The sequence below is a fragment of the Pseudomonas sp. M47T1 genome (assembly GCF_000263855.1).
Lineage (GTDB): Bacteria > Pseudomonadota > Gammaproteobacteria > Pseudomonadales > Pseudomonadaceae > Aquipseudomonas.
Map to the genome: position 1 here is coordinate 169,456 of NZ_AJWX01000006.1, position 57,671 is coordinate 227,126.

General features: G+C 62.7%; 41 protein-coding genes (2 of these 41 only partly in view). 25 read left to right on the plus strand and 16 right to left on the minus strand.

Going from position 1 to position 57,671, the window contains the following annotated elements:
• The 3 genes from PMM47T1_RS09655 to putA all read right to left on the minus strand — a co-directional run.
• Positions 1-1,549: the 5' portion of a potassium/proton antiporter gene (locus PMM47T1_RS09655; protein WP_008368114.1), read on the minus strand. The gene continues 194 nt to the left of window position 1, outside the view; only the first 1,549 of its 1,743 coding nucleotides appear in the window; it begins with the start codon at positions 1,547-1,549; its stop codon lies off the left edge, out of view.
• A 256-nt stretch (positions 1,550-1,805) separates the two neighbouring features.
• Positions 1,806-3,608 carry an acyl-CoA dehydrogenase gene (locus PMM47T1_RS09660; RefSeq protein ID WP_008368117.1) on the minus strand — a complete coding sequence of 601 codons (1,803 nt, stop codon included), beginning with the start codon at positions 3,606-3,608 and terminating at the stop codon, positions 1,806-1,808.
• 168 nt (positions 3,609-3,776) lie between these two features.
• Positions 3,777-7,730 (minus strand): trifunctional transcriptional regulator/proline dehydrogenase/L-glutamate gamma-semialdehyde dehydrogenase, encoded by a 3,954-nt coding sequence (putA, locus tag PMM47T1_RS09665; protein WP_008368120.1) that lies wholly within the window; start codon positions 7,728-7,730, stop codon positions 3,777-3,779.
• A 391-nt stretch (positions 7,731-8,121) separates the two neighbouring features.
• Between putA and putP the strand changes: the two genes are divergently transcribed.
• Positions 8,122-9,609: a sodium/proline symporter PutP gene (putP, locus tag PMM47T1_RS09670; RefSeq protein WP_008368122.1), complete on the plus strand. Its 1,488-nt coding sequence runs from the start codon at positions 8,122-8,124 to the stop codon at positions 9,607-9,609.
• Positions 9,610-9,682: 73 nt separating this feature from the next.
• Positions 9,683-10,519, plus strand: a complete 837-nt coding sequence (locus PMM47T1_RS09675) for a 23S rRNA (adenine(2030)-N(6))-methyltransferase RlmJ (RefSeq protein ID WP_008368125.1) — start codon at positions 9,683-9,685, stop codon at positions 10,517-10,519.
• Between the two features lie 72 nt (positions 10,520-10,591).
• Here the strand turns inward: PMM47T1_RS09675 and msrA are convergent, their stop codons facing one another.
• The 6 genes from msrA to aceE all read right to left on the minus strand — a co-directional run bounded on the left by msrA (position 10,592) and on the right by aceE (position 21,623).
• Positions 10,592-11,251 (minus strand): peptide-methionine (S)-S-oxide reductase MsrA, encoded by a 660-nt coding sequence (gene msrA / locus PMM47T1_RS09680; RefSeq protein WP_008368127.1) that lies wholly within the window; start codon positions 11,249-11,251, stop codon positions 10,592-10,594.
• An 84-nt stretch (positions 11,252-11,335) separates the two neighbouring features.
• Positions 11,336-14,026: a sensor domain-containing phosphodiesterase gene (locus PMM47T1_RS09685; RefSeq protein ID WP_008368129.1), complete on the minus strand. Its 2,691-nt coding sequence runs from the start codon at positions 14,024-14,026 to the stop codon at positions 11,336-11,338.
• 537 nt (positions 14,027-14,563) lie between these two features.
• Positions 14,564-15,175, minus strand: a complete 612-nt coding sequence (locus PMM47T1_RS09690; protein ID WP_008368131.1) for a GAD-like domain-containing protein — start codon at positions 15,173-15,175, stop codon at positions 14,564-14,566.
• Between the two features lie 9 nt (positions 15,176-15,184).
• The gene (locus PMM47T1_RS09695; RefSeq protein WP_043300894.1) at positions 15,185-16,546 is read right to left on the minus strand and encodes a DUF6861 domain-containing protein; all 1,362 of its coding nucleotides are present in this window, start codon (positions 16,544-16,546) and stop codon (positions 15,185-15,187) included.
• Between the two features lie 467 nt (positions 16,547-17,013).
• A complete protein-coding gene (gene aceF / locus PMM47T1_RS09700; RefSeq protein ID WP_008368136.1) occupies positions 17,014-18,966 on the minus strand; it encodes a dihydrolipoyllysine-residue acetyltransferase in 1,953 nt (650 codons plus the stop codon).
• A gap of 11 nt (positions 18,967-18,977) precedes the next feature.
• On the minus strand, positions 18,978-21,623 hold the full coding sequence (gene aceE / locus PMM47T1_RS09705) for a pyruvate dehydrogenase (acetyl-transferring), homodimeric type (RefSeq protein ID WP_008368138.1): 2,646 nt from the start codon (positions 21,621-21,623) through the stop codon (positions 18,978-18,980).
• 381 nt (positions 21,624-22,004) lie between these two features.
• Between aceE and glnE the strand changes: the two genes are divergently transcribed.
• The 8 genes from glnE (at position 22,005) to PMM47T1_RS09745 (ending at position 32,038) form a co-directional block, all read left to right on the plus strand.
• The gene (glnE, locus tag PMM47T1_RS09710; RefSeq protein WP_008368139.1) at positions 22,005-24,944 is read left to right on the plus strand and encodes a bifunctional [glutamate--ammonia ligase]-adenylyl-L-tyrosine phosphorylase/[glutamate--ammonia-ligase] adenylyltransferase; all 2,940 of its coding nucleotides are present in this window, start codon (positions 22,005-22,007) and stop codon (positions 24,942-24,944) included.
• Positions 24,945-25,082: 138 nt separating this feature from the next.
• The gene (gene waaF / locus PMM47T1_RS09715) at positions 25,083-26,132 is read left to right on the plus strand and encodes a lipopolysaccharide heptosyltransferase II (RefSeq protein ID WP_008368141.1); all 1,050 of its coding nucleotides are present in this window, start codon (positions 25,083-25,085) and stop codon (positions 26,130-26,132) included.
• A 1-nt stretch (position 26,133) separates the two neighbouring features.
• Complete coding sequence (gene waaC, locus PMM47T1_RS09720) at positions 26,134-27,195, plus strand: lipopolysaccharide heptosyltransferase I (protein WP_008368142.1); 1,062 nt, start codon at positions 26,134-26,136, stop codon at positions 27,193-27,195.
• Entirely contained in the window at positions 27,195-28,319 is a 1,125-nt protein-coding gene (locus tag PMM47T1_RS09725; protein WP_008368144.1) for a glycosyltransferase family 4 protein, read from the plus strand. Before waaC ends, PMM47T1_RS09725 begins: the two co-directional genes overlap by 1 nt.
• Complete coding sequence (gene rfaP, locus PMM47T1_RS09730; RefSeq protein ID WP_008368146.1) at positions 28,316-29,122, plus strand: lipopolysaccharide core heptose(I) kinase RfaP; 807 nt, start codon at positions 28,316-28,318, stop codon at positions 29,120-29,122. Before PMM47T1_RS09725 ends, rfaP begins: the two co-directional genes overlap by 4 nt.
• Positions 29,122-29,856, plus strand: coding sequence for a lipopolysaccharide kinase InaA family protein (locus PMM47T1_RS09735; protein ID WP_008368148.1), 735 nt, complete (start codon positions 29,122-29,124; stop codon positions 29,854-29,856). Before rfaP ends, PMM47T1_RS09735 begins: the two co-directional genes overlap by 1 nt.
• A complete protein-coding gene (locus PMM47T1_RS09740) occupies positions 29,853-30,605 on the plus strand; it encodes a lipopolysaccharide kinase InaA family protein (RefSeq protein WP_008368150.1) in 753 nt (250 codons plus the stop codon). The genes PMM47T1_RS09735 and PMM47T1_RS09740 overlap by 4 nt, the downstream gene beginning before the upstream one ends.
• The gene (locus PMM47T1_RS09745) at positions 30,605-32,038 is read left to right on the plus strand and encodes a lipopolysaccharide kinase InaA family protein (RefSeq protein WP_008368152.1); all 1,434 of its coding nucleotides are present in this window, start codon (positions 30,605-30,607) and stop codon (positions 32,036-32,038) included. The genes PMM47T1_RS09740 and PMM47T1_RS09745 overlap by 1 nt, the downstream gene beginning before the upstream one ends.
• 130 nt (positions 32,039-32,168) lie before the next feature.
• Here the strand turns inward: PMM47T1_RS09745 and PMM47T1_RS09750 are convergent, their stop codons facing one another.
• Positions 32,169-34,280, minus strand: a complete 2,112-nt coding sequence (locus PMM47T1_RS09750) for a TonB-dependent receptor family protein (protein WP_008368153.1) — start codon at positions 34,278-34,280, stop codon at positions 32,169-32,171.
• 428 nt (positions 34,281-34,708) lie between these two features.
• Between PMM47T1_RS09750 and PMM47T1_RS29745 the strand changes: the two genes are divergently transcribed.
• From PMM47T1_RS29745 to PMM47T1_RS09785, 8 genes are all read left to right on the plus strand, one after another.
• Entirely contained in the window at positions 34,709-34,876 is a 168-nt protein-coding gene (locus PMM47T1_RS29745; protein WP_157212977.1) for a hypothetical protein, read from the plus strand.
• 130 nt (positions 34,877-35,006) lie between these two features.
• Positions 35,007-36,764 (plus strand): carbamoyltransferase family protein, encoded by a 1,758-nt coding sequence (locus PMM47T1_RS09755; RefSeq protein WP_008368156.1) that lies wholly within the window; start codon positions 35,007-35,009, stop codon positions 36,762-36,764.
• The gene (locus PMM47T1_RS09760; RefSeq protein ID WP_008368158.1) at positions 36,748-37,878 is read left to right on the plus strand and encodes a glycosyltransferase; all 1,131 of its coding nucleotides are present in this window, start codon (positions 36,748-36,750) and stop codon (positions 37,876-37,878) included. The genes PMM47T1_RS09755 and PMM47T1_RS09760 overlap by 17 nt, the downstream gene beginning before the upstream one ends.
• Entirely contained in the window at positions 37,878-38,774 is an 897-nt protein-coding gene (locus PMM47T1_RS09765) for an antimicrobial resistance protein Mig-14 (protein WP_008368160.1), read from the plus strand. The genes PMM47T1_RS09760 and PMM47T1_RS09765 overlap by 1 nt, the downstream gene beginning before the upstream one ends.
• The gene (locus tag PMM47T1_RS09770) at positions 38,771-40,183 is read left to right on the plus strand and encodes a PIG-L deacetylase family protein (RefSeq protein WP_043300895.1); all 1,413 of its coding nucleotides are present in this window, start codon (positions 38,771-38,773) and stop codon (positions 40,181-40,183) included. Before PMM47T1_RS09765 ends, PMM47T1_RS09770 begins: the two co-directional genes overlap by 4 nt.
• A 70-nt stretch (positions 40,184-40,253) precedes the next feature.
• Positions 40,254-41,408 (plus strand): glycosyltransferase, encoded by a 1,155-nt coding sequence (locus PMM47T1_RS09775; RefSeq protein ID WP_008368164.1) that lies wholly within the window; start codon positions 40,254-40,256, stop codon positions 41,406-41,408.
• Entirely contained in the window at positions 41,405-42,310 is a 906-nt protein-coding gene (locus PMM47T1_RS09780) for a glycosyltransferase family 2 protein (RefSeq protein ID WP_008368166.1), read from the plus strand. The genes PMM47T1_RS09775 and PMM47T1_RS09780 overlap by 4 nt, the downstream gene beginning before the upstream one ends.
• Before the next feature lie 20 nt (positions 42,311-42,330).
• The gene (locus PMM47T1_RS09785; RefSeq protein WP_008368168.1) at positions 42,331-42,945 is read left to right on the plus strand and encodes a CatB-related O-acetyltransferase; all 615 of its coding nucleotides are present in this window, start codon (positions 42,331-42,333) and stop codon (positions 42,943-42,945) included.
• A 42-nt stretch (positions 42,946-42,987) separates the two neighbouring features.
• On the opposite strand, the gene PMM47T1_RS09790 is transcribed toward PMM47T1_RS09785, so the two are convergent.
• A complete protein-coding gene (locus PMM47T1_RS09790; RefSeq protein WP_008368170.1) occupies positions 42,988-44,841 on the minus strand; it encodes a bifunctional O-antigen ligase/aminoglycoside phosphotransferase family protein in 1,854 nt (617 codons plus the stop codon).
• Between the two features lie 163 nt (positions 44,842-45,004).
• Here PMM47T1_RS09790 and msbA point away from each other — a divergent pair, with 163 nt between their 5' ends.
• The 5 genes from msbA (at position 45,005) to PMM47T1_RS09815 (ending at position 51,200) form a co-directional block, all read left to right on the plus strand.
• Positions 45,005-46,810 (plus strand): lipid A export permease/ATP-binding protein MsbA, encoded by a 1,806-nt coding sequence (msbA, locus tag PMM47T1_RS09795; protein WP_008368172.1) that lies wholly within the window; start codon positions 45,005-45,007, stop codon positions 46,808-46,810.
• 268 nt (positions 46,811-47,078) lie between these two features.
• Positions 47,079-48,500, plus strand: a complete 1,422-nt coding sequence (gene hldE / locus PMM47T1_RS09800; protein WP_008368174.1) for a bifunctional D-glycero-beta-D-manno-heptose-7-phosphate kinase/D-glycero-beta-D-manno-heptose 1-phosphate adenylyltransferase HldE — start codon at positions 47,079-47,081, stop codon at positions 48,498-48,500.
• Between the two features lie 147 nt (positions 48,501-48,647).
• A complete protein-coding gene (locus PMM47T1_RS09805) occupies positions 48,648-49,622 on the plus strand; it encodes a glycosyltransferase family protein (protein WP_008368176.1) in 975 nt (324 codons plus the stop codon).
• Positions 49,623-49,655: 33 nt separating this feature from the next.
• Positions 49,656-50,327, plus strand: a complete 672-nt coding sequence (locus PMM47T1_RS09810; RefSeq protein WP_443216087.1) for a hypothetical protein — start codon at positions 49,656-49,658, stop codon at positions 50,325-50,327.
• A gap of 54 nt (positions 50,328-50,381) precedes the next feature.
• Positions 50,382-51,200, plus strand: a complete 819-nt coding sequence (locus tag PMM47T1_RS09815) for a hypothetical protein (RefSeq protein ID WP_043300896.1) — start codon at positions 50,382-50,384, stop codon at positions 51,198-51,200.
• 15 nt (positions 51,201-51,215) lie between these two features.
• On the opposite strand, the gene PMM47T1_RS09820 is transcribed toward PMM47T1_RS09815, so the two are convergent.
• From PMM47T1_RS09820 to PMM47T1_RS09835, 4 genes are read right to left on the minus strand one after another with little or no spacing between them, the layout of a single operon-like run.
• Positions 51,216-52,184, minus strand: a complete 969-nt coding sequence (locus PMM47T1_RS09820) for a hypothetical protein (protein WP_008368183.1) — start codon at positions 52,182-52,184, stop codon at positions 51,216-51,218.
• Between the two features lie 50 nt (positions 52,185-52,234).
• On the minus strand, positions 52,235-53,047 hold the full coding sequence (locus PMM47T1_RS09825) for an aldo/keto reductase (protein WP_008368185.1): 813 nt from the start codon (positions 53,045-53,047) through the stop codon (positions 52,235-52,237).
• Entirely contained in the window at positions 53,044-54,219 is a 1,176-nt protein-coding gene (locus PMM47T1_RS09830; RefSeq protein WP_008368187.1) for an NAD(P)/FAD-dependent oxidoreductase, read from the minus strand. The genes PMM47T1_RS09825 and PMM47T1_RS09830 overlap by 4 nt, the downstream gene beginning before the upstream one ends.
• A 42-nt stretch (positions 54,220-54,261) precedes the next feature.
• The gene (locus PMM47T1_RS09835; RefSeq protein WP_008368188.1) at positions 54,262-54,594 is read right to left on the minus strand and encodes a DMT family transporter; all 333 of its coding nucleotides are present in this window, start codon (positions 54,592-54,594) and stop codon (positions 54,262-54,264) included.
• An 87-nt stretch (positions 54,595-54,681) separates the two neighbouring features.
• Here PMM47T1_RS09835 and PMM47T1_RS09840 point away from each other — a divergent pair, with 87 nt between their 5' ends.
• Both PMM47T1_RS09840 and waaA read left to right on the plus strand, forming a co-directional pair.
• Positions 54,682-55,572 (plus strand): LysR family transcriptional regulator, encoded by an 891-nt coding sequence (locus PMM47T1_RS09840; protein ID WP_008368190.1) that lies wholly within the window; start codon positions 54,682-54,684, stop codon positions 55,570-55,572.
• Between the two features lie 30 nt (positions 55,573-55,602).
• Positions 55,603-56,898, plus strand: coding sequence for a lipid IV(A) 3-deoxy-D-manno-octulosonic acid transferase (waaA, locus tag PMM47T1_RS09845; protein ID WP_043300897.1), 1,296 nt, complete (start codon positions 55,603-55,605; stop codon positions 56,896-56,898).
• Positions 56,899-56,986: 88 nt separating this feature from the next.
• Here the strand turns inward: waaA and PMM47T1_RS09850 are convergent, their stop codons facing one another.
• Positions 56,987-57,671 carry the 3' portion of a TolC family outer membrane protein gene (locus PMM47T1_RS09850; RefSeq protein ID WP_008368195.1) on the minus strand. It continues 767 nt past the right edge of the window, so 685 of the gene's 1,452 nt are visible here — the last part of the coding sequence; its start codon lies beyond the right edge, outside the window — the gene reads right to left on this strand; its stop codon occupies positions 56,987-56,989.

The window sequence follows — 57,671 nt, forward strand, 5'->3', positions numbered from 1 at the left end:
GCTGCAAACCGTACAAGGCGGCTACAGGCCCCAGTTCTGCGTCCCCTTCGAGCACGAAGTCGCCGAAGAAACGCAAATCCAGGCCGCGTTGTGGTGCCTGGCTGAACAGCTTTCCGAGTGCTGGCAAATTGTGTTCATGGCCAATCACGCACAACAGATCGTCGACTTCCAACACCGTACTACCCGACGGATGGAGCAGTTCCTGCCCTCGAAACAGCGCCGCGATGCGGGTGCCGTCAGGCATTTTCAGCTCCCGCAGGGGCGAACCGATGCACCACTTTTCTGCGCCAAGGCGGTAGACGAACATTTCCCACTCGCTGGTGACGTGCACTTCCAAGGCCGAGCGGGAGATGGGCGCCGGGTCGGGCGGCACGGTGACTTTCAGCAGTTTGGCCATCCACGGCAGGCTGGTGCCTTGTACCAGCAGCGAGACCAGCACGATGAAGAACGCCAGGTTGAAGTACAGCTGAGCATCGGGCAGCCCGGCCATCAGCGGGAACACCGCCAGGATGATCGGCACGGCGCCGCGCAGACCTACCCAGGAAATGAAGGCTTTTTCCCGACCGTGGAAAGCCTTGAACGGCAGCAGCCCGACAAAGACCGACAGCGGGCGAGCCACCAGGATCATGCCCAGCGCCAGCACTAGGGCGGGCAGGGCAATGGGCAGCAGGTCGTGTGGGGTAACCAGCAGGCCCAGCACCAGGAACATGCCGATCTGCGCCAGCCAGGCCATGCCGTCAAGCATGTGCAGAATGCCGTGGCGGCTGCGAATTGGCTTGTTGCCCATTACCAGGCCGCACAGGTACACCGCCAGGAAGCCGCTGCCATGCAGGGCGTTGGTCAGGGCGAACACCACCAGGCCGCCGGCGATTACCAGGATGGGGTACAGGCCGCCTGCCAGGTTGATGCGGTTGACCAGTTGCAACATCACCCAGCCGCCGCCCAGGCCGATAATGGCGCCGATGCCGAATTCCTGCACCAGGTGGCCCAGCAGGCTCCAGTGCAGGCCGGTCTGGTGGCTGGCGAGCATGTCGATCAAGGTGACGGTAAGGAACACCGCCATGGGGTCGTTGCTGCCCGACTCGATCTCGAGGCTGGCGGTTACCCGCTCGTTCAGGCCTTTGCCACCCAGCAGCGAAAACACCGCCGCGGCGTCGGTCGAGCCGACGATGGCGCCTATCAGCAGGCCCTGGAGGAGGCTCAGGTTGAACAACCAGGCCGCCAGCACGCCGGTCAGCCCGGTGGTGATCAGCACGCCTACCGTGGCCAGCGACAGCGCCGGCCACAGCGCCACGCGGAAACTGGCCACCCGCGTTCGCAGGCCGCCGTCCAACAGGATCACCGCCAGTGCCAGGTTGCCGACCAGGTAGGCCGTGGGGTAATTGTCGAAAATGATACCGCCGCCGTCGACGCCGGCGGCCATGCCTACCGCCAGGATGATCACCAGAATGGGGATGCCGAGGCGGGAGGACAAGGAGCTGACCAGAATGCTAGCACCCACCAGCAACGCGCCGATCAAGAACAGGCTGTTGATGGTCGTCGCATTCAAAGGCAGTACTCCCTAAAACTGAGGTGGCGAAACAGCGTGCCTCATGCAGGCTGCGTGCCAAGGGATTCTAACCTGTGCAAATGTACCCATGTCAAAAAGCTTCGCATTAGCGCGACGTTACGCCCTACCTGCCCCCTCTGTGGCGCTGCCGTCAGGCGGCGAAAAGGTCTGCAGGACCTCCGGCGTTGTGATGTCGATCGCGGGCCCGCTTTGCGGGCCTTCGCAGCCTCTGGGCAGCGCCGACCTGCAGCAGCTGCTAGAACCAGCTGTCTGCCATGCCGAGGCAGGTGTCGTCGCGGGTCTGCAATAAATGCAGGTCGTGATGACAAGCGGGCACCTCCCAGGTCAGGAAGTACCGGGCGGCTTGCAATTTACCCTGGTAGAACTCGCCATCGGCGGCGTCCCCCATGGCCAATCCTTCCTGAGCGCGGATGGCCTGCTCCAGCCAGCGCCAGCCAATCACCGTGTGGCCGAACACCTTCAGGTACAACGCCGAGTTGGCCAGTGTCCCGGTGACCTGCCCCTTGGCCAGGTCGCCCAACAGCCCCAGGGTCACGCCTTGCAACGCGGTCAGCAATTGTTCCAGCGGCTGGCGCATTGCGTTCAGTTCAGGGTGTGCCTGGGCGCGTTCGCACGTGGTGGTGATCAGGCGCATCAGTTGCTTGAGCCCGGCGCCGCCGTTCTGGGCCAGCTTGCGGCCCAGCAGGTCCAGCGACTGGATGCCGTGGGTGCCTTCGTGGATGGGGTTCAGCCGGTTGTCGCGATAGTACTGTTCCACCGGGTATTCGCGGGTGTAACCGTGGCCACCAAGGATCTGGATCGCCAGTTCGTTGGCCTTCAGGCAGAACTCCGAAGGCCATGACTTGACGATAGGGGTCAGCAGGTCGAGCAGTTCGTGGGCCTGGCGGCGCACTTCTGCGGTTTCCCCGGTGAGCGTGTCATCGAACAGGCGTGCGGCGTACAAGCCCAGGTCGAAGGCGCCTTCCACATAGGCTTTCTGGGTCAGCAGCATGCGCCGCACGTCGGCGTGGTTGATGATCGCCACCGGCGCGGCGGTGGGATCCTTGGCATCGGGCAGGCGGCCCTGAGGACGTTCGCGGGCATATTCCAGGGAATACAGGTACCCGGCATAGCCAAGCATTACCGCGCCCATGCCGACGCCGATGCGAGCCTCGTTCATCATTTGGAACATGTAGCTCAGGCCCTGATGCGGCTTGCCCACCAGATAGCCAACACAATCTCCATTATCGCCGAAGTTCAGCGCCGTGGAGGTGGTGCCGCGCCAGCCCATCTTGTGGAACAACCCGGCCAGCAGCACGTCGTTGCGCTTGCCCAGGCTGCCATCGTCGTTCACCAGGAACTTGGGCACGATGAACAGCGAGATGCCTTTCACCCCTGGCGGTGCGTCCGGCAGCTTGGCCAGCACCAGGTGCACGATGTTCTCGGACAGCGGGTGATCGCCACCGGAAATGAAGATCTTGTTGCCCTTGAGGCGGTAACTGCCGTCGGCGGCCGGTTCGGCGCGGGTGCGGATATCCGACAGCGAGGAACCGGCGTGAGGCTCGGTAAGGGCCATGGTGCCGAAGAAGCGGCCTTCGATCATGGGCTGCAGGAAGCGCTGTTTCTGCTCGTCGCTGCCAAAGCTTTCGATCAGGTTGGCGGCGCCCATGGTCAGGAAGGGGTAGGAGGTGCTACCAGCGTTGGCCGCCTGGAAATGCGCGAAGCAGGCCTGGGACAGCAAGGTGGGCAATTGCATGCCGCCGTCTTCGAACGAGCGCGAGGCATTGAGAAAGCCGGCTTGCAGGAACGCATCGACAGCCGGTTTCACCTCCGGGATGAGCACGGCGGCGCCGTTCTCGTAACGAGGCTCGTTTTCATCGGCCTTGCGGTTGTGCGGCGCGAAGTATTTCTCGGCAATGCTGCGCGCGGTGCCGATGGCAGCGTCGAAGGTTTCGCGGTTGTGCTCGGCGAAGCGCTCGCGCTGGGTGAGGTTTTCGGCGTCCAGCACTTCGTAGAGCTCGAAGGCCAGGTTGCGGGAGCTGAGAAGGGTCTCGGACATGGCGGCATCCTTTTATTGATGCGCCGAGTGTAGAAGCGAGGCAGGGGCGGGAACAGGAAGATAGATGGCGGTGATGATGGCTGGAGGGTCTGGGTATTCTGGGGGAGCGGGCCGTGGTGCATGAAAAAAAGGCGCCGATGAAGGCGCCTTTTTTCATTTTTTCAACGATCAGCCGATGGTCATCAGGCTGGCATTACCACCCGCCGCAGCAGTGTTAACGCTCAATGCCCGCTCGATCACCAGGCGTTCCAGGGCGATGTTGCTCTCGCCATGGGACAGCCCCTGCACGCCGACGATGGCGCCGGCACGCTTGGCCACTTGCTGGCACACCGCGCGCAGCTGGTCGCTGTCGCCATGGTGCAGCACGGCGTCAAATACCACTTCATCCTTGGTCCATTCCGGCACGAGCTGGATGCGCGCTTGCACTTCCTTCGGCAGGCGGGTGCGCAGGGCTTTGCCCAGCTCACCTTCCAGCCATACGGCGGTGCTGCCCACGGCCAGGGTAGCGGCCAGTTGCACCAGCAGGTCGGCTTCCTGGTCGGCCAGGCACAGTACGTGCTCGCGCGGCAGGATGCTGTAGCTGTTGCGCTCGCCAGTAGGGCCGGTCAGTTGGCGGGTCACGCCGCTTTGCGATTGCTGGGCGAACTGGGCGCACAGGGTTGCCAATTCCGCGTGCTGGTTGCTGCCGGCCCAGGCTTGCAGGGCTTGCAGTGGTTTTGCCATGGCATCACGCAGACGCACGTCCGGGGCTGCCAGGGTGTCGGCCTGCTTGAAGGTATGCTCGATGGCATCGTCCGGGCGGGTCGACAGCAGGCGGTACAGGTACAGCGGGCCACCGGCTTTCGGGCCGGTGCCCGACAGGCCTTCGCCGCCAAACGGCTGCACGCCCACCACTGCGCCCACGATGTTGCGGTTGACGTAGACGTTACCGGCGTTGACGTTGTCGATCACCTTGGCGATGGTCTCGTCGATGCGGGTGTGCACGCCCAGCGTCAGGCCGTAGCCGGAAGCATTGATCTGCTCGATCAACTGGTCAAGGTTCTTGCGGCTGTAGCGCACCACGTGCAGCACGGGGCCGAAGATCTCGCGTTGCAGCTCGTCAAAGCTTTCCAGCTCGATCAGCGTTGGCATCACGAAGGTGCCGCGCTTCACTTCCTCGCCGTCGGCGATGGCCACCTGGTACACGGCGCGGCCTTTGTCGCGCATGGCCTGGATGTGCTTCTCGATGCCCGCCTTGGCTTCGGCATCGATCACCGGGCCGATGTCCACGGACAAGCGCTCGGGGTTGCCCAGGCGCGATTCGGCCATAGCGCCCTTGAGCATTTCGATCACGCGGTCGGCGCAATCTTCCTGCAGGCACAGCACGCGCAGGGCCGAGCAACGCTGGCCAGCGGAGTCGAAGGCCGAGGAAACGACATCGATCACCACTTGTTCGGTGAGCGCCGAGGAGTCGACGATCATCGCGTTCTGGCCGCCTGTTTCGGCGATCAGCGGGATCGGACGGCCCTGGGTATCCAGGCGGCCGGCGATGTTGCGTTGCAGCAGGCGCGCCACCTCGGTGGAGCCGGTGAACATCACGCCCTTGACGCGATCATCGCCCACCAGGCGGGCACCCACGGTTTCACCGCGGCCCGGCAGCAGTTGCACCACGCCTTCGGGAATGCCGGCTTCCAGCAGCAGGCGCACGGCCTGGGCGGCCACCAGCGGGGTTTGTTCGGCCGGCTTGGCCAGTACCGGGTTGCCGGCGGCCAGGGCGGCGGCTACCTGGCCGGTGAAGATCGCCAGGGGGAAGTTCCACGGGCTGATGCACACCACCGGGCCCAGTGGGCGATGGGCATCGTTGCTGAAATCGTTGCGGGCCTGCACCGCGTAGTAGCGCAGGAAGTCCACGGCCTCGCGCACTTCGGCGATGGCATTGGCAAAGGTCTTGCCGGCTTCGCGGGCCAGCAGGCCCATCAGCGGCTGCATCTCGCCTTCCATCAGGTCGGCGGCGCGCTCCAGGATAGCGGCGCGTTCAGCCGGCGGGGTGGCCTGCCAGATCGGGCCGTTGCTCATGGCGCACAGGATGGCGTTATCGACGTCCTGGACGTTGGCTTCCTGAACGTGGCCGACCACGTCACGGTGGTCGGACGGGTTCAGCACGGCCTGGGCAGCTTCGTTGCTGACAGCGCAGCCCAGCATTGGCGCGGCTTTCCAGTCAGTGTGGGCCGTGCTCAGCAGGGCGCACGACAGCGAAGCCAGGCGGTGTTCGTTGGCCATGTCGATGCCGGCCGAGTTGGCGCGTTCACTGCCGTACAGGTCGCGCGGCAACGCAATGCGCGGGTGCGGCAGGCCAGCGTTGCCTTCCTGGGCAGCCATGCGCTCGATGGTGCTGACCGGGTCGGCCACCAGTTCCTGGATGGAGATGGAGGTGTCGGCGATGCGGTTGACGAACGAGGTGTTGGCGCCGTTCTCCAGCAGGCGACGTACCAGGTAGGCCAGTAGCGTTTCGTGAGTGCCCACCGGAGCGTATACGCGGCAAGGGCGGTTCAGCTTGCCGTCGGCAACCTTGCCAACCACCTGTTCGTACAGCGGTTCACCCATGCCGTGCAGGCACTGGAACTCGTACTGGCCAGGGTAATAGTTCTGACCGGCGATGTGGTAGATGGCCGACAGGGTGTGGGCGTTGTGCGTGGCGAACTGCGGGTAGATGACTTCCGGTACCGACAGCAGCTTGCGGGCGCAGGCGATGTAGGACACGTCGGTGTACACCTTGCGGGTGTACACCGGGTAGCCTTCCAGGCCCTCGACCTGGGCGCGCTTGATCTCGCTGTCCCAGTAGGCACCCTTCACCAGGCGGATCATCAGGCGGTGGCGGCTACGGCGCGCCAGGTCGATGACATAGTCGATCACATAGGGGCAGCGCTTCTGGTAGGCCTGGATCACGAAGCCGATGCCGTTCCAACCGGTCAGTTGCGGCTCGAAGCACAGGCGTTCGAGCAGGTCCAGCGACAGCTCCAGGCGGTCGGCTTCCTCGGCGTCGATGTTCAGGCCGATGTCATATTGCTTGGCCAGCAGGGTCAGCGACAGCAGGCGCGGGTACAACTCGTCCATCACGCGCTCGTACTGGGCGCGGCTGTAGCGCGGGTGCAGGGCCGACAGCTTGATCGAGATGCCCGGGCCTTCATAGATGCCGCGGCCGTGGGAGGCCTTGCCGATCGAATGGATGGCTTGCTCGTAGGACGCCAGGTATTTCTGTGCATCGTGCTCGGTGAGTGCGGCTTCACCCAGCATGTCGTAGGAGTAGCGGAAGCCCTTGGCTTCGAACTTGCTGGCGTTGGCCAGTGCTTCGGCGATGGTTTCGCCGGTGACGAACTGCTCGCCCATCAGCCGCATGGCCATGTCCACGCCTTTGCGGATCATCGGCTCGCCGCTCTTGCCGATGATGCGGCTCAGCGACGAAGTCAGGCCTGCTTCGTTGTGGGTGGAGACCAGCTTGCCGGTCAGCAGCAGGCCCCAGGTAGCAGCGTTGACGAACAGTGACGGGCTGTTGCCCAGGTGCGGCTGCCAGTTGCCGTTGCTGATCTTGTCGCGGATCAGGGCGTCACGGGTGCCCTTGTCCGGAATGCGCAGCAAGGCTTCGGCCAGGCACATCAGGGCCACGCCTTCTTGGGACGATAGGGAAAATTCCTGCAACAGGCCCTGAACGATGCCCGCACGGCCGCCGGCGCTCTTCTGGTTGCGCAGTTTCTCGGCAATGCCGGCGGCCAGCTTGTTGGTAGCTTCGGCCATGGCCACGGGCAGGCGTGCCTGCTCCAGGAGCATCGGCACCACTTCCGGCTCGGGTCGACGGTAGGCACCGGTGATGGCGGCGCGCAGTACCGACTGCGGCAGGATGCTTTCGGCAAACTCCAGGAAGCACTGGTGGGCGTGATCGGCGTGCACCTCACCAGCGTCGTGGTTGGCCGGGTGCGGATGGCCGTTGAGTTCAGGCAGGGTGGCGCCACCCTCGAGCTTTTCCAGGTAATTGAAAATCGCCTGCTTGATCAACCAGTGCGGGGTGCGGTCGATGGATTGCGCAGCCGTTTTCAGTCGCTCGCGGGTCGGGTCGTCTAGTTTGACCCCAAGGGTGGTCGTCGCCAATTGCTTGTCCTCATCAAGGCCACAAAGGTGTGGCAATAAAGCCGGCGGCAAGATTAGCCGTTGCTCGCGGTAAGGTGCAACTAGGTGCAACCTTGTTTTTCATGAAAAGTTGCACCTGTCATCGGGTTGGGGGTCGGATGTGGCGAATCTGCACAAACGGGGTGCGAGACCGCTAGCAATGCTCCCAAAAGAAGCAGAATCAGGGCATTGGCGCCATTCGCCGACTGTTCTGTAACAAGGTGCAACTTGCAGGCCATATCGGTTGCGCCTCGTCCGCTGATCGCACCAAAATGCACTTCGATGGTGCAACCCCGATTGGGGTTGGCGCCTGGCGTGCAAAAAGGTGCAACTCGCTGGTTGCGACATAAAAACAACTAAAAGGACGTTTGCCATGGGTGTGAGCAACCCCACATTGATCACCTTTGTGATCTACATCGCTGTCATGGTGCTGATCGGCCTCGTTGCCTACCGCCGCACCAATAACCTTTCGGACTACATCCTGGGCGGTCGCAGCCTAGGCAGCGTGGTCACCGCGCTGTCGGCGGGCGCCTCGGACATGAGCGGCTGGCTGCTGATGGGCTTGCCGGGCGCCATCTACCTGTCGGGGCTGTCGGAAAGCTGGATCGCTATCGGCCTGATCACGGGGGCCTACCTGAACTGGCTGTTCGTGGCGGGGCGCCTGCGGGTGCAGACCGAGCACTGCGGCGACGCCCTGACCCTGCCGGACTACTTCGCCAGCCGTTTCGAGGACCACAGCGGGCTGCTGCGCATCATCTCGGCGGTGGTAATCCTGCTGTTCTTCACCATCTATTGCGCCTCGGGTATCGTCGCCGGCGCACGGCTGTTCGAAAGCACCTTCGGCATGAGCTACGAAATGGCGCTGTGGGCGGGCGCGGCGGCGACCATCGCCTACACCTTCGTGGGCGGTTTCCTGGCCGTGAGCTGGACAGACACCGTGCAGGCGACCCTGGTGATTTTCGCGCTCATCCTCACGCCCATCGCCGTGGTGTTGGCCACTGGCGGTGTAGACACCACGTTCCTGGCCATTGAGGCGCAAGACCCGGCGCACTTCGACATGCTGCGCAATACCAGCTTCATCGGCATCATTTCGCTGCTGGGCTGGGGCCTGGGTTACTTTGGCCAGCCGCATATCCTGGCGCGGTTCATGGCGGCGGATTCGGTCAAGTCGATTGCCAGGGCGCGACGCATTTCCATGGGCTGGATGATTCTGTGCCTGGGCGGTACCGTTGCCGTCGGCTTTTTCGGCATCGCTTATTTCGCAGCGAACCCGCAGTTGGCGGGCGCTGTCGCCGACAATCATGAGCGGGTGTTCATCGAGCTGGCCAAGGTGCTCTTCAATCCCTGGGTCGCCGGGGTGTTGCTGTCGGCAATCCTGGCGGCGGTCATGAGTACCTTGAGCTGCCAGTTGCTGGTGTGTTCCAGTGCACTGACCGAGGACTTCTACAAGGCCTTCCTGCGCAAGGGTGCCGGCCAGCGCGAGCTGGTGTGGGTGGGCCGGGCCATGGTGTTGGTGGTGGCGTTGGTGGCCATTGCCCTGGCGGCCAACCCGGAAAACCGCGTGCTGGGGCTGGTCAGCTACGCCTGGGCCGGCTTTGGCGCCGCCTTCGGGCCGGTGGTGCTGCTGTCGGTGCTGTGGAAGGGCATGACCCGCAACGGTGCGCTGGTGGGCATTGTCACCGGTGCGGTCACGGTGGTGCTGTGGAAGAACGTCAGCCCCATCGAGCTGTATGAAATCATCCCTGGTTTTGCGTTGGCGACCCTGGCTATCTGGCTGACCAGTGTGATGGGCAAACGGCCGTCGGGTGCCATTCTGGCGCGTTTCGAGGCGTCGCGCGCCGCTTACCACGCCGGCAAGTGATCGGATCGCCGGCTCGACAACTTGGGTTGTCGGGCCGGCTCAAGGTAAACTCCCCGGCCTTGCAGGAGTTGCCATGAACTATCGTCACGCCTACCACGCCGGCAACCACGCCGACGTCTTCAAACACCTGGTACTGAGTCGCCTGCTTGCGCTGATGTCGCGCAAGGAGCAGCCCTTTGCCTACCTGGATACCCACGCTGGCATTGGTCTGTACGACCTGCGCGGTGACCAGGCCAGCCGTACCGGCGAATTTCTCGAGGGCATCGCCCGCCTGTGGCAGGCAGACGACCTGCCGCCGCTGACCGCCGACTACATGGGCATGATTCGCGACATGAATCCCGACGGCGAGTTGCGCTACTACCCAGGTTCCCCGGAAGTGGCACGCCGCCTCACCCGTCCGCAGGACCGTGTGCAGCTCAACGAAAAGCATCCCCAGGATGGCCTGCTGCTCAAGGAAAACATGAAAGGCGACCGCCGCGTGGCCGTGCACCTGGGCGAAGGCTGGCATGTGCCGCGCGCCCTGCTGCCGGTGCCGGAGAAGCGCGCGGTGATGCTGATCGACCCACCGTTCGAGCAGTTGGACGAGATGCAGCGCTGCGCCAAGGCGCTGAAAGAAGCGGTAGGGCGCATGCGCCAGACCGTGGCGGCGGTCTGGTACCCGGTGAAAGACCAGCGCGCACTCAAGCGTTTCTACCAGGACCTGGCCGGCAGCGGCGCGCCCAAGCTGTTGCGCGTGGAGTTGCTGGTGCATTCGCTGGAGCGCCCCGACAGCCTGAACGGCTCTGGCCTGGCGATTGCCAACCCGCCTTGGGGGCTGGAAGAAGAGTTGCGCCAATTGCTGCCGTGGCTGGCTGTGAAGCTGGGGCAGACCCAGGGTAGCTGGCAGATGGATTGGCTGATCGCCGAATAGATGCAGCTACAAGCTACAAGCTTGTGTGTTGTGTCAGCTTGTAGCTTGCAGCTCAAAGCGTGCCGCTGCTTCTCAGCGGTTAAGCCACGGCGGCATGCACACACCGGTGCCGCCCAGGCCGCAATACCCTTCAGGGTTCTTGGCCAGGTACTGCTGGTGGTACGCCTCGGCGTAGTAGAACGCTGGCGCCTCGGCGATTTGGGTGGTGATTTCACCTTCGCCGGCCTTGCTCAGCTCGTCCTGATAGGCCGCCTTGCTGGCCTCGGCAGCGGCGAACTGCTGGGCAGTGGTTGCAAAGATCACCGAGCGGTACTGGGTGCCGATGTCGCCGCCCTGGCGCATGCCCTGGGTGGGGTTGTGGGATTCCCAGAACGGTTTGAGCAGCGCTTCGTAGCTGGTCTGCTTGGGGTCGAACACCACCAGCACCACTTCGCTGTGGCCCGTCAGGCCCGAGCAGGTTTCTTCATAGGTGGGGTTGGGGGTCATGCCGCCGGCGTAACCCACGGCCGTGGTGTAGACGCCTGGTTGTTGCCACAGTAGGCGCTCGGCGCCCCAGAAACAGCCCATGCCCAGAATGGCCACTTCCAGCCCTTCCGGGAACGGGCCGGTCAGGGGGCGGCCGTTGACGAAGTGCTCGTTGGGCACGGTCATCGGCGATTCGCGTCCAGGCAGGGCCTGGGCAGCGGTAGGCAAAACGTTTTTGTTCACAAGAATCTCCGAACGCAGAACCATGTTCCATTCCCCTGCAGCAGGTGTGGATAACCTGGGTTGTCATCTATTGATAGACCGACAGTTTGCCCGAGAGTAGCGCGGATGTCAGGCGCCCGGGCCGCGAGGGTAGCGTTTGAGCTTGCGCAGCAATTCATGGCTGGGGATAGGCCGGTCGAACAGGTAGCCCTGGCCCACGTCGCAGCGGTGGCGACGCAGGAAGCTCAATTGCTCGGCAGTCTCGATGCCTTCGGCTACCACTTTGAGCTTGAGGTTGTGGGCCATGGCGATCACCGCCGAGGTGATCTCCATGTCGTCCTGGTTGTCCGGAATTTCATGGATGAAGCTGCGATCGATCTTGATGATGTCGATCGGGAATTTCTTCAGGTAGCTGAGCGATGAATAGCCCGTGCCGAAGTCATCCATGGCCAGCGTCAGGCCCAGTTGCTTGAGCTGATCGAGCTGCTGGTGGGTGTCTTCGGTGGCTTCCAGCAGCAGGCCTTCGGTCAATTCCAGCTCCAGCAGCGCCGGGTCCAGGGCTTCTTCCTTGAGGATGTGGGCGATGGACGCCACCAGGTCCGGGTCGGAAAACTGCTTGGGCGACAGGTTGATTGCCACCTGCAACTGGCCCATGCCGCTGGCGATCAGGCTCTTGGTCATGCGGCAGGCCTGGCGCGCTATCCACTTGCCGATCGGGATGATCAAGCCGGTTTCTTCGGCCACGCTGATGAACTGATCCGGGCGGATCATGCCTTTTTCCGGATGGTTCCAGCGCAGCAACGCCTCCATGCCCAGCAGGCGCCCGGTGCGCAGGCACAGCTTGGGCTGGTAGAACACTTCCAGCTCATTCTGGGTCAGGGCGCGACGCAAGTTGTTTTCCACGAACAGCTTGTAGCTGGCCTCGGCGTTCAAGGCTTCGGTGAACACCTGCACCTGGTGTTTACCGTTGGCCTTGGCCTTGTGCAGGGCCAGCCCGGCGTTTTTCATCAGGGTCTGCGGGTCGCGCCCGTGCAAGGGTGCACAGGCCAGGCCCACGGAGCCGGTGACGTTGATCAACTGGTTGTCGACGAACATCGGCTTGTCCAGGGTCTTGAGTACCTGCACGGCGGTCTGGTAGCCGCTTTCCAGGTCGGTGTCATCCAGCAGCACGGCGAATTCGTTACTGGCGAAGCGGGCCAGGCTGCCGGTGGGGCTCAGGCTGTTGCGCAGGCGTCGGGCCAGGCTGATCAGCAGCTTGTCCCCGGTCTGGTGGCCAAGGCTGTCGTTGATGCGCTTGAAGTTGTCGATGTCCACCAGCAGCAGGCTGATCGGGCTGTCGCTGTCGCGGGCAAAGCGCTCGTCCAGGTTACGGATGAACGCAGGGCGGTTGCCCAGGCTGGTCAGGTTGTCGGTGTAGGCCAGGCGCTCGATGCGCTGCTGCGCCAATTTGCTCTGGGTGATGTCTTCGTAGATGCCGATGTAGTGCGTCAGCTCGCGGTTGTCGCCGTACACTTTGGAAATCGACAGCTGGCCCCAGTAGGGTTCCAGGTTTTTGCGCCGGCTCTTGAACTCGCCCTGCCAGCTGTTGCTGTTGGCCAGGCTTGAGGGGGCGTCGAATAGAATTTCGCTGAGGTTTTCCAGCGCCGGCAGTTGCGACAGCCGTTGGCCGTGGACTTCCTCGGTGCTGTACTGAGTGATGGCAGTGAAGCTGGGGTTCACGTACTCCACCACGCCTTCGCAATTGACCAGCAGAAAAGCGTTGGCACTTTGCTCCACCGCGCGCTGGAACAGGTGCAGGGCACTGGTGGCGGTGCGGCGGTTATGGTTGCTGATGACCTGGGCGAACTGGTCGGCCAACTCGCCGGCGAAGGCAATCTCGTCGGACTGCCAGGGGTGCGTCTCGCCGGTCTGCTCCAGGCACAGCACGCCCACCACCTGACCGTCGATGCGGATGCTGGCGTCGAGAATGGCGTTGATATCCCGTGCTTGCAGGCTCTCGGCCATTTCTTGGGTGCGCGGATCACAGCTAGTGTCGTTGACATCGACGGCGCGGCTGGTGTGCAGCGCTTCCAGATAGCTGGGGTAGCCGCTGAGGTCTATGACGTCAGGGTGCTCGTACTCGTCGGTGATGGCGTTGTAGGCGGCCATGGGTTCCAGACGCTGGTCCACGAGGTTCCACAGTCGGGCGCCGTCAATCTTGTAGATTTCGCACGCGCTGCGGGTGATCAGCTGCCCGGCTTCCAGCAGCGGGTCGCTGGTGCTGTAGCGCTGGCGCGCCAGGCGCAGTATCAGGTCTTGCTGGGCGCGCACCCGCTCCAGATGCTGCAGTTGTTCCTGCTGGGCCCGCTGGTTGAGTTCCAGGGCCACCTGCAGGCGGGTGTTCTGGCTTTCCAGGTCGCCATGCCCCAGCGGCCACTCGCCGGCCAGGGTCTCCACTACCAGCAGGTAGCCGCGCAACAACTGGCGGTTGTGCTGTTTGTAGGGCTCGCCGACTTCCAGAAGCGCCAATGGCCCGCTGGAGGTGTGCAGCGTGTAACGCACCAGGTAGTGAGGCTTGTTGGCCAACTGCAATTGAATGGCGTCGTGCAACTGATAGCGAGCTTCGGGCTCCATGAGGCTGGCGTAGGGCGAGCCAACCAGCGCACACAGCTCCGCTGCGGGCAGGCCGAATTGGCGCTCGCAGTTGGGGTCCAGGAACAGCAGAGCCCAGTTGGCTTCATTCAGCCGTTCGAAACGCAGCATACCCAGGCGCGAGGGCACCGGTAACTGCGTCACTACCTCGGCCGCCGTACGGCTGGCGGCATCGGGTTGGCTTTTCATGGAGAGCTCGCTTCAAGAGTGCTGGTCACGCACGGCGGGTAAAAAACCCCCAGGGTCCGGGCGCGTATGGCAAGGTTGCATCATGGCGCTCAGGCTGACAAGCAATACAGTGGCTCCGTGCCTGTATCGTTATCGGCAGCGTGATCCGATACTTCAATTTCGGGTGAAAATCAGTGTTTGTGGTGGGTTTGTTGACGCCACTGACCGGGTGGTTCTGGGATGAAACATGGGGCGACAATAATTTGCTGCCCGGCAAACAGGGGGGCGATGTGATCTCACAGGCGTAACTTGCCCGAAACAAATGTGCGGCCCGGCTCTGCCCGGGAAGCGCCGCGTGGTCTCATGTGCGCTTTTCGAAAGCTTCTTGTTTCGCGGGAGTGAATTCGCAACATTCTCCAAAACTCCTCAACAGTAAGCGCGTTCAGCACGCTCTCCTGCCCTTCCAACTGCCGCTCAGACTCGCCGTAAGCGTCCAACTCACCTATCCGATCCGCGACCATAAGGACGATCACCCGTCACCAAAAGCGCGAATAAAACTCAAAATCCGTAAGATTGTAAATCTGAAATTTGAGACAGAAAAACGAGGTGCTCGACGGCCTTGACCTTCTGAATATCTTCGATTTCGCCGCGCCCACCTAGCGTAAGCGCCGGAAAAAAACCATACATCTCATCCGATTCAAGCACGCCCAGCTTTTTCTTTGCTGAGGTAAACATATCGCAAAAATCATTATCCCTCACTCCTTTCAGCATAAAAAACGACTCGACCGCTTTGTCCAGTTGATTAGGAACAAACAATGATTCTCGCTCAATGTAACGAGATGCATAAGCCGCGATCTTCAACGAAGGCCCAGTGTTCTCCCCCCATAAATAAAGCAACCCAAACGCACTTCGTGCGATAACGTGAAATTTGTCTTTAGCATCCAGCGGGGTCTCTTCTAGCCAGGAAGAGACTACGCCCTCATAGCGCTCAGGATCCACGGTCCAAAAAACACCGTCCCCATAGCCGGCCCACCCGTGCTCCTCCCAATAATTTATTAATTTACTTGGTAGTCTTCCTTCATAACGTCTGATACTTGATGCAGGTACTTCGCAGCGGCCTACGGTGCCTATGCTAAAATTACCCAAAAACATCTTAAATGCTTCATCCATTATGTTCTCCTAGCAACGGGTGAGCTTGACATTAAGAGTGGTGCTTTTTCGCAGGTGGGGTGACACTTGTTCAGCTGCGCCTTTTAGTTTTTCTATTTTAGTCTTCCATTGAGGTCCGATGGTGGAATTAACTTGACGATCACCAAAATCTGAAATCGCATCTTTGCCCCCGGCGCTAAGGTCTGGATTGTGCAGCGCTGCCAAATTTGCCATCGTATTCTTGGCTTTAATGGTCGCCATTTTTCTAGCAGCGGGGCCTGTCATTTCTTGAAAGAACGATTCAAAAAATCGCTCAATCAACACTTCCTCAAGCCTTCGCCGCGCATCTCTCGCGATCTTCCCATTTCTCGCAACAGGATTCGCAACATTCTCCAGAAACTCCTCCACAGTGAGCGCATTCAGTCCACCTTCCTGCCCTCCCAGCTGCCTCTCAAACTCGCTTACCTTGAACTCTGGCAGTCTATCCGCCTTGAAACAGTCCACATGATGCAAGGGCATGGTTTCAGGGTTAGCCTTGCCCTTCCTGGTCTCTTTGTCCCTCTGGGGCTCAAGCTCTGGTGACCTCTGATGGGGTAATCCACGCTGTTGCTCCCGTGGCTTGAGGTCCGGATGCTGCTTAAGCCGTTCTTCATGGTTGAGCATCCACTGCGCGATCCGCCCGCCGCGTTTGCTGTCGCGCATCTGGCTGGCCAGTACGCTGGCGTTGCCTGCTCCGCGCGCCAAGTAAGCAGCCATTGCGCTGAGCACCAGGATGATGAGGTTTTCATGGGCGTCGGCGACCATGCTGGCCGCGAACCAGGCGGCATTGCCGTCATCAGAGAAGTTACCCAGCAGTGACGAGGATTGTTCCCGGGGGCCATTCCAGGCTGTGCGTATGCCTTGGGCGTAGGCATCCAGCACCGGCGGTAGGCCTTTGGTGATGTCCTCAGCCAGGGCTGCCAGCCCCATGACCCCGACGATCCAAGTGCCTACTTTTAGGCCGAACATACCCCCGGTGACGGCCCCTGGCGCAGCACCGACCCCACCCAGAAACAAGCCTGCGACCGAGCCGAGCGCAGCGCCGGTCAGGGCGCTGGCAGCGATCAGCTTCGCCAGATCTTGCGCGGCGTCGAGCAGGTCGGCCAGGACTGTCTGAATATTCAGGTTGGCGAAACGTTGCCGCAGCTTTAGGGAAGCCTGGACGTTAGCGAGAAAACAGGCTTGCCGTACACACCTGACTCTGCGGTTAACCAGCGCTGGGCTTGGAATGTCGTTGAAAAAGGGGCGAGAGGGATGGTGGATGTTCCCTGCCGAGTAAGTAGTGGCGAATCGATCCCCACCTGCCATGCTTTCGATGTCGAACCATGACGGAATGCGTCCCCAGGTTGGCACTGGTCATGCCTGCGATGGACGTTGGCGGGCCGTAAGCGCATTCACGATGCGTTGGTCTGGTTTCGGGCAGGGACGGTGGAAGGTTGGACTCATGGGTAGCTCCTTATTTTTGGAGCTGCCACGCTAAAGAAAGGATTAAGGGAAAGAAGCCGGACGATTCCGAGGATATGAAGGGAAGTTTCCTAAAGCCTCGGGGGTAATGCCAATGGCTATGTGCCCGTAAATAGCCATGGTGAGGCTCCTGCTAAGTAGTCAAAAAGAATGACTGGGCATCATGCACAAGGGGCGAAGTTTCTGGCGTGCGCAGTCAGTGGCATCTCCGCAGTCCGCCTTGTTGGCATGACAGCAGATCGATTTCGCGCCGTTTTAAAAGCAAAAAAAGCCCCGCCAATCGGCGGGGTTGAGGTACGAGCGTGGCGCTCGAAAAAAAGGCTGCCTCCCGCGCGGGGGAGGCAGCTAGCAGCGGTTTACAGCAGCATGGTGCGGATGTCGGTCAGCAGGTCGCCCAGGCGCTTGGTGAAGCGCGCGGCGGCGGCGCCGTTGATCACGCGGTGATCGTAGGACAGCGACAGCGGCAGCATCAGTTTCGGCTGGAAGGCTTTGCCGTCCCAGACGGGTTGGATGGTTGCCTTGGACACACCCAAAATCGCCACTTCCGGCGCGTTGACGATCGGCGTGAAGCCGGTGCCGCCAATGTGGCCGAGGCTGGAGATGGTGAAGCACGCACCCTGCATGTCGTCTGCCGACAGCTTTTTGGTCCGGGCTTTTTCAGCCAGGGCCGCAGCTTCGGCAGCCAGTTGCAGCAGGCTCTTCTGGTCGACGTTCTTGATGACTGGTACCAGCAGGCCTTCAGGGGTGTCTACCGCGAAGCCGATGTTAACGTACTTCTTGCGGATGATGGCCTTGCCACTTGGCGCCAGGGAGGCGTTGAAGTCCGGCAGTTCCTTGAGCAAGTGGGCGCAGGCCTTGAGCAGCAGCGGCAGCACGGTCAGCTTGACGCCAGCCTTCTCGGCTACGGCTTTCTGCGCAACGCGGAAAGCTTCCAGCTCGGTGATGTCGGCCTGGTCGAACTGGGTGACGTGAGGCACGTTCAGCCAGCTGCGGTGCAGGTTGGTGGCACCGGCCTGCATCAGGCGGGTCATCGGCACTTCTTCGATTTCACCGAAGCGGCTGAAGTCCACGACCGGAATCGGCGGGATGCCTGCGCCGCCGGTAGCACCTGCTGCGGCAGCAGGCGCTTCCTTGGCCTTGGTCATCATTGCCTTCACGTAAGCCTGAACGTCTTCCTTCAGGATACGGCCGTGTGGGCCGGTAGCGCCGACAGCACTCAGCTCTACGCCGAACTCGCGGGCCAGTTGGCGAACCGCCGGGCCTGCATGAACCTTGGCACCCGAGGCAGCAGCCGGAGCGGCAGCAGGGGCTGGCGCAGCTTCGGCCTTGGTGGCTGGTGCGGCGGCCGGGGCGGCGGCAGGTGCGGCCGCTTGAGCCGGGGCGGCAGCGGGGGCTGCGCCGGCGACTTTCAGCTTGAGGATCAGGTCGCCGGTGCCGACTTCGTCGTCCAGCTTGACGCTGATGCTTTCGACCACGCCGGCAGCTGGAGAGGGAATCTCCATGCTGGCCTTGTCCGATTCCAGGGTGATCAGCGATTGATCAACTTCAACGGTATCGCCGACTTTGATCGACAGCTCGATGATCTTGGCCTTGCCCGACGAGCCGATGTCCGGCACGTGGATGTCCTGCACGCTAGGCGCAGCGGCGGCAGCGGCCGGAGCCGGTGCAGCAGCGGGTGCCGGGGCGGCAGCAGCAGGTGCGGCAGCCTGGGCCGGTGCGGCGGCTGGGGCGGCGCCCGCAACCTTCAGCACCAGGATCAGGTCGCCGGTACCCACTTCGTCGTTCAGCTTGACGCTGATGCTTTCGACCACGCCGGCTTCTGGAGACGGGATCTCCATGCTGGCCTTGTCCGATTCCAGGGTGATCAGCGATTGATCAGCCTCGACGGTGTCGCCGACCTTGACCGAGATCTCGATGATCTGGGCCTTGCCCGACGAACCGATGTCCGGCACGTGCACGTTCTTGCTGGCGGCGGCAGTGGCGGGGGCCGGTGCGGCAGCCGGGGCTGGCGCGGCTGCTTGAGCTTTTGGCGCAGGTGCGGTGGCTGGGGCGGCGGGCGCGGGCGCTGCGGCAGCGCCCTCGACTTCCAGTTCCAGCACGTCGTCGCCTTCTTTCAGGCGGTCGCCCAGCTTGACCTTGATGGCCTTGACCACGCCGGCCTTGGGAGCAGGGATTTCCATGCTCGCCTTGTCCGACTCAAGGGTCAGCAGGCTTTGGTCGGCTTCGATGCGGTCGCCGACCTTTACCAGCAATTCAATTACTTCACCTTCACCGCTGCCGATGTCAGGTACGCGAATGATCTCGCTCACGGAAAATCTCCTCAGCAGTCCAGTGGGTTGCGTTTTTCGGGGTCGATACCGAACTTCACGATGGCCTCGGCCACCACTTTAGGTTCGATGTCGCCACGATCAGCCAAGGCTTCCAGGGCAGCCAGCACAACGAAGTGACGGTCGACTTCGAAGAAGTGACGCAGCTTCTTGCGGCTGTCGCTGCGACCGAAGCCATCGGTACCCAGGACTTTGAATTCCTTGGAAGGAACCCACTGACGGATCTGCTCGGCGAACAACTTCATGTAGTCGGTGGAAGCGATGACCGGGCCCTTACGGCCAGTCAGGCACTCTTCAACGTAGGTGGCGCGAGGCTTCTGGCCTGGGTGCAGGCGGTTGAAGCGCTCGGCGGCCAGGCCGTCGCGACGCAGTTCGTTGAAGCTGGTGACGCTCCACACGTCGGCGCCAACGTTGAACTGCTCGCGCAGGATCTTCGCCGCTTCGCGCACTTCACGCAGGATGGTGCCCGAACCCAGCAGTTGCACGTGGTGGGCCGCTTCCTTCTTGTCTTCTTCGAGCAGGTACATGCCCTTGACGATGCCTTCCTCGACACCGGCCGGCATGGCTGGCTGCTGGTAGGACTCGTTCATCACGGTGATGTAGTAGAAAACGTCCTGCTGCTCTTCGGTCATCTTCTTCATGCCGTCCTGAATGATCACCGCCAGCTCGTAGCCGTAGGTTGGATCAAAGGTGCGGCAGTTCGGGATGGTGCCCGCCAGGATGTGGCTGTGACCGTCTTCGTGCTGCAGGCCTTCACCGTTCAGGGTGGTACGGCCGGCGGTACCGCCGATCAGGAAGCCACGGGTGCGGCTGTCGCCAGCGGCCCAGGCCAGGTCGCCAATACGCTGGAAGCCGAACATCGAGTAGAAGATGTAGAACGGCAGCATTGGCTGGTTGTGGCTGGAGTACGAAGTACCGGCGGCGATGAAGGAGCTCATGGCGCCCGCTTCGTTGATGCCTTCTTCAAGGATCTGACCTTTCTGGTCTTCCTTGTAGAACATCACCTGGTCTTTATCGACTGGCTCGTACAACTGGCCTACAGAGGAGTAGATGCCCAGTTGGCGGAACATGCCTTCCATACCGAAGGTACGGGCTTCGTCCGGGATGATCGGAACGATGCGCGGGCCGATTTCCTTGTCCTTGACCAGCTGCGCCAGGATGCGCACGAAGGCCATGGTGGTGGAAATTTCACGGTCGCCCGAACCGTCCAGGATCGCTTTGAGCGTGTCCAGTGGCGGGGTAGGGACGCTGAAGCTGTTGGCGCGACGCTGTGGCACGAAACCGCCCAGGGCGTTGCGGCGCTCGGCCAGGTAACGGGCTTCGGCGCTGTTTGGCTCTGGCTTGAAGAACGGCAGGTTCTCAAGCTCCTCGTCCTTGACCGGAATGTCGAAGCGGTCGCGGAACAACTTCAGGCTGTCGACGTCGACTTTCTTGGTGTTGTGCGCGGTGTTCTTCGCTTCGCCCGCACCGGTGCCGTAACCCTTGATGGTCTTGGCCAGGATGACGGTAGGCTGTTCCTTGTGGTTGACCGCTTCGTGGTACGCCGCGTAGACCTTGTACGGGTCGTGGCCGCCACGGTTGAGCTTCCAGATTTCGTCGTCGGACAGGTCGGCGACCATGGCCTTGAGTTCTGGCGTGTTGAAGAAGTGCTCACGCACGAACGCGCCGTCTTTGGCCTTGTAGTTCTGGTACTCGCCGTCGATGACTTCGTCCATGCGACGTTGCAGGATACCGTCCACGTCCTTGGCCAGCAGTGGGTCCCAGAAACGGCCCCAGATGACTTTGGTGACGTTCCACTGGGCGCCACGGAACACGCCTTCCAGTTCCTGGATGATCTTGCCGTTGCCGCGAACCGGGCCGTCGAGGCGCTGCAGGTTGCAGTTGATGACGAAGATCAGGTTGTCCAGCTTCTCGCGGCCGGCCAAGGAGATAGCGCCCAGGGATTCTGGCTCGTCGCACTCGCCGTCGCCCAGGAAACACCAGACTTTCTGCTTGCCTGGCTGGATGAAGCCGCGGTGTTCCAGGTACTTCATGAAGCGTGCCTGGTAGATTGCCTGGATAGGGCCCAGACCCATGGAAACGGTCGGGAACTGCCAGAAATCAGGCATCAGCCAAGGGTGCGGGTAGGACGACAGGCCCTGACCGTCCACTTCCTGGCGGAAGTTGTTCATCTGGTCTTCGGTGATGCGGCCTTCCATGAACGCGCGGGCGTAAACGCCTGGCGAGGTGTGGCCCTGGAAGTAGATCAGGTCGCCGCCGTGCTCGTCGGTCGGGGCCTGGAAGAAGTAGTTGAAGCCGATGTCATACAAAGTGGCACTGGAAGCGAAGCTGGAGATGTGACCGCCCAGGTCCGAATCCTTGAGGTTCGTGCGCATTACCATCGCCATGGCGTTCCAGCGCACCAGCGAGCGAATGCGGCGTTCCATGAACAGGTCGCCAGGCATGCGTGCTTCGTGGGTGACGGGGATGGTGTTGCGGTATGGCGTGGTGATTGCGTAGGGGAGTTGCGAACCACTGCGGGTGGCCAACTCGCCCATGCGAGTCATCAGGTAGTGAGCGCGGTCTTCGCCTTCTTTGTCGAGAACCGACTCCAGGGCGTCCAGCCATTCCTGGGTTTCGACGGGATCGAGGTCTTGCATGGCTTGCTCCAGGGCGGAAAGGCTTCCAGAATCGAAGCCAGAGTTTGCGACGGCCTTGTGGGCAGACGATATAGATTCTTGGATTACCGGGGGGTTGTGCCGGCGTCGTGTAGTTTTACTACAAATCGTTGGTCATTTCATGCGTTGACATTACGACCATCGTAGTAAAACTACAGGCAGAGGGCTTTTGGCCACCTGTCTCGTTGTGAGAAAAATCGTTAACGTGAGTTAAAAATAAGTCCTCAAAAGGTCGGGTGTGATGCTTTCTGCCAGGAAATATCAAATTTCAGCTATTTCTAACTTTTGTACGACAGTCCAACCGGCGGGAATCATTCGCCCGGTGTCGTCCAACCCCCTTCGCACGCCGATCAAGGATAGACCATGAGCCTGCCAATGCCGGTTGAATTGCCGGCCACTTTGACCCCGCTGGTTGCCCGCAACCGCCAGACGTTCGAAGCCGCCGTGGCCGTGCTGGAGCGCTCCGGCGAATTGGCCGGCTGGCCAGCGCAAACCTGGCAGGCGTTCGATCGCGTGTGTGCCGCCAGCGACTTCGTCATTCAGCAGGCCAGCGCCAGCCCGGCGATTCTGCTCGACCTGGTGGCCAGCGGTGAACTGCAGCGCAGTTTTGCCGCCGGCGAGTTATGCGCGCAAATTGCCGATGCCGTTCAGGTGGCCACCAGCGATGATGAGCTGGGCCGCCAACTGCGCCGCCAGCGCGCCCGCCAGCAGGTGCGCATCATCTGGCGCGACCTGACCCGTCAGGCTGATCTGGTGCAAACCTGCCGTGATTTGTCGGACATGGCCGACGCCTCAATAGATGAAGCATATAAATGGTTGTATAGACGTCATTGCGATCAGTTCGGCACGCCCAAGGGGCGCCGCACTGGCGAAGCGCAGCACATGGTCATCCTCGGCATGGGCAAGCTGGGCGCGGTGGAGCTGAACCTGTCTTCGGACATCGACCTGATTTTCGCCTACCCCGAAGGCGGCGAGACCGAGGGCGTGAAGCGCCCGCTGGACAACCAGGAGTTCTTCATCCGCCTGGGCCAGCGGCTGATCAAGGCGCTGGACCCGGTGACCGTCGACGGTTTCGTGTTCCGCGTTGACATGCGCTTGCGACCCTATGGCTCGGCCGGCGCGCTGGTGCTCAGCTTCAATGCGCTGGAGCAGTACTACCAGGACCAGGGCCGCGACTGGGAACGCTACGCCATGATCAAGGCGCGCGTAGTGGCCGGCGACCAGCAGGCCGGCGCGCAGTTGCTGGACATGCTGCGGCCGTTTGTCTACCGGCGCTACCTGGACTTCTCCGCCATTGAAGCGCTTCGCACCATGAAGCAGCTCATCCAGCAAGAAGTGCGGCGCAAGGGCATGGCCGAAAACATCAAGCTGGGTGCCGGTGGCATTCGCGAGGTGGAGTTCATTGCTCAGGCGTTTCAACTGATCCACGGCGGTCGTGATCTCAGCCTGCAACAGCGGCCGTTGCTCAAGGTACTGGCTACGCTGGAGGGGCAAGGCTACCTGCCGCCGGCGGTGATCAGTGAACTGCGCGAAGGCTACGAATTCCTGCGCTACACCGAACATGCCATCCAGGCCATTGCCGACCGCCAGACCCAGATGCTGCCGGACGGCCAGGTGGATCAGGCGCGCATTGCCTTCATGCTCGGCTTTGCTGACTGGAACAGCTTCCACGCCCAGCTGATGCATTGGCGCGGCCGCATCGATTGGCACTTCCGCCAGGTCATCGCCGACCCGGATGAAGACGAGGGCGATGAAGGCGAAGTGGTGGTGGGCGGTGAGTGGTTGCCGCTGTGGGAGGATGTGCAGGACGAAGAGGCGGCGTGCCGGCAGTTACAGGACGCCGGCTTCAGCGACGCCACCAAGGCCCTGCGCCAACTGGCCGGCCTGCGCGCCAGCCCGCAACTGCGTGCCATGCAGCGCATCGGTCGCGAACGCCTCGACGCCTTCATCCCGCGCCTGCTGGCCCAGGCTGTGGAACACGACAACCCCGACCTGGTGCTGGAACGCGTGTTGCCGCTGGTGGAAGCCGTGGCCCGCCGCTCGGCCTACCTGGTATTGCTCACGGAAAACCCCGGGGCGCTGCGCCGCCTGCTGACCCTGTGCGCCGCCAGCCCATGGATTGCCGAGCAGATTGCCCGTTACCCGTTGCTGCTCGATGAATTGCTCAACGAAGGGCGGCTGTTCAGCCCGCCGTTGGCGCCGGAACTGGCGGCCGAGTTGCGCGAGCGCCTGACGCGCATTCCCGAGGACGACCTGGAACAGCAGATGGAGGCCCTGCGCCACTTCAAGCTGGCCCACAGCTTGCGCGTGGCCGCCTCGGAAATTGTCGGCAGCCTGCCCCTGATGAAGGTCAGCGACTACCTGACCTGGCTGGCCGAGGCCATTCTTGAACAAGTCTTCATGTTGGCCTGGCGCCAGACTGTGGCGCGCCACGGCCTGCCCCAGCGCGCCGACGGCAGCGCCTGCGACCCCGGTTTCATCATTGTCGGCTATGGGAAGGTGGGCGGCATCGAACTGGGGCACGGCTCGGACCTGGACCTGGTGTTCATCCACGACGGCGACCCCAACGCCGAGACTGATGGCGTCAAACCCATCGACGGCGCGCAGTTCTTCACCCGTCTGGGCCAGCGCATCATCCACCTGCTGACCACCCAGACCAACTCTGGCCAGCTTTACGAGGTGGACATGCGCCTGCGGCCATCCGGGGCCTCGGGCCTTTTGGTCAGCTCGCTGAACGCTTTTGCCCGCTATCAGGAAAACGAAGCCTGGACCTGGGAACACCAGGCGCTGGTGCGGGCCCGGGTGCTGGTGGGCTGTAACGGCGTGGCGGCCGAATTCGAGAAAGTGCGGGCACAGGTACTGGGCCGCGAGCGTGATTTGCCCAAGCTGCGCGCCGAGGTCAGCGAGATGCGCGCCAAGATGCGCGACAACCTGGGCAGCAGGGCCACGGCTGCCGGAACCGCAGCCAATGCCTTCGATGCCACGGCACCGTTCGATATCAAGCAGGATGCCGGTGGTATCGTCGATATTGAATTTATGGTGCAATACGCGGCCCTGGCGTGGTCCAGGGATTATCCGGCGTTGCTCAAGTACACCGATAATATCCGCATTCTGGAAGGGCTCGAACAGGCCGGGTTGATACCGGCCGAAGACGCGGGCCTGTTGCGAGAGGCCTACAAGGCCTATCGCTCGGCAGCTCACCGGCAGGCGCTGCAGAAGCAGGCCGGGGTGATCGCCGGCGATCAGTTTGTCGCCCAGCGAAGGGAAGTGCTGCGCATTTGGGCCGGTTTGGGCTTGAACTGATGTAGCAGTCACGGGCTTGGAGCCTGAAGGCTGACAAGGGGCGCAGACGGTCAAACTGCGCCTGACCAAAAGACAAGACGGGGAGGCCAGGCTGTACACCAACGGCCTGTTGCCTCCTCGGTCGTTTCTGGAAAAAGCATGAAAATTCTGATCATTGGACCCAGCTGGGTTGGCGACATGGTGATGGCGCAGACACTGTTCCAGTGCCTCAAGGTGCGCCACCCCGACTGTGTGATCGACGTTCTGGCCCCCGAGTGGAGTCGGCCGATCCTTGAACGCATGCCAGAGGTGCGCCAGGCCTTGAGCTTTCCGCTCGGCCACGGCGCGCTGGAATTGGCCACGCGGCGCAAGATCGGCAAGTCGCTCAAGGGGCACTATGACCAGGCGATTCTGTTGCCCAATTCGCTGAAATCGGCGTTGGTGCCGTTTTTTGCCGGCACCCCCAAGCGTACCGGATGGCGCGGCGAGTTCCGCTATGGCCTGCTTAACGACGTGCGGCGCCTGGACAAGGCCAAGTACCCTTTGATGATCGAGCGCTTCATGGCCCTGGCCTTCGAGCCGGGTGCCGAGTTGCCCAAGCCGTATCCGCGCCCCGAGCTGCGTATCGAGCCGGCCAGCCGTGACGCGGCGCTGGCCAAGTTCGGCCTGGCGCTGGACCGTCCGCTACTGGTGCTGTGCCCTGGCGCCGAGTTCGGCGAGGCCAAGCGCTGGCCGTCCGAGCACTACGCCAAAGTCGCCGAGATGAAGATTCGTGAAGGTTGGCAGGTCTGGCTGTTCGGCTCGAAGAAAGACCACCCGGTGGGCGAGGACATTCGCAGCCGGCTGATTCCGGGCCTGCGCGAAGAATCGGTGAACCTCAGTGGCGACACCTCGCTGGCCGAGGCCATCGACCTGATGTCTTGTGCCGACGCCGTGGTGTCCAATGATTCGGGGCTGATGCACGTGGCAGCGGCGCTGAATCGCCCGCTGGTGGCCGTATACGGTTCCACGTCGCCAGGCTTCACGCCACCGCTGGCTGACCAGGTTGAAGTGGTGCGGCTGGGCCTGGATTGCAGCCCGTGCTTCGAGCGCACGTGCCGCTTCGGGCACTACAACTGCCTGCGCCTGCTGGAGCCACAGCGGGTGTCTGACGCCCTGCAAAAGCTTGAAGGCCCGGCCACGGTCGAACTGACGGTCGGGGTCGATTAAGTTGCGGGTATTGTTGATCAAGACCTCGTCCCTGGGCGATGTCATTCACGCGCTGCCGGCGCTGACTGATGCGGCCCGGGCCATTCCGGGCATTCGCTTTGATTGGGTGGTGGAAGAAGGCTTTGCCGAAATTCCCACGTGGCACCCGGCTGTGGATAAAGTCATTGCGGTGGCTATTCGCCGCTGGCGCAAGAACGTTTGGGAAACCATCAAGACAGGCCAATGGCGACGCTTCAAGCAAAGCCTGGCCGAGCGTAAGTACGACTTGGTGATCGATGCCCAAGGCCTGCTGAAAAGTGCGCTGCTGACCCGTTACGTCAAAGCGCCGATCGCCGGCCTTGACCGTGAGTCGGCCCGTGAGGCGCTGGCCAGCCGGTTCTACGACCGACGCCTGGCCGTGGGCCGGGGCCAACATGCCGTTGAGCGCTTGCGCCGGCTGTTCGCCCTGGCGCTGGGTTATGACCTGCCGCCAGGCCAGGGTGAATACGGCCTGGCCGCCGAGCGGCTGGGCAATGGCAAATCGCGCGTGCCATACGTGGTGTTCCTCCACGGCACCACCTGGGACACCAAGCACTGGCCCGAGCTGTACTGGCGTGAAATGGCCGAGCGGCTGGGCCATGCCGGCATCCAAGTGCACCTGCCGTGGGGCAACCTGGCCGAGCATGAGCGGGCCCAACGTATTGCCGCAGGCTTGAAAAATACTGTGGTACTGCCCAAATTGAACCTGGCGGGCGTTGCGAAAGTACTGGTGGCCGCCCGTGCCTGCGTAGCCGTCGACACCGGCCTTGGCCACCTGGCGGCCGCGCTGGATGTGCCGACCATTTCCCTGTTCGGCCCCACCAACCCGGGGCTGACCGGTGCCTATGGCCGCGACCAGGAACACCTGGCCAGCGATTTCGCCTGTGTGCCTTGCTTGTCCAAGACCTGTACTTATCAGCCGACGCCGGAAGACCAGCGTCGGTTCGACCTTAAACGCGAGTGGCCCTTGTGCTTCACTCGCCTGAATCCCGAGCGTGTGGCGAGCCGACTAAGCGCATTGTTACTGGCTGAGGATCTTCGTTGATGCAACTGGCGTTTGTTCTATACAAGTATTTCCCTTTTGGCGGGCTGCAGCGCGACTTCATGCGCATTGCCCTGGAGTGCCAGAAGCGTGGGCACCAGATCCGCGTGTATACGCTGATCTGGGAAGGCGACGTGCCGGCCGGTTTCGAGGTGCTGGTGGGGCCGGTCAAGGCCTTCTCCAACCACCGTCGCAACATCAAGTTCAGCGCCTGGATGGAAAAGGACCTGGCCGCGCGCCCGGTCGACCGCGTAATTGGCTTCAACAAACTACCGGGCCTGGACGTGTATTACGCCGCTGACGGCTGCTACGAGGACAAGGCGCAAACCCTGCGCAACCCCATGTATCGCCTGTGGGGCCGTTACCAGCATTTCGCCGAATTCGAGCGCTCGGTGTTCGCGCCCGAGGCAAAAACCGAAATCCTGATGATTTCCGAGGTTCAGCAGCCGCTGTTCATCAAGCATTACCACACCCCGATCGAGCGCTTTCACCTGCTGCCACCGGGTATTTCCCTGGACCGCCGGGCGCCGGCCAATGCCGCGCAGATCCGTGCCGAGTTCCGGGCCGAGTTCAAGCTGGGTGACGATGACCTGTTGCTGGTGCAGATCGGTTCGGGCTTCAAGACCAAGGGCGTGGACCGCAGCCTCAAGGCCCTGGCCGCCTTGCCGGCCGACTTGAAGAAGCGCACGCGCCTGTTCGTCATCGGCCAGGACGAACCGAAGTTCTTCCAATTGCAAGCTGCTGCACTGGGCCTCAGCGACCAGGTCGATATCATGAAAGGGCGCAGCGATATCCCGCGCTTCCTGCTCGGAGCCGACCTGCTGATTCACCCGGCGTACAACGAAAACACCGGTACCGTGTTGCTCGAAGCTGCCGTAGCCGGCCTGCCGGTGCTGGTGTCGGCGGTGTGTGGTTACGCCCACTACATCGCCGAGGCCGACTGTGGCCTGGTGCTGGACGAGCCGTTCGATCAGGCGCAACTGAACCAGTACCTGTCGCGCATGCTCGCCGACCCTCAGGCGCGCGCCGATTGGGGCCGCAACGGCTTGACCTTCGCCGACAGCGCCGACCTGTACAGCATGCCCCAGCACGCCGCCGACGTGATTGTGTCCGGAGCCGCCTCATGAAGCTGATGCTTGCCGAGCCGTTCAAGACCCTGTGGGCCGAGCGTGATCCCTTCGAGGCCGTGGAGGCCTTGCAGGGCGAGGTGTATCGCGAGCTGGAAGCACGGCGCACCCTGCGCACCGAAGTCGACGGCCGGGGTTATTTCGTCAAGATCCACCGCGGCATCGGCTGGGGCGAGATCGTCAAGAACCTGGTCACCGCCAAGCTGCCGGTACTCGGTGCCGGCCAGGAATGGCAGGCCATCGAGCGCCTGCAGGAAGCCGGCGTGGCGACCATGACCGCCGTGGCCTATGGCGAGCGCAACAGCAACCCGGCCGACCAGCACTCGTTCATCATCACCGAAGAACTGGCGCCCACGGTCAGCCTGGAAGATTTCAGCATCAACTGGCGCACTGAGCCACCGCAGCCGCGCCTCAAGCGCGCGCTGATCGACGAGGTGGCGCGCATGGTCGGGATGATGCACCGCGCCGGGGTCAACCACCGCGACTGCTACATTTGCCACTTCCTGCTGCACACCGACAAACCGGTGACGCCGGATGACTTCAGGCTCTCGGTCATCGACCTGCACCGCGCCCAGACCCGTCCGGCCATTACCCGCCGCTGGCGCAACAAGGACCTGGCCGCGCTGTATTTTTCGGCGCTGGACATCGGCCTGACTCGCCGCGACAAGCTGCGTTTCCTGCGCGGTTACTTCCAGCAACCGCTGCGGCAGATCCTCAAGGAAGAAGCACGCCTGCTGGCCTGGCTGGAGGGCAAGGCGGAAAAGCTCTATGCCCGTAAACTTCGCTACGGGGACGCGCTCTGATGGCCGGTTGGAACCTTGACCCTGGCTACGCGCACCTGCAAGCCGAATTCGGCACCCTGGACGCGGTGTTCGCGCTCAAGGGTGAACACCTGACCCGCGACCCTCTGTCGGAGGTCAGCCGCGTCAACATTGGCGGAGTGAATTACTACGTCAAGCGCTACACCGGCGCCGGCAAAGGCTTGCGCCGCTACTTGGGCCGGCCACGGGTGAAGTCCGAGTGGCAGAACCTCAAGCGCTTCGCCAAGTGGGGCATTCCCACCGCAGAGATCGTCGGCTGGGGCCTTGAGCGCAAAGGTGCAGCCTTCCATCGCGGCGCGCTGATCACCCGCGAGCTGGCCAATACCGAGGACATGTCCGCGCTGGCCGACAATCACGATCCGCGCCTGAAAGACCGCAGCTGGGTGGATGGCATTAGCCAGCAACTGGCCCGTGCCACCCGTGCCATGCATGACCAGCACTTCACCCATAACGACCTGAAGTGGCGCAACCTGTTGGTGGACGACAAGAACACCCTGTTCTTCATCGACTGCCCCAATGGCGCATTCTGGATCAGCTTCTGGCTTCGCTACCGCATCACCAAGGACTTGGCCTGCCTGGACAAGGTGGCCAAGTACCAACTGTCCAACACCCAGCGCCTGCGTTTCTACCTGCAATACCGCCGCCGTCAGCGCCTTAATGCGTCCGACAAGCGCCGTATCCGTCACATCATCACGTTTTTCGAGGGCCGCGAATGAGCGACTTCTTCGCTGACGCCGAGCGCGGCTTGCTCGAGCGCCATGGCCTGGCCAGTTTCGACACCCTGTGGACCTTGCAACTGGACCCGGTGGACGAGCCCAACACGGCCCGCGGCGGTTACAGCCAGGTGTTTCGCCTGGAGCTGGAGGGTAAAGGGTTCTACCTCAAGCGCCAGCGCGGCTACCTGACCCGAACCTTGCACCATCCGTTCGGCGAGCCGACGTTTTCTCGCGAGTTTCGCAATATCCGCCGTTATCAGCAGTTGGCGATCCCGGCGCTGCAGGCAGCCTACTATGGCGAGCGCAAACTTGAGGGCGACCGCTGCGCCATCCTGATGACCCGCGCCCTGGACGGCTGGACCGACCTGGATGGTCTGCTGGTGGAGTGGGGCAGCAGCACCGCAGCGCGGCGCCAGGCCATCCTGGCTGCATGCGGTACCTTGGCGCGCACGCTGCACGGCGCCGGCCAGGTGCACGGCTGCTTCTACCCCAAGCATATTTTCCTGCGCCAGGGCGCCCACGGTTACCAGGCGCAACTGATCGACCTGGAGAAAACCCGCCCGGCGCTGTTCGGCCGGCGTGATCGGGTTCGTGACCTGGAACCTTTGCTGCGCCGCGCGCCCATGTGGGGCGAAGGTGACATTCGGGTATTCCTGGCCGCTTACCTGAACCAGGACGGCGCCAGCCCTGTTGTACAGGACTGGTTGCAGCGCCTGACGCGCCGTCGCAGCCACAAGGAGGGCCGCTGATGCGCCTGTCCGAACTCAAGCACGCCGGGCGCACCCCGGCGCTGCCGCTGAACCTGACCCTGGCCGATGCGGCCGGCAGTGCCGAGCTGCAATTGCTCAGCCTGTTGCGCGTGTTGCCGGGCCAGCGCTACGTGGGCGCGGGTATCTGGCGCGGGCGCACGGTGCTGGCCAAAGTGCTCGTGGGCCCCAAGGCCGCGCGACATTTTCAGCGTGAGCGCGATGGCGTCAAGCGTCTGGCCGACCAGGGCCTGACCACGCCGTTGTTGCTGGCCGAAGGCTTGCAGGACGGCGAGGGCGGCTGGCTGCTGTTCGAGTATCTGGAAAACGCGCAGAGCCTGGCGCAAGCCTGGGCGGCGGTAGAGGCGCTGCCGGTGCTGGCCGATGAACAGACCCAAGTGCTGGGCGAGGCCCTGGCGGCCGTCGCGCAGATGCACGCCAAGGGCCTGTGGCAGGAAGACCTGCACCTGGACAATCTGCTGCGCTGCAACGGTGAGCTGTACCTGATCGATGGCGCCGGTATTTGCGCCGAGGAAGCGGGCAAGCCGTTGTCACGCCAACGCGTGCTGCAGAACCTGGGCGTCTTTTTCGCCCAGTTGCCCAAGCCCTTCGAGCCGTTTATCGAAGAACTGCTGGTGTATTACCTGTTGGCCAATGGTGAGCATGCCTTGCCGCTGGAAGCACTGCTCAAGCAGGTGGACAAGGTACGTAGCTGGCGCCTGAAAGACTTCCTCGCCAAGGTGGGCCGCGAGTGTAGCCTGTTCGCGGTAAAGCGCGGGGCGTTCATGCTGCGTGCCATTCGCCGGGAAGAAGAACCGGCCATGCTGCCGGTGCTGGCCCAGGCCGATGCGCTGCTGGACCAGGGGCGCTTGTACAAGACTGGCGGTGCGGCCAGCGTTGGGCAGGTGCAAGCTCAGGGTCGCACCTTGGTGATCAAGCGCTACAACATCAAGCACTTCGCCCACTGGCTCAAGCGCTTCTGGCGCCCCAGCCGCGCCTGGCATTCCTGGGTGCAGGGCAATCGCCTGGCATTCCTTGGCATTGCCACGCCCACGCCGCTGGCCGTACTGGAAAAACGTTTCCTGTGGCTGCGCCGCAGTGCGTATCTGGTAACCGAGCACCTGGCGGGGCCGGACCTGATCGAGCGTTTCGCGCCCTACGTCGATACCGCAGCGGTACCCGAAGCAGAACTGACCGCGCTGGACCAACTGTTTGCCGACCTGATCCGCGAGCGCATCAGCCATGGTGACTTCAAGGGCCACAACCTGTTTTGGGACAACGGCCGCTGGTCGCTGATTGACCTGGACGCCATGTGCCAACACGGCAGCCAGGCCAGCTTCGCCCCGGCGTACGCCCGCGACCGCGCGCGCTTCCTGCGCAACTGGCCGGCCGACAGCGCCCTGACCCACATGCTCGACCAGCGGCTGCCGCGCTGAGGCCCCGAACCCGGCCGTTTTGTCAGGTATCGCGTAGGAGCGGCCGGTGGCCGCGATCCACGCTACAACGCCGAAGCGCCTGCGGACCTTTGCGCAGCCTTCGGCAGCTCCGGTACTGTGATGCCTGTGATCAGAAGCCGTATTCCAGCCCCACCCCGGCATACCACGACAACCCCGGCGCTGCTTCGTAGTAGCGCTTGTTGCTGTCGCCAACAATGACCGAGCCCACGTACTGACGGTCCAGCAAATTGTCCAGGCGCAAGGTCTGGTGGAAGGTCCAGTGGTCCACCTTCTGTTCGAACCTGGTGCGCCAGTTGAACACCGCATAGGCCGGCGCCGCCTTGTCCTGGTTGGTGTCTTCGACATACACCTTGCTGCGGTACATGCCCTCGATTGCAGTGCTGACCCAATCCTGCGGTTGCCACTTCAGCTCGCCAAACAGTGTGTCCTTGGGCACACCGGGCAGGTAGTTGCCCTTGTCTACCTGCTTGGCGCTGGTGCCGCTGCCGCTGACAAAGTCACTGTCGTAGGTGGCATTGAGGTGGGTATAGGCGACCTGCGTGCTCCAGGTGGGCGTCAACTGGCTGTCCAGCGACAGCTCCAGCCCGCGGCGCAGGGTGCGCCCGGCGTTCTGGTAGCTGGTGCGGCCGTCAGTGGATTGGGCCACCACCAGCTCATCGTCGGTGGTGATCTGGAACAGCGCGGCATTGATGCGCGTATCGGCGCCTACCTTGGCCTTTATGCCGATTTCGTACTGCTTGCTTTCCGATGGCTTGAGATCGAAGTTAAAGCCTTCGGCATTGCCTGGCGCATAGGCCATTTCCGCCTGGGTAGGCGTTTCGAAGCCCTTGCCGACGCTGACGTAGCCATGCAGGTTTTCGGTGAGCGCGTACATCACGCTCAACGATGGTGTGTTTTGCTGGTAGTCCTTGTTGCCGCTGGCGTCGCCATTGCTCAGGAACTTGTCATCAACGTCCATGCGCATGGTGCTGTGGCGCACGCCGGCCTGCAGTGTCCAGTCACCCAGCGCCCAGTTGGCCTGCACGAACGGGTCCAGGCTGGTGGCGGTGTCGATCTCGTCCCGGGCCAGGGCGCCTTTGACGCCCAGGGTGTTGCCGATGTAGTTCTGGTAGCCCTGGCGGTCATCCTGGCTGCGGTCATAGTCCAGCCCGGCGATGATCTTGAGGTCGCCGGGCGCGCTGAGAATCGGCTGAATCCAGTGCAGGCTGCCGCCGTAGAAGGTTCGATCGAAATTGACCACACCGCCGCCACGAGTGTCAGCGGCGGTGCCCTTGGGAATCGACAGGTACTGAATCACGCTGCGGGTGCCGTAATAACTGGTGACCTGCAGCGTCGCGTCACCCAAATACCGCTCGTAAGTCACCCCCAACTGCTTATGGTCGATGCTCTTGCGCGTGTTGTAGGTCAGCGCGCTGCTGGCCACCGAGCGCGGGTCGGCCTTGTAGGCGTCCCAGGTCTGGCCCAGCGGGTCCTGCGTGCCGTCCTGCTCCAGGCTGCTGTAGATCAGCGCCAGCTTGCTATCATCGTCGGGCTTGAGGTTGAGCTTGGCGAAGGTGGTGTCACGCCGCGCTGCGCTGTGGTCGCGGTAGCCATCGGTGTCCATGCGCGAGGCGTCCAGCACAAAGCCGGTGTCCTCATCGATGCCACCTTCGGCATACACATGGTTTTTGCTCATGCCGTCACTGCCCATCAGCGTCTCGGCGCCGACCTTGGGCGCGCCTTCGCCATCGCGGGAAAACATCTGGATCACGCCTCCGGCGTTGCTGCCATACAGGGTCGCGGCCGGCCCGCGCAGCACCTCGATGCGATCGGCGGTATCCAGGTTGAAGGTCGCCGCCTGGCCCTGGCCATCGGGCGTGCTGGCCGGAATGCCATCGGCAATCAACTTCAAGCCCCGCACCCCGAACGCCGACCGCGCGCCAAAACCGCGCGAGGAGATTTGCAGGTCTTGCGCATAGTTTTGGCGGTTCTGCACCACCAGCCCGGGAATGCGCTGCAGCGCCTCGGACGCGTTGATCCCCAGTTGCCCGTCGCTGATCTGCTCATGGCTGACGCTGTCCACGGAATAGGGCAGGTCAAAGCTGCTGTTCTGGCTGCGCGAACCGCTGACCACCACGGAGTCCAGCACGATTTCAGGCGTATCGGCCTGGGCCAGGGGGGTGGCCAGCAGCAGGCCGGTGAGCAGGGAGCGGCGGCGCAGGAAGGGGGGGGCGGCGGTCATGGTGGGGGCGGTCCAGGAGGGAGGAATGTACGGAGCCGGACAAGTCTACCAACACCAAGCCGTAGCCGCTGCTGACCGCGACCTCACGCCGAACATCCAAGGCGCGCCGTGGAGATATACCAGGCCATGGACTGCTGGAACCAGACCTGTGGGAGCGGGCTCTGCCCGCGAAGCGCCGCGCGGGCGGCGCGCGGTCTGATGGGCGCAGAGAAAACGTCGGCACCACGGAGTCCAGCACGATTTCAGGCGTATCAGCCTGGGCCTGGGGGCGGGCCAGCAGCAGGCCGGTGAGCAGGGAGCGACGGCTGGCTACGCATGGAGGTTCGAATCGCTGCGTACGTCTGTCTCTTGCATGACTTGAATAACACCCAATGCACAGACGATTCCTTATTTTGGTTTTCAGCATTGCACTGACAGGTTGCACCCTCATGGAATGGACTGCCGACCAGGGCTTTGGCTGGCACCCCCGTGACCCCAAGGCACGTTTCCAATGCGAAATGGACCCGCTGAAGCCCGGCTGCGCCTATTACCTCGATGACTACCAGGCGGACCTGATCAAACTGCGTGAGCCTCCGCCCCTCGCCCCAGAGGCCTGAACACCCGTGATGCCACGGCAACATGCCCCCATATGCCGCCCCCCGCACGAATGCGCTATAATCCCGCCCTTTCGCCGCCGACAGCCCATTGGCCCTCGGCGCATATATTCCGTTGAAAGAGGCTAGACCCTTGGCATTGACGATTCTTGGCCTGTCCGGCGCCCTTAGCCATGATCCTTCCGCAGCCCTGTATATCGACGGCAAGCTGATCGCGGCCGCTGAAGAAGAGCGCTTCGTTCGTGACAAACATGCAAAGAACCGCATGCCCTACGAGTCGGCGAAGTTCTGCCTGGAGCAGGCCGGTATCAAGCCCTCCGACGTTGACGTGGTAGCGATTCCGTTCGCGCCCATCAGCTTGTTCGGCAAGGCTCGCTGGCACTACGCCAAGCGCTACTGGTACGCACCGGACCGTGCCCTCGACGCTCTGTTGATGGGTAACCGCCGCTACAAGCGCTACCGCAACAAGATAGTGTGGTGCCTTGAGCAACTGGGCTTCGACCCGAAGAAAATCAAGATCGAACCGGTGGAGCACCACCTTGCCCACGCCTCCAGCGCCTACCACTGCTCGGGTTTCAAAGAGAAAACCGCGATCCTGGGCATCGACGGCAAGGGCGAGTACGCCACCACGTTCTTCGGCTACGGCGAGAACGGCAAGATCCACAAGATCAAGGAGTTCTTCGATCCCGATTCGCTGGGTGGCCTGTATGGCGCTATCACCGAATTCCTGGGCTTCGAAATGCTCGACGGCGAGTTCAAGGTCATGGGCATGGCGCCGTACGGCGACGCCAGCAAGTATGATTTCTCGCGCCTGGCCAGCTTCGAAAATGGCGAGCTGGTGATCAACACCGACTACGCCAACGTCGTCGGCATTCGTCGTTACAAGGAAAAGGGCAAGGGCTTCTACTTCTCGCCAAAACTGATCGAGTGGCTGGGGCCCAAGCGTGAAGGCGATATCGCCGACGAGCCTTACATCCACTACGCGGCCAGCATGCAGGCGCTGTTCGAGAAATTGTCGCTGCAGATGATCGACTACTACCTGGGCGACGTGCTCAAGGAAACCGGCAAGCTGGCGTTCGCTGGCGGCTGTGCCCTGAACGTCAAGCTGAACCAGAAGATCATCGCCCGTGACGACGTCAAGGAGCTGTTCGTGCAGCCCGCTTCCGGCGATGCCGGTACGGCCGTCGGCGCTGCCGCGTACGTTTCCCACGCCCGTGGCGTACCGGTGGAGAAGATGGAACACGTCTACCTCGGCCCGTCGTACAGCAACGAGGACGTGATCGCCGCCTGTGCTCGTCACCCCAGCAAGCCTGCCTGGCGCAAGATCGAGAACATGCCCCAGAATATCGCCAAGATCATGGTCGACGGCAACCCGGTGGCCTGGTTCCAGGGCCGCATGGAATTCGGCCCGCGCGCGCTGGGGGGGCGTTCGATCATCGGCTGCCCAAGCGTTGAAGGCGTGGCTGACCGCATCAACCACCAGATCAAGTTCCGCGAGCGCTGGAGGCCTTTCTGCCCGTCCATGCTCGACACCGTGGCGCCGCAGATGATCAAGATCGACCACCCTGCGCCGTTCATGACCTTCACCTTCGAAGTGGCTGAAGAGTGGAAGACCCGCGTGCCGGAAGTGGTGCACGAGGACGGCACGTCCCGCGCCCAGGTGCTCAAGCGCGAGTACAACCCGCGTTACTACGACATGATGAAGGCGCTTGAGGACCTGACCGGCAACGGCGTGTCGTTGAATACTTCGCTCAACCGCCGTGGGGAGCCGATGATTTGCTCGCCCACTGACGCTTTGGACATGTTCTTCGGTTCCGATCTACAGTATCTGATCATGGAAGATATCCTGGTAGTCAAAGACGGCGCTAATGCTTATGACACGATCGGCTGAACGACATGTATTACAGTTTTGCCATGGCTATGACGGACCGTTTCTAGACTGCACGCGCCAATACGCGCGGTTGTTCGCAGATACCGGCTATCGCGTGACCACGGTCTTCCTGACCGGGGTCGCCGACCCCGAGGTGGCAGCTGCCTGCGCCTCGGACGAAGTCTTGTTCATGGAGTACAGCTCGAAGGCCATTCGTGGCCTGAAGCTGGGGGCTATGCGCGACCTTCGCAAGATAGTCGCCAGCCGCGACTTTACATTCTGTATTGCACACCGTTTCAAACCGATCTTCATCACCTTGTGGGGTACCCACTTGCCTGTCATCGGCGTGCATCATGCCTTCGGTGACTACGAGCGGCGTACCCGCAAGCTGTTTGCCTTCTTCTTTCGCAAACGCCTCAGCCTGCTGGGTGTTTCCGATGCCGTGCGCGACGACATCCGTCGTTGCCTGCCACGCTGGCCTACCGGCCGCATCCGTACCTTGCACAACCGCGTCGATGTCGCCGAGTTGCGAGCGCACCAGCTTTCCCCTGTCCAGGCGCGCCAGGCCCTGGGCCTGCGCCAGGACGCCTGGGTAGTGGGCAACGTCGGCCGGCTGCACCCCGACAAGGACCAGGCCACCCTGCTTCGCGCGTTTGCCCGGGCCCGGCCGTTGCTGCCGGCCGACTCGCAGCTGGCGATCATGGGCTCCGGGCGCCTGGAACAGGACCTCAAGGAACTGGCGCGCGAGCTGGGCATTGCCGAACATGTGCTATTTCTGGGAGAAATCCGCGATGGACGGCGTTTTTTCCAGGCGTTCGATGTGTTTGCCCTGACCTCCGACAACGAACCGTTCGGCATGGTGCTGCTAGAAGCCATGGCGGCCGGCCTGCCGGTGGTATCTACCTCGTGCGGCGGGGCCAAGGAAGTGGTCGAGGGCGTGGGCATTCTGGCCCCCCTGGGCGACGACGAGCAGTTCGCTGCGGCCTTGGTTCATCTTTCCAGGCTGGACGACGAGCAACGGCATGACTGTGCCGAGCGAATGCTGGAACGTCTCAACGAACGCTTTTCCGATCGAGCTGCAAGCGAGACCTTCTGGCGCCTGCCACAGGTCACTGATTTAACCGCGGAGGGTTGATGCTCAACCGAATTCAAGGCTGGCGTGAGCGCGGCTGGACCCCTATTGACGCCGCTGCTTATGCCAAGGCCTGGAATACATTCGGTGGCAGTGTCGCGACACACCCGCTGGTGATCGAGCGCCTGGCGGCCCTGGCGGGCATTCCCGTGCGCTACCTGGGCTGGGAGCAGGCCGGCGAGCTGAGGGCTGCCATTGCGACCTGGGGCCGTTACCTGGCGTTGTCCAAGGACGTGCTCAAGCGCGAGGGCAAGAAGGGTCTGTTCGACCTGGGCAACGCCGAACTGATCCTGCCGGCCGCGCCGGATGCCCAGGCACCGCTGCGGCACAAGGCGCGTTACTTGTCCGAGCTCAATCAGGGCCGTTTTGCCGAGCTTCGGGTGCAGCCCGAGGCGCTGGCCATGGCGCGGGCCCCCGAAGACCTGTCGAAGAAGTTTCGCTACAACCAGCGGCGTGAATTGCGCCTGCTGGAAGAGGCCGGCGGCGTGGTGCGGCCGGTCAGTGACTTCAGCAGCGCAGACCTGGCCGCCATGTACTGCGACTTGTTCCTTCGCCGCTGGGAGTTCGCCGCCACCGGCGCCGAGCACATGGCCGAAGTGATCCAGGCGCTACGCGAGCTGCTGATAGGTTCCGTGGTTTTCCTCAACGATGCGCCTATTGCCATCCAGTTGGTGTACCGGGTGGAGGCGCCCGAGTGGGTCAGCGTGGAGTACATCAACGGCGGTGTTGACCCGCAAACCCGGGCGTTCAGCCCGGGCAGCGTCCTGAGCTTCCTCAACACCCAGCGTGCGTGGGAAGATGCCCGGGAAGTCGGCAAGCCCCTGCGTTTTTCCTTCGGGCGTGCCGACCGCGAATATAAAGATCGTTGGTGCAACCCGGTGCCGGTATTTCAGCGTTGAGCAGAAAACAGCAATTACTCAAGCGTCATCGTCGCAACAAGCGTATCGCTTTGCTCATAGGCCTGGCATTGCTGGTGACTGTGGGCGTGGTGGTGGCATGGTGGCTGCCCCTGGTGCTGGCGGTGTTGGGCTGGATTGCCCACGAGGCCTGGTTCGCCGATCACCTGTTCTACTCGCCTGCCGAGGATTACCGCTACGATTTCGAGGGCCAGGGCGAGCAGCTGGACGCCAGCCTTCAAGGCTCGGCGCTGACGCTGGCCAAGCCCGATGCCTTGGCCGCTGGCGACACCCTGGTGCTTGAGGTCGGGGTGCGCAGCGGCTGGCTGGGGCGTTTTCTCGACCCGCGCGTGGAGCTCGTGGGCACCGGCAGCAGCGATTGCCAGACCTTCGAGCGAGGCGTGCGTGGCCTGCGCTACCTGAACCTCAGTGGCCTGGCCCGCCCACTGGCCGACGGCTCGCTGCGCCTGCAAGGGCGCTATTGCGCATTGTTCGGCACGCCGCGGTTCTGGCGTTTCCCCGGCCTTTCGCTGGCCGACAAGCGGCTCATGGTCATCGCGCCCCACGCCGATGACGCCGAACTCGCCGCCTACGGCCTTTACAGCCGTGCCGCCGCCCCCTGGATCGTGACCCTCACCGCCGGTGAGATCGAGGCGCAGCACTACCAGCACATGGGCCTGCCCTCGGCAGAAGCGGCGCGGTTGAAAGGGCGCCTGCGCGCCTGGGACAGCCTGGCCGTGCCGCGCTGGGCGGGTGTGCCGCACAACCGCTGCGTGCAGTTGGGTTATTTCTGCCTGCAACTGCCGGCGATGCGCGCGGCGCCCGACCAGCCCATGGCGTCCCGCGAGGCCGAACTTGAAGATATCCGCCTGTTCCGGGCGCTCAATGATCAAGCGTGGCCAGCGGACCGGGATGGCAAACCCACCTGGCACAACCTGCTGGCAGACCTGCGGGCCATTCTCGATCAGGCGCGCCCCGAGGTCATCGTGTTGCCGGATGCGGTGCTTGATCCGCACCCCGACCACATCTGCTCCCGCCAGGCCGTCATCGAGGCGCTGCAAGGGCTTGAGTGGCAGCCGCAGTGGCTGCTGGGCTACGCCAACCATTTGCACGACAACGATCGCTGGCCCATGGGCGAACAGGGCCAGGGCATTGCCTTGCCGCCGCTGATGGAGCCGGGCCCGGCGATGCGCCCCTTGAGCCTGCCTTTGTCATTGGCCGAGCAACGCGACAAGGCCATGGCGCTGGGGATGATGCACGACCTGCAGCCGCCCATGAGCTTCAAGCGCCGCTTGCGCCGCACCTTGCAGCATTGGCTGGCGGGGCGACGGCATTCGGCTTACGGCGAAAACGAGTTCTTCCGCAAAATGGTACGCAACCAAGAGCTGTTCTGGGTGATCAAGCGCGATTGAGGCCCAGGCAGGTCATGGCGCAAGATGCATGAATTATCGACGCTATACGTGTTTTCAGTGGAGCAATTGAATGGATCGGCGCTTCAAGGTGCTGCAGCTGCAGCCTGACTACAACGTCAAGCAACATGACTTCGCCGACCTGGCCGAGCAAATCGTCAAGGCGCTGCCTGCCAGCCGCTATGAAGTGGTGGAGGCGTTCTTGCGCGGCCGCCCCGGGCCAGGCGATGCGATCAGCAAGGCCGATCGTTCGGTGTACTTCGAGTTCAGTGACAAGTCGCTCAAGGGCATGCGCCTGAAGGCCATGTGGCAACTCTACAAGTTCTGCCGGCAAGAGCGTTTCGATGCTGTGATCTGTAACCGCTTCAAGCCGGTGAACATGATGCTGGCGCTGAATCGCTGGTTGAAGATCCCGCTGTGCATCGGCATCTCCCATGGCTTTGGCGAATACGACCGTTTCTATCGGCGTCGTCAGACTAAGCGCCTAGTGACCTCGGCCTGGCGTTTTGTGGGGGTGTCGCCTCCGGTCAAACAGTACCTGATTGATTGCCGCTGTGGCTTTACCGACCAGAATACCTGGGCCATTACCAACGCCATCGATATCGAGCAGGCCGAGGCATTGCAGCACAGCCGCGAAAAGGCTCGTGAGCTGCTCGGGCTGTCACCCACGTCTCGGCTTATCGGTGCCCTTGGCCGGCTGGTGCGCGTGAAGGGCCATACCTACCTGCTGCAGGCCTTTGCCGCACTCAAGGACAAGTACCCGGACGCCGAGTTGGCCATTATCGGTGCCGGCAAGGAAGAGGCCAATCTTGCTGCCCAGATCCAGCGTCTAGGCCTGGGCGGGCGCGCCCACTTGTTGGGCTTCCGGCCGGACGCGCTGCAATACGTGCGGGCCTTCGACATCTGGACCATGCCCTCGCTGGCCGAAGGCCTGGGGCTGGCCCTGCTGGAAGGCATGAGTGGCCGCCTGCCGGTGATTGCCACCGATGTGCCGGCCATGAAACCGTTGATCGAGGGGGCGGGCGGCCTGGCCGTGAAGCCGGCCGATGTGGCCTCATTGACCGCTGCGCTGGACAACTACCTGGCGCTGTCGGATGAGCAACTGCACGCCAAGGGCGAGCAGACCTACGGCTACCTCACCGCCACTCACGACATTGATGTTTTCCGCGCCGAGTACCTGTCGCTGATCGAATCGGGCCTTGAGGCTGTGCGTGGGGCCTGCGCATGAGTGGTGAACAGCCGCGTGTGACGGTCATCATCGCCTCCTACAACCATGGGCCGTACATCGAGGAAAGCATTCTCAGCGTGCTTGGCCAGACGTATGCCAACATCGAGTTGCTGGTGGTGGATGACGGCTCCACCGACGACAGCGTTGAGCGTATCCAGCGCCTGCAGGCGGTCCATGGCTTCGACTTCCGCGTACAGCAAAATCAGGGGCTGACCCGCACGCTCAATGACTGCTCCGCCCGGGCGCAAGGCTCGCTGATTGTGCCGTTCGGTTCGGACGACATCATGTTGCCCGAGCGCATCGCCATTCAGGTGACGCACATGGTGGCGTACCCCGAGGTGGGTATCTGCGCCGGCAACATCGAACTGATGTACGCCGATGGCACGCCCTACCCGGAAAAACGTCAGAACCGTGACGTGCCATTCCGCCGGCTGGACTTCGATGACATGTTCATGGAGCGCAAGCCCTACCCACCGGCGCCCACCCTGATGATTCGCCGCACGGCCCTGGAGCAGGTGGGCGGCTTCGACCCCTCCATTCGCCTGGAAGACCTGTACATCGAGCTCAAGGTGACTCGCGCCGGTTACTACATCGACGGCCTGCCGGTGCTGATGGCGCGTTATCGCAAGCACGCCACCAACTCTTACAAGAATCACCGGTTCATGACGGACAGTATTCTGCGCATCTATGCGCTGTTCAGTGACCACCCGCAGTACGAGGCGGTGCGCTGCAAGTTCCTCAATTCGATGTTCTTGAAGATGGCCGATCGTGATCCGACGATGGCGCTGGAGTTGTTGAACCAGGTGCCGTTCAAGTCCTGGTCGAAGAAAACCGTGCGGGGCTTCATGCGCCTGGCCGGGTTCAAATGCAAGCAGTGGCTGGGCTTGGCCAAGGCACGTTGACAGTTGCTGGAGTGTTTTCGATGGGCTGGTTGGACAGTTTCAAGCAACGCAGGGCGAAGCGTGCGATTCGCAAACTGCCCAAGTTCGAACGTGGCGCTGCACGTTTCCGTCTGCATTACCCCGACTATGCTTTCGGGCGCGGCAGTTACGGCGTGCCGACCGTGCACGACTGGCAGGAAGGCTCGACCCTGAAGATCGGCGCCTATTGTTCCATTGCCGAAGGCGTGCAGATTTTCCTGGGCGGCGAGCATCGGCCTGACTGGGTGAGCACTTATCCCTTCCCGGTCATGTTCGAACAAGCCGCGCACATTGACCGCTACGCCGTTACCCGCGGCGACGTGGTGATCGGCAACGATGTGTGGTTGTGCACCGGTTGCACCATTCTGTCCGGCGTGAGCATTGGCGATGGTGCCGTGATCGCGGCGGGCGCACTGGTGACTCGAGACGTGGAACCTTACGCAATGATTGGCGGCAACCCGGGCAAGGTCATAGGCTGGCGATTCGATGATCAGGTGCGCGAGCAGTTGCGGGCCAGTGCCTGGTGGAATTGGCCGGAAGAGGAATTGCGCCGCATCGCGCCGCTGCTGTGCAACGACCAGATCGACGCCTTTCTCGCCTACACGCAAAACCGCTGAGCGCGAGCCCGTGCAGTACGGGCCGCGCCTTGCCCGCAGGGCCTAGCCGGCGCTGGCCAGCACCTGCACCTGTTTCTCCATGTTCTTCACCGCCTTGGCGGGCGCCAAGGCCGCGTAGCCCTTGATCAGGCGGTCAAGGTGGTCTTCGAACAGCCAGGCCCGGTCTTCCTTGTAGCGGCGCATGTGGCGCAGGTTTCGGCGGCGCAGCTCCATGCTTAATGCCGAGGGCAGCACGCGCATGTCAGCCAGGTCAATCAGGCCGAACTCGCCGTTGTCCATCACCAGCACGTTGCCCAGGTGCAGGGAGCGGAAGTAGATGCCGCACTCGTGCAAGGTGGCCAGGTATTCACCGAAGCGTTCCACCAGGGTCTGGCGCGTGGCCTCGTCGGGCGCGCCTTGCAACGCCTGGCGCAGGGTTTGCCCTGGCAGCGGCTGGTAGCGCACCCCGGTTTCGCCGGCGGGCAGGCTGTACAGGTTAAGGATTGGCGGCGTGGCAACGCCGTCATAGGCCAGCCGAATGCTGTTTTCGGCAAAGCGCTGGGCGTAGGGCATGACGCTGCCGGAGGTGTACCAGCGGCGTTTGCGGAACAGCTTCAGGAACGTGCCGTCGCCGAGGATGATGACCTTGGGCCCCGAACCGTCCTGCTCGATGATTTTGCCGCCGGCCATCAGCGCCTGCAACTGAGCCTGGTCCAGGCGTTCGAACATGATGCCGGACAGGCGCTTGGTCTGCCGCGCCAAGGCAACCGCGGCCACCAGGGCCAGCGGGATCCACAGCAGGAACCAGTGCTCCTTGGGGCGCGATATCACGCCGCCGCCTTCGGTCAGGCCGGCGCCGATGCCGTAGATCAGCAGCGTCGAGGCCAGGATCATCAGGCCTTCCTGGCGCTGCTGCCAGGCTTCGAACAGCGCGCGCAATTGCATGAACAGCCATGGCACGAAGCCGATGATGCCGACGTAATAGAGCACGCCCAGGGCGAAGTTATGCGGTTCGCTGAGCGCGAAACCGGTGCCCGGGTCGATGCTCAGGTCGGCCTCAAGGCCATGGCCAATCCACGGCGCCTGGGCAATCAGGTCAAGCACCATGCGCCAGATTTCCAGGCGGAACGAGTCACCCCGGCCAAGAATCACCTCGGGCAGCAATATCACCACCCCGGCACCCGCCGCGGCGATCAGTGCCAGCAGAACGATGGAGCGCAGGTTCCAGCACATCAGCGCCAGCCATACGCCCGCCATGGCCAAGGCTACCAGCGGGGTGCGCGAACCGGTGGCCAGCACCGCCGCGATCATGATCAGCAGCCCTGGGATGATTGCCCACTGCAAGCGCCCACGGGTGGTGGTGACCGCCAAGTAAAGCCAGTACACACTGAAAAAACCGAACAGGTGCGAGCTCAGCAACGGGTTGTCGAACGCCCCGGCGCCGATCATTCGCGCGCCTGGCGTGTAGGTCAGCGCAAAGTGGCTGAGGTTGTACACCGTGGCGGCGAGGGCCGTCACGGCGGCGCCCAGGAATACCGGCTTGACCAGTTCACCGCGATGGCGCAGCAGCATGCAGGTACCGGCGAACAGCATCACCACGTGCATGGCCCGCACGATGGGGCCACGAACGCCATCATCGTGGGGCGTGAGTGCCAGGGTAATCAGCGACCAGGCAGCGAATACCACGAAGGCCTGCAGCACCTGGGAGCGCATCACGAACTTTAGCTCGTAAGGGCGAATGCACAGGGCCACCAGCGTGGGAATGCTGATCAGCGTATAGAAGATGCGCTGGTGTGCACTTCGATCAGGCAGGAAATAGAGGCCCGCCAGGAGGAAGAAGAAACCGATCGGAAGCATCCACAGGCAAATGAAATCGAACACCCGGTTACTGCTGGCGTGGTTGCTGCGAAATGACATGCTGAACAATCTTCCGGTCAAAGGGCCTCGAATACTAACGCAATCCATGTCATATGACCTTAGGCAAAGTTGTGTCTACCCGTCGCCATGCAAAGGTTCGACAGGGGTACCGGGGGCAAGCTGTGATAGAGTCACCGTCCTTTTTTTGAAAACTTCGCGTGATATGACCGACTCCAGTCTCTCCGCAAGCCAATCGAGCTTGAAAATCTACTTCCGACTTCTCGGCTACGTGAAGCCCTATATCGGGTTGTTCTCGCTGAGCATCGTCGGTTTCCTGATTTTTGCCTCCACCCAGCCGATGCTGGGTTATATCCTCAAGTACTTCGTGGACGGCCTGTCCAATCCGGCCGCCGTGCTGTTTCCATCGATACCGTACTTGCGTGACCTGCAGTTGATGCAGGCGGTCCCGCTGTTGATCATCTTTATCGCGGCGTGGCAGGGGTTGGGTTCCTACCTGGGCAACTATTTCCTGGCCAAGGTTTCCCTCGGCCTGGTGCATGACCTGCGCGTCCAGCTGTTCGACAACCTGCTGACCCTGCCCAACCGCTATTTCGATCAGCACAATTCGGGCCACCTGATCTCGCGCATCACCTTCAACGTCACCATGGTCACCGGTGCTGCCACCGACGCCATCAAGGTGGTGATCCGCGAAGGCATGACCGTGGTCTTCCTGTTCGTTTCGCTGCTGTTCATGAACTGGCGCCTGACCCTGGTGATGATCGCCATCCTGCCGCTGATCGCCTTTATGGTCACCCGCGCCAGCAGCAAGTTCCGCAAGCAGAGCAAAAAGATTCAGGTGGCCATGGGCGATGTCACCCACGTGGCCTCCGAGACCATCCAGGGCTACCGCGTGGTGCGCAGCTTCGGTGGCGAAACCTACGAAAGCCAGCGCTTCGAGAAGGCCAGCCAGAGCAACACCGACAAGCAACTGCGCATGACCCGTACCGGCTCGATCTACACGCCCATGCTGCAACTGGTCATCTATTCGGCCATGGCCGTGCTGATGTTCCTGGTGTTGTGGCTGCGTGGCGACGCGTCGGCCGGTGACATGGTGGCCTACATCACCATGGCGGGCCTGCTGCCCAAGCCGATTCGCCAGCTGTCGGAAGTCAGTTCGACCATTCAGCGTGGTGTGGCGGGTGCCGAAAGCATATTCGAGCAACTGGACGAAGCGCCGGAAGTGGACAAGGGCACCATCGAGCGCGACAACATCACCGGTCGCCTGGAAGTGCGTCACCTCAGCTTCACCTACCCGGGCACCGAGCGCCGGGTGCTCAAGGACATCAGCTTCACCGCTGAGCCAGGGCAGATGATTGCGCTGGTAGGCCGTTCGGGCAGCGGCAAGTCGACCCTGGCCAGCCTGATCCCGCGCTTCTACCACCACAGCGAAGGCGAGATCCTGCTGGACGGTATCGACACCGAGCAATTCCGCCTGCTCAACCTGCGCCGCCACATCGCCCAGGTGACCCAGCATGTCACGCTGTTCAGCGACACCGTGGCCAACAACATCGCCTATGGCGACCTGGCCGGGGCGCCGCGTGCCGACATCGAAGCGGCGGCCGAGGCGGCCTATGCCAAGGACTTCGTCGACCAGTTGCCCAAGGGCTTCGATACCCCGGTGGGCGAGAACGGCGTGTTGCTGTCCGGCGGCCAGCGCCAGCGCCTGGCCATTGCGAGAGCGTTGCTCAAGAACGCGCCGCTGCTAATTCTCGACGAGGCTACCTCGGCGCTGGACACCGAGTCCGAGCGCCATATCCAGGCGGCCCTGGACCAAGTCATGAAGGGGCGTACCACGCTGGTGATCGCCCACCGCCTGTCGACCATCGAAAAAGCCGACATGATTCTGGTCATGGACCAAGGCGAAATTGTCGAGCGCGGTACACACGGCCAGTTGCTGGCCATGAATGGCTACTACGCCCGCCTGCACGCCATGGGGCTGGATGAGCCAGCCAAGGCTGACTTTACCTGAAACGTTCGGCCGGGGCGCCCTTGCCCTGGCCGGTCCAAATTGGGGCGCAGGCTGTTAAATTGTGTCTAAATGCTTGCGCGCCTTGACCAACGCTAAATAATATCCAAGCCTTTCCCCTCTATGGTTCGCTCGTCGTCATGGCCAGTAGCAGCAGTATGCTGTTTATCGCCACGCAGCTCGACAAGTCGTTGGCCGTTTTTGCGCTCTGAAGGCAGCACGTTCGCTGTGCTAATATCGCGCCCCTGTTAATTTTGTATGTGGGTTGCCCATGAAGTTGTCCATGCCGCGATTCGATCAAGCCCCTGTTCTGGTGGTCGGCGATGTCATGCTCGACCGCTACTGGCATGGCGGTACCTCACGGATTTCTCCCGAGGCCCCGGTACCGGTGGTCAAGGTCGAGCAGATCGAGGACCGCCCAGGTGGTGCGGCAAACGTTGCACTGAACATTGCCGCCCTTGGCGCGCCCGCGTCGCTGATTGGCGTGACGGGCGAGGACGAGGCGGCCACCAGCCTGTCCAACAGCCTGCAGGCTGCAGGTGTGCGTGCCCATTTCCAGCGTATTGCGCACCAGCCGACCATCGTCAAGCTGCGGGTCATGAGCCGTCACCAGCAACTGCTGCGCATCGATTTCGAAGAACCTTTCGCCACCGATCCGCTGGCCCTGGGGGCCGAAGTGGATGCGTTGCTTGAAGGCGTGAAGGTGCTGGTGTTGTCGGACTACGGCAAAGGCGCACTGAAAAACCATCAGTCGCTGATCCAGGCCGCTCGTGCCCGCAACATTCCGGTTGTCGCCGACCCCAAGGGCAAGGACTTCAGCATCTATCGGGGTGCGAGCCTGATCACGCCGAACCTCAGCGAGTTCGAAGCCATCGTCGGCGGTTGCGCCGACGAGGCGGAGCTGGTGGCCAAGGGGGCGGCACTGATGAGCGAGCTGGAGCTGGGCGCCTTGCTGGTCACCCGTGGCGAACACGGCATGACCCTGCTGCGCCCTGAGCACCCGGCCTTGCACTTGCCAGCCCGGGCCCGCGAAGTGTTCGACGTGACCGGTGCCGGCGATACCGTGATTTCCACCCTTGCCGCGGCCCTGGCGGCTGGCGAGGAGTTGCCGCACGCGGTGGCCCTGGCTAACCTCGCCGCCGGTATCGTGGTGGGCAAGCTGGGTACCGCAGCCATCAGCGCTCCGGAGCTGCGCCGCGCCATCCAGCGCGAAGAAGGCTCGGAGCGTGGCGTTCTCAGCCTGGACCAGCTGCAATTGGCCATCGAAGACGCTCGCGCCCATAAGGAAAAGATCGTTTTCACCAATGGCTGCTTCGACATTCTCCACGCCGGCCACGTGACTTACCTTGAGCAGGCGCGCGCCCAGGGCGACCGCCTGATCGTGGCGGTGAACGATGATGCATCGGTAAGCCGCCTGAAAGGGCCGGGCCGCCCGATCAACAGCGTTGACCGGCGCATGGCCGTGCTGGCCGGCCTGGGAGCGGTGGACTGGGTGATCAGCTTTGCTGAAGGCACGCCGGAAAACCTGCTTACCCACGTACGCCCCGACGTGCTGGTCAAGGGTGGCGACTATTCGGTGGACCAGGTGGTAGGCGCCGACATCGTCAAGGCCTACGGCGGTACCGTGAAAGTGCTGGGGCTGGTTGAAAACAGCTCCACGACTGCCATTGTGGAAAAAATCCGTAGCCGCTGACTGAGGGTGCGGGACGGTGAAGCTCGGCCTTCTGGCTTCAACGGTTGAGTGTGCTGCTTCCCGTGGGTAGCTGTCCGGCGCGCAGTTTGAGTTCCGCCAGGCGCCTGCCGACGGGTTTCCTATTTTTGTCATGTGGTAAATCGATATATGAAAGTCATGCTCTTGGTGATGGACGAACAGCGAGTGATCCTGGATCGCTTGTATGAGATCGTCCAACAGAACTGTGATGAATGTATTGTCTACCGCCTGAGCAAAGAGCAGCAGATGAAGCTGGGCCCTTTCCTGGTGTCGGTGGACTACCAGGACTTTGATCGGATTGTGATCTTTTCCCGGGTCAAGCGCCTGGCGCCGCAACTCAACGTGCTCAAATGCATTCCAGGGCTGATTTTCCTGGAGCATGACGCATACCAGAACTACATGCCCAGCAGTAAGTACCAAGGTGCCTATTCGCGCCTTTACTCGGCCCTGCCATGGTGCCGGGTGCTGGTGTCTGGCGCGGTGGTGGCGCGGCGCCTGGAAGACGAGGGTATTGATGCGGTGTTCGTGTCCAAGGGCTACGACGAGCAGATGCTGCACAATCTGCAAGGCCCCCGGGATATTCCCGCCGGCTTCCTGGGCAGCCTTAAAAGCAAGGAATACGCGCAGCGCAAGGCCATTCTCGAGTCTCTGTCCGAGCGCACCGGCATGCTGGTGGCCCGCACCAAATCGGGTGCCGAATACCTGGAGACGCTCAACCGCATCAAGGTGTTTGTCAGCGCCGACATTGGCATGGGCGAGTTCATGATCAAGAACTTCGAAGCCATGGCCTGTGGCTGCGTGCTGCTGGCCTGGAGCCAGGGCGAGGAGGATCGCTTGCTGGGCTTCGAAGACATGCACAACATGGTGTTCTACCGTTCCGAAGACGAGGCGGTGGAAAAACTGGAAATGCTGCGTAACGATCCGCAACTGGCCGAGCGCATTGCGCGCAATGGCCAGGCGTTCGCCGAAAGCCGCTACTCGTTCGCCCGTGTGGGCGCCGACCTGGCCGCAGCCATCCAGCGTGAAATGCGTCCCTGGCCCATGCCCTCGGCCGTGACGCGGCTGCTGGTCATGCTGCGTCACGGGATCAAGGTGCCGAGCTGAATGGAACGGCCTCAGGACGGACCCTGCAACGAAATGGCATTGGATGCGCAGCCCGGTGGTGACCAGGATGTTTTCGCGGCCTTGCCCGACGAGTTGAAGGCCTGTCTGGCCGGTGCTACACGGGTAGTGCTGGTGGCCAATAACCCGGCCATCCGCAAGGCTGACATCGAAGCACTGGCCTTGGGCGCTGGCGATGTAGTGGTCAGTTTCAACACCTGCATCAAGGCGGCGCTGCTCAGCCCCTATTGCACTAATGTGTTCGTGCACGGCTTCAATGCCCCCGACGCTTACTTTTTCGGCCTGCCCTACGGGCCTGCGGCCATGAGCCTGTTCGACCACCCGGCCGCGCGCTGCTTTACCGTACTGGTGGGTTGCACCGCGGCCATGTCGCCATTGCCACGGGTTACCTTGCTGCGCGAGCGCATTCCCTTGCTGCCGTTGTGGAACTACCCGGTGGACCGCCCCAACGGCAAGCGTTATGTGGGGCCATCCACCGGCTTCAATGCCCTGGTGCTGTTCGACTGGCTGCGCCGCCATGCCGGTTATCACTACCAATTGTCGACCCTGGGTTTTTCCAACGAGGCGGGTAAGTTGTGGGGCGGGCACGCTTGGGACTACGAGCGCGAGTGGTTGTTGAACTCGGACGTTACCCGTATCAAGCTACAGTCTCGCCCCTGGTGGCAGCGGTGGTTCAAGCATAAATAGAGGCCTGCCACTGAAGCAGGTCGGTGTGTCGAATATTTTCCGGGGTGGCGTGACGTGTTGAAAGTTGCAGTGGCATTCTTTGGTATTCCGCGAAATTCCGAAATCTGCTTTCCCTCCATTGAGCAAAACCTGTTGGCGCAGTTGCCGGCCAACAGCGAGGTGAAGTGTTTCTATCACCTGTACAAGATCGATGAGGTGCGGAACCTGCGTTCGGGCGAGCAGGGTGAGCTTCGTGGTGACAACTACGATGCCTTCCAGGCCATGACCGGGGTGTTGGACTCGACCGACGGCGTGCTGGAGCGCTGGGATTTCGCGCGCGTGAAGGCTCAGGGCGATACCTGGGCGGACGACTTTGCCTCGCTGCGCAACCTGATCTATCAGCTCAATTCGCTGCACAAGGTCACGGCGATGATGGAGTCCTTCGACCCTGACTTCGTGGTCTTCGCGCGGCCCGATATCCTTTACCACACGCCCCTTCCCGCCTACGTATTCAAGCGTGCGCAGGCGCGTCGCCTGAACGTGTATATCCCTGAGTGGCAATGGTGGGGTGGTCTGAACGATCGTTTTGCCATCTGTGGTCGTGATGCCTACAGGGCCTACGGCAAGCGCATCGAACAGATCTTCCAGTTCTGCGAGGCAACCGGGCGCAAACTGCATTCCGAGCGGCTGCTCAAGTGGGTGTTGCAGCAGGCTGGCACCAAGGTCTGCACAATGGACACCACCGCGTCCCGAGTGCGCATCACCGGCGAGTTCGCCGAAGAATCGTTCTCGCCCAAGCGTGGCATGGGGCGGCGTGAAAATCGCTACTTCCAGTTTTTCGCCCGGCTGCGTACTTGGCGCGACAAGCGCCTGAAGGATCGCGTCGAGGCCTGATCGAGGTGCGCCTGCCTATTTGTGCAGGCCGCCGCGCACCAGACGCACCAACTGGCGGGCCTTGACCCGCAATCGGGTCAGCTTGGAGCGGGATTTTTTCTTCACCGGTTCCAGCCCCTGCTGGCTCACCCAATCCTTCCAGCGAATGCGCTCCTCGCGCACCACCCAGCCTTCCTGCGGCGCAAAGCTCTCTGCCAGGCACACACCACGGGTGCTGGCCGCATGCAGTTGGCCTTTCTTCAGCATGTACAGCTCGGCGCACGGCTTGCCGTCCTTGAGGGGCATGAGGTACAGGTCCGGTTTGCTGCGGTCCAGACGGGCCACCAGTTGGTCTTTTTCGAGGCGCTCATCCACATGAAACAGGCTCAGGGACTTGGCTTCCTTGGGCACTTCCAGCTGCAAGTCATACACCAGTTGCAGCGACGCAGTGGGCAGATGCACGTAGGCGCGCGGGCGTTCGATCAGGTTGAGGCTGCCACTGCGTACAGGCAGCGCTGCACCCGACAAGGGGCGCAGCTTGAACGGCAGTTTGTCACGATAGTGCAGGGCGCCCGTGTAGGGGGTGGGCAGCCAGGTGTCGTTGAAACGGCCTATCAGCCAGCCTTCGGTGGTTTCCAGCAGGCATTCTTCGGCCACTTCCTGGATGGCGGTGAGCAGCGGCAGGTTCAGTTCGTGAGCGGGTACGTAGCCGGAGATCAGCTTGAGCACCACGTCACCGCGGTCCTGGCGGCGCTGCCGCACCAGAATCCAGTAGTCGCGGCCTTGCCAGGTGAGGGTCAGGCGCACCGAGACACCCAGGTTGGCCAGTTCCAGGCTGAAACGCTGGGTGTCGTCCACCGCCACAGGGCGGCGGCGTTGCAGGGTTTGCGCGAAGTTCAGCGGCATGCCGATGCTCTGGTAGCTGAGCCCTTCGGGGGTGGCTTCGACGAACAGTGGCAGGGTCTTGAAGTTGCTGGGGTTTTTTCTTATCAGCGTACGCGGCATGTCGGCTCCTTCTTGCGTCGGGGTCGGCCGCGTGGGCGGCTCCGGGTGTTTCAGCTCCCGCGAATGACAGCGGCTGCGGTGGCCACGTTATGGGCCAGGTGCAACGGGTTGATGGTACCGACAATAGCACTGGCAACGCCCGGGTGGGCGAACAGCAGCTCAAAGCTGGCGCGCACGGGGTCGATGCCGGGGCTCAGGCAGGCATGCCCGCTGGCCAGGGCCTTTTTCACCAGAATGGCTTTGCCATGGGTGGCAGCGTAGTCCAGCACCGGGCGTTCGCCCTGCTCGTTGAGATTGTAGGTGACCATGGCGCAGTCACCGGTTTCCAGCGCCTTGAGGCCGCCGTCGACGGTTTTGCCGGACAGGCCGAAACCGCGGATCTTGCCTTCCTGCTTCAGGCGCGCCAGCGTTTCATACACGCCGGTGTGCTCGAGAATGTGCACGTCGTTGCCATCGGAATGCACCAGCAGCAGGTCGATGAAATCGGTCTCCAGGCGTTTCAGGCTGCGTTCCACGGAGAATCGCGTGTGCTCGGCACTGAAGTCGAAGTGCGACTGGCCGGCTTCGAACTCCTCGCCCACCTTGCTGACGATGACCCAGTCCTGGCGCTGGCCGCGCAACAGCGGGCCCAGGCGAGTTTCGCTGGTGCCATAGGCAGGCGCGGTGTCGATCAGGTTGATGCCCAAATGACGAGCCTGGGTGAGCAGCATGCGCGCTTGCTGATCGTCCGGAATGGTAAAGCCGTTGGGGTATTTTACCCCCTGGTCGCGGCCCAGTTTAACCGTGCCCAGGCCCAGGGGCGACACGCTCAGGCCGGTACTGCCCAGGGGCCGATGCAGGTCGTGCAGGGTGGCAACGGTCATGGCAGCAGTTGCTCCCACGGCGTCTGACCCAAGGGCGGGCGCGGCAGGGCGGGCAGCGGGTCATGGCTGCCCGGCTTGATGTGGTCGCGCTCCAGGCTGGCGATGACGCGGTCGGCGAAGTCCGGTGCCAAGGCCAGCTTGGTCGGCCAACCTACCAACAGCGCGCCCTGTTCGGCCAGGAAGGCGTTGTCGGGGCGCACCAGGCCTGATTGCGCCGGCTCGGCGCGATCCACGCGCAGGGTGGCCCACTGCACCTGGCTCAGGTTGATCCACGGCAGCAGCTGGCCCAGTTCCTTTTGCGCGGTGGCGATCTGCTCGGCCGGTGTGCGGGCCACGCCATCGGCTTCGGCGATGTCGCCGCCCAGGTACCACACCCACTGGCCATCGGCGCAGGGGTGAGTGGTGACGGTAATGCGCGGCTTGGTGCCGCCGCCCAGGCAGTGGGCGTACAGCGGCTTGAGGCTGGCGCCCTTGGCCAGGATCATGTGCAGCGGGCGGCGCTGCATGGCGGGCTGGTCGATGCCCAGGCTGGCCAGCAGGTCGGCGGTGCCGGCCCCGGCGCTGAGCACCACGCGCTGGGCGCGGATGTCGCGACCATCAACGCGCAGGCCCACCAGTTGGCCGTTTTCCTGCAGCGGTTCCAGGCGCTCGCCGGCCAGCAGGCCGTCGCCGCCCAGCTGCGCCAGGCGCTCGATCACGCCGGGGGTGTCGACCACCAGCTCGGCCAGGCGATAGACCTTGCCCTTGAAGCCCTTGTCTTGCAGGGCCGGTGGCAAGTCGTTGCCCTTGACCTGGTCGACACGGCCGCGCACTGCCTTGCTGGCAAAGAAGCTCGTGAGGTTGCCCGCCAGCGTGCCCGGCGACCACAGGTAGTGCGCCTGGGACAGCACACGCACGCCGCCCAGGTCTACTTCACCGGTGCCGGCCAGCGCCTCGCGCCAGCGCCGTGGCATGTCGGCGATGGCCTCGCTGGCGCCAGTCAGGGCGCCGTGCAGCGCATATTTGGCGCCGCCATGGATGATGGCCTGGGATTTGAGGCTCTGCCCGCCACCCAGGCTGGCGTTTTCCACCAGCACGGTCGAATAACCCAGGCGCCGCAAGCGGGCGTTGAGCCACAGGCCGGCGATGCCAGCGCCGACAATCAGCACGTCAGTGGAAATAGCGGATGACATCAAGCAACCTCACAGGCGAAAACAGACCTGCAGTATACAGACTCAGTGCCCGGCGGTTTTCGAGAACAGCTGGATCACCACCACGCCTAGCAGGATCAGCGCCATGCCAGCGACGGCGGGCATATCCAGCTTCTGCCCATACACTACCAGCGCAGCGATGCTCACCAGCACGATGCCCATGCCCGACCAGATAGCGTAGGTGATGCCGACCGGGATCACCCGTACCACCAGAATCAGCATCCAGAACGCAATGGCGTAACCGCAGATCACCAGTACCAGTGGCAATGGCGTGCTCAGGCCCTTCACAGCTTTCATGCTGGTGGTGGCGATGACTTCGCAGCAAATGGCGATGGCGAGAAAGTAGTAGGCAGTCATGGTTGAACCCTCTGAAGTTGGTTCGCATTCTAGTGATTGCGCAGATGGGGTAAAGTGAATACCTATCGCCATGGGAGATAGGTTGCAATGGCCATTCAATGGAGTCTGGAGCAGATCCAACTGTTCGTGCACGTGGCCGAACAGCGCTCGTTCTCGGCAGTGGCGCGGCAGCAGGGGCGCGCTCAGTCGGCGGTGAGCAGTGCCATTGCCATGCTCGAGGAAGATTTGGGCGTGACCCTGTTCGACCGCAGCAGCGGCCGCCAGCCGCACCTCACCGAAGCGGGCAGGGCGTTGCTGGAGGAGGGCCGTGAGCTGTTGCGTCAGTGCGAGCGCCTGGATGGCCGTGCCTTGGCCCTGCATCGGGGGCAGGAGGCGAAATTGCGCGTGGCTCAGGACGAAGCCATGCCGTACCAGCCAGTACTCGACAGCCTGGTGAAACTGGCCGGCCAATACCCCGCCGTCGAGGTGCAGTTGGCCAACAGCGCCCCGGGCGATGTGGCGCGCAAGCTGGTGGAGCGGCGCGCCGACCTGGGCCTGCTGTTCCACCACGAACACATGCCGGCGGCCCTGGAGCGCAGGGCGCTGGGCAGCGTGGAGATGGTCACGGTGTGCTCGGTGAATCATCCATTGGCCGCCGAACCGCGGGTGACTCGCCAGCAACTGGCCCGCCACCGGCAATTGCTGGTGGCGCTGGAAAGCAGCCGCTACCCGGGTGGCGATGCCATCAGCCCGCAGATATGGCGCGCCGACAGTTTCTATGTGATGGCCGAATTGCTGATGCGCGGATTGGGCTGGGCCTGGTTGCCGCGTCATGTGGTGCAGTACCCGGCTTACCAGCAACAAATGGTGGAGCTGGACAGCGAGTGGGTGCCGCCCGCGCTGGTGGTGGAACTGGTGTGGCGCCGCGACGAACCGCTGGGCCCGGCCGCGCGTTACCTGGCCGAGTGCTTTACCTGGCATTTGCGCGCCATTGGTTAACTGCATGCGCTGCTAGTAAACTCCGCCGCCATGAACAGAACTCTCTATACCTTGCTGTTTCACCTGGGGCTGCCATGGGTGGCGTTGCGGTTGTGGCTGCGGGCGCGCAAGGCGCCCGCGTACGCCAAGCGCATTGGCGAACGTTTTGCCAGGAACCTGCCGAGCATGCGCACCGGCGGTATCTGGGTGCACGCGGTGTCGGTGGGCGAAAGCATTGCCGCCGCGCCCATGATTCGTGAACTGCTGCTGCGCTACCCGCAGTTGCCGATCACCATCACCTGCATGACGCCCACGGGCTCGGAACGCATCCAGGCCATGTTCGGCAACGAACCGCGTGTGCAGCACTGCTATCTGCCCTATGACCTGCCGTGGGCGGCCGGGCGGTTTCTTGATCACGCGCAGCCACGGCTGGCGGTGATCATGGAAACCGAGTTGTGGCCTAACCATATTCACCAGTGCGCGGTGCGCGGGATCCCTGTGGCGCTGGCCAATGCTCGGCTGTCGGAGCGTTCGGCGCGCGGGTATGCGCGTTTCGCCAAGCTGACTGCGCCGATGCTGGCCGAGATGAGCCTGATTGCCGTGCAGACCGAAACCGAGGCCCAGCGCTTCCGCCAGTTGGGCGCGCGGCCAGAGTGCGTGCAGGTGACCGGTTCGATCAAGTTCGACCTCAAGGTGGACGCCAGCCTGCTGCAACGTGCCGCGCAACTGCGTGAAGAATGGCAAGCCAGGCAGCGCCCGGTATGGATTGCCGCCAGCACCCACGAAGGCGAGGACGCGATCGTGCTGGCTGCTCACCGCCAGGTTTTGGCCAGCCATGCCGACGCCTTGCTGATTTTGGTGCCGCGCCACCCCGAGCGCTTCAACAGCGTGTTCGAGTTGTGCGTCAGCCAAGGCTTCGACAGTGTGCGCCGCGCCAGTGGTGAGCCTGTCACGGCGCGGCAGCAGGTGCTGGTGGGCGATACCATGGGCGAGCTGCTATTGCTCTACGCCCTGGCCGACAGCGCTTTTGTCGGCGGCAGCCTGGTACCCAATGGCGGGCATAACCTGCTGGAACCGGCGGCATTGGCCAAGCCGGTGCTCAGCGGGCCGCACCTGTTCAACTTCCTGGAGATCGCCGCCATGTTGCGCCAGGCCGACGCGTTGATTGAAGTCGATGACGCGGCGGGGTTGGCCGTGGCGGTGCGCCAGTTGATCGAACTGCCCCAGGATGCCAGGCGTATCGGCGCGGCCGGGTTGGCGGTGATGCAGGCCAACCAGGGCGCGCTGGAGCGGTTGCTCAATAGCCTGTCGGCGCTGTTGACCACACGGACCACGCAATCTCTGTAGGGGCGGACCGTGTGCGCGAACCAGGCGCCGCGGTGTGTCGGGTAATTCGCGGTGCGGCCTTCGCGAACACGGTCCGCTCCTGCAAGGGCTATTTGCGTGCCTTGGGTGGGGGTTTCAGCAGGTCCTGCGCCGCCTTGGCCAAGTCTGGCGGCAGGAAGTCCTTGTCCGGGTTGTAGTCGGGCTTGAGCCAGCGTTCCAGGTCTTGCAGGTCCTGGGGGCTCAATGTGCCTGCCGCCTGCTTCAGGCGCAGGTTGTCGAGGATGTAGTCGTAGCGGCTGTTGTTGTAGTCGCGCACTGAGGAGTACAGCTGGCGCTGGGCGTCCAGCACGTCGACAATGTTGCGCGTACCCACCTGATAGCCGATTTCGGTGGCTTCCACGGCGCTTTGGTTGGAAATGATCGACTGCTTGCGCGCCTGCACCTGTTCCACGTCGGTGTTCACCGCACGGTGCAGGTTGCGGGTGTTCTCCACCACCTGGCGGCGCAACCCTTCGCGCTGCTGCTCGCTCTGGCTCAGCCGCTGGTAGGCCTCGCGCACCTGGGAGCTGGTCAGGCCGCCGCTGTACAACGGAATATTGACCTGCAGGCCGATGGTGCGCTGTTCCACGTCACCGTGATACGTCACGCCCGGATAGGCGCTGGGGTTGCTGAAGCCCAACAGGTCGTTGTCACCCTTCTCGTACTTGGCCACCGCATCCACGGTGGGGGCGTGGCCGGCCTTGCGCTGGCGCAGGGTTTCCTCGGCGCTGGTCACGGCGAAGGCACTGGCCTGC

Coding starts and splice junctions, on each gene's coding strand:
- PMM47T1_RS09840 (WP_008368190.1), top strand. CDS start 54,682: ATGGCCATTCAATGGAGTCTGGAGCAGATCCAACTGTTCGTGCACGTG.
- PMM47T1_RS09830 (WP_008368187.1), bottom strand. CDS start 54,219: ATGTCATCCGCTATTTCCACTGACGTGCTGATTGTCGGCGCTGGCATC.
- waaA (WP_043300897.1), top strand. CDS start 55,603: ATGAACAGAACTCTCTATACCTTGCTGTTTCACCTGGGGCTGCCATGG.
- PMM47T1_RS09825 (WP_008368185.1), bottom strand. CDS start 53,047: ATGACCGTTGCCACCCTGCACGACCTGCATCGGCCCCTGGGCAGTACC.
- PMM47T1_RS09765 (WP_008368160.1), top strand. CDS start 37,878: ATGCTCAACCGAATTCAAGGCTGGCGTGAGCGCGGCTGGACCCCTATT.
- PMM47T1_RS09780 (WP_008368166.1), top strand. CDS start 41,405: ATGAGTGGTGAACAGCCGCGTGTGACGGTCATCATCGCCTCCTACAAC.
- PMM47T1_RS09835 (WP_008368188.1), bottom strand. CDS start 54,594: ATGACTGCCTACTACTTTCTCGCCATCGCCATTTGCTGCGAAGTCATC.
- PMM47T1_RS09810 (WP_443216087.1), top strand. CDS start 49,656: ATGGCATTGGATGCGCAGCCCGGTGGTGACCAGGATGTTTTCGCGGCC.
- rfaP (WP_008368146.1), top strand. CDS start 28,316: ATGAAGCTGATGCTTGCCGAGCCGTTCAAGACCCTGTGGGCCGAGCGT.
- PMM47T1_RS09790 (WP_008368170.1), bottom strand. CDS start 44,841: ATGTCATTTCGCAGCAACCACGCCAGCAGTAACCGGGTGTTCGATTTC.
- PMM47T1_RS29745 (WP_157212977.1), top strand. CDS start 34,709: ATGGAATGGACTGCCGACCAGGGCTTTGGCTGGCACCCCCGTGACCCC.
- PMM47T1_RS09785 (WP_008368168.1), top strand. CDS start 42,331: ATGGGCTGGTTGGACAGTTTCAAGCAACGCAGGGCGAAGCGTGCGATT.
- PMM47T1_RS09820 (WP_008368183.1), bottom strand. CDS start 52,184: ATGCCGCGTACGCTGATAAGAAAAAACCCCAGCAACTTCAAGACCCTG.
- PMM47T1_RS09735 (WP_008368148.1), top strand. CDS start 29,122: ATGGCCGGTTGGAACCTTGACCCTGGCTACGCGCACCTGCAAGCCGAA.
- PMM47T1_RS09740 (WP_008368150.1), top strand. CDS start 29,853: ATGAGCGACTTCTTCGCTGACGCCGAGCGCGGCTTGCTCGAGCGCCAT.
- putP (WP_008368122.1), top strand. CDS start 8,122: ATGGGTGTGAGCAACCCCACATTGATCACCTTTGTGATCTACATCGCT.
- PMM47T1_RS09760 (WP_008368158.1), top strand. CDS start 36,748: ATGACACGATCGGCTGAACGACATGTATTACAGTTTTGCCATGGCTAT.
- PMM47T1_RS09750 (WP_008368153.1), bottom strand. CDS start 34,280: ATGACCGCCGCCCCCCCCTTCCTGCGCCGCCGCTCCCTGCTCACCGGC.
- PMM47T1_RS09675 (WP_008368125.1), top strand. CDS start 9,683: ATGAACTATCGTCACGCCTACCACGCCGGCAACCACGCCGACGTCTTC.
- glnE (WP_008368139.1), top strand. CDS start 22,005: ATGAGCCTGCCAATGCCGGTTGAATTGCCGGCCACTTTGACCCCGCTG.
- hldE (WP_008368174.1), top strand. CDS start 47,079: ATGAAGTTGTCCATGCCGCGATTCGATCAAGCCCCTGTTCTGGTGGTC.
- waaF (WP_008368141.1), top strand. CDS start 25,083: ATGAAAATTCTGATCATTGGACCCAGCTGGGTTGGCGACATGGTGATG.
- aceE (WP_008368138.1), bottom strand. CDS start 21,623: ATGCAAGACCTCGATCCCGTCGAAACCCAGGAATGGCTGGACGCCCTG.
- PMM47T1_RS09690 (WP_008368131.1), bottom strand. CDS start 15,175: ATGGATGAAGCATTTAAGATGTTTTTGGGTAATTTTAGCATAGGCACC.
- PMM47T1_RS09745 (WP_008368152.1), top strand. CDS start 30,605: ATGCGCCTGTCCGAACTCAAGCACGCCGGGCGCACCCCGGCGCTGCCG.
- PMM47T1_RS09805 (WP_008368176.1), top strand. CDS start 48,648: ATGAAAGTCATGCTCTTGGTGATGGACGAACAGCGAGTGATCCTGGAT.
- PMM47T1_RS09725 (WP_008368144.1), top strand. CDS start 27,195: ATGCAACTGGCGTTTGTTCTATACAAGTATTTCCCTTTTGGCGGGCTG.
- msrA (WP_008368127.1), bottom strand. CDS start 11,251: ATGGTTCTGCGTTCGGAGATTCTTGTGAACAAAAACGTTTTGCCTACC.
- PMM47T1_RS09660 (WP_008368117.1), bottom strand. CDS start 3,608: ATGTCCGAGACCCTTCTCAGCTCCCGCAACCTGGCCTTCGAGCTCTAC.
- PMM47T1_RS09685 (WP_008368129.1), bottom strand. CDS start 14,026: ATGAAAAGCCAACCCGATGCCGCCAGCCGTACGGCGGCCGAGGTAGTG.
- PMM47T1_RS09775 (WP_008368164.1), top strand. CDS start 40,254: ATGGATCGGCGCTTCAAGGTGCTGCAGCTGCAGCCTGACTACAACGTC.
- msbA (WP_008368172.1), top strand. CDS start 45,005: ATGACCGACTCCAGTCTCTCCGCAAGCCAATCGAGCTTGAAAATCTAC.